The sequence below is a fragment of the Streptomyces sp. NPDC043867 genome (assembly GCF_056435845.1).
This window is the reverse complement of record NZ_JBWKDS010000002.1, coordinates 260,915-318,585: the sequence shown is the minus strand read 5'-3', so window position 1 is coordinate 318,585 and position 57,671 is coordinate 260,915. Positions and strand designations below refer to the sequence as shown.

Genomic DNA, 57,671 nt, shown 5'->3' with positions numbered 1-57,671 from the left:
AGCCCCGAACCACTGCGAGCGAGGAGGCCATGCGTACACCCCGCAGGACCCCAAGGGCCGGCGCGGAGCCGCCGCCACAACCGCCGGTACGCGGTCGCCGCGCACACGCGGGCCCGCCGGCCGACGAACGCTCCGACCCCGACGAAGTCCCCGCAGGCACTCCGTCGACGCCACCCACGCGCGCGGGCCGCTGGCACGTGCGCCCCCGCACCGTACGGGCGAAGATCGTGTGCCTGCTCATGGTGCCCGTCATGTCCCTGCTCGCACTGTGGGCCTACGTCACCGTGACCACGGCCCAGGACGTCGCCCGCCTGCGGCAGTTGCAGCGTGTGGACGCGACGGTCCGGGCCCCCGTCGATGCAGCCGTCGCCGCGCTGCAGGCCGAGCGGGCCGCCGCCGTCCGCTACGCGACCGACCCGTCAGCAGAACAGCCCGGGGCATTCAAAGAGCTGGCGGCACGCACCGACCGCGCCGTGGCCAGGCTGCGACTCGGTGACCGCAGCACCGTCGCCGACGGGGCGGACCTGCCTGCCGGAGTGGCCGGACGGCTCGAGGCGTTCGTCGCCGGAGCCGAGGACCTGCGGTCGCTCCGTGGCGCGCTGCTGGAGCGCCGTACCGGCTGGGACGAGACCTACGGGCGGTACACGAAGACCATCTCGACCGCCTTCGCCGTCGGCGGCGCTCTCACCGGCGTACAGGACGCGGGCCTCGGATCCGACGCGCGCGTGCTGCTCGAATTCTCCCGGGCGGGAGAGGCACTGGCCCAGGAGGACGCCGTGCTGTCGAGTGCCCGGATGGCGGGCGCGCTGACGGGTGAACGGCTGCGGCTGTTCACCGGCGCCCTGGAGATCCGCCGGGCGCTCACCGAATCCGCCGTCGTCGACCTCAGCGGGGCCGAACGCGCGGCCTGGCACGATCTCGCGGACGGCAGCTCGTACGCCGAGGTACGCGCCGTCGAGGACAAGGTGCTGCTCACCCGGCCCGGAGCCAAGGGGATCGACGCCGCGCCCGAAACCACCTGGAACGCGGCACACGCGCGCGTGCAGGACGCCATGCGGTCGATCGAGTCGGCCGCCGGACGTGGGGTCGCGGACCGCGCGGACCCGTTCCGGCGCGGTCTGCTCACCCCGGCCGGTGCGGCGGTTCTGCTCGGCCTCGCCGCCGTCGCCGCCTCGCTCGTCATCTCCGTACGCATCGGGCGTGGTCTGGTCGTCGAACTCGTCGGCCTGCGCAACGACGCTCTCGAAATCGCCCGCCGCAAACTGCCGCAGGCCATGGGCAGACTGCGCGCCGGTGAAGAGATCGATGTCCGCGCGGAGGCACCGCCCGGGCCGCCGTCCGAGGACGAGACCGGACAGGTCGCCGAGGCACTGGGCATCGTGCACCGCGCCGCTCTGCGCGCCGCCGTCGAACGCGCCGAGCTCGCCAGCGGCATCTCCGGCATCTTCGTCAATCTCGCCCGTCGCAGTCAGGTCCTCGTCCACCGTCAACTGAACCTGCTGGACAGCATGGAGCGCAGATCGGACGACCCCGGTGAACTGAGCGACCTGTTCCGGCTCGATCACCTCACCACACGCATGCGGCGGCACGCGGAGAGCCTGATCATCCTCTCCGGCGCCGCACCGGGCCGGGCCTGGCGGATGCCGGTCTCGCTGACCAACGTGGTCCGCGCCGCCGTGTCGGAAGTGGAGGACTACGCGCGCGTGGAGGTGCGCCGGTTGGCCGAGACGTCGATTGCCGGTGCCGCGGTCGCGGACCTCACCCACCTCCTGGCCGAGCTCGTGGAGAACGCGGCGCAGTTCTCACCGCCCCACACCCGGGTGCGGATCACCGGCGAACCGGTCGGCAACGGTTATGCGGTGGAGGTGGAGGACCGCGGCCTCGGCATGGGCAAGGAGACCCTCGCCGAGGCCAATCGCCGTATCGAGCAGTCGGAGGCCCTCGACCTCTTCGACAGCGACCGACTCGGTCTCTTCGTGGTCAGCAGACTCGCGGCACGGCACGGCATCAAGGTGCATCTGCGCACGTCGCCCTACGGCGGTACCACCGCGGTCGTCCTGTTGCCCACAGCTCTCGTGCAAGGCGGCGCGGCGGAACGTTCCCCCGAGGCCGCCGACCGCGAACGGGTGGCGGGGCACGCGCACACGCGTGTGCCGGCCGCCCCCGAGGAGGACTCCGTCCACGCGACGACGGAGATCCCCGCTCTCGTGGCCCCGGTGCGGGCCGCCGCCGGAGGTGCGGCGAACGCATCACCCGACAACCCGCCGCACGGAGTCCCCACCTTGCGCCTGCACCGGCCCCCGGACGGGTCCGACACCTCCGACGACCTTCCACGGCGCGTACGGCAGGCGAATCTCGCCCCGCAACTGCGCCAACAGCGCCAGGAGGAGCCGGTGCGCGCGCCGGCCCGGACGGGCGACGACGCACGCACACCCGAACAGGTCCGGGACCGTATGGCCGCCTACCGCGACGGCTGGGCTCGCGGCGGCGGCAGACCGCCCGGCCTCGGCAGCCGCCCCGCCGACCCGGCGGGCAGCGACAGCAGCGAAGGAGACTCCGCATGATTCAGGATCCGGCCATGAGAGCCCGGCGCACGGGCGAACTCGACTGGCTGCTTGACGACCTGGTCCTCCGCGTCGGAGAAGTGCGACACGCCGTGGTGCTGTCGAACGACGGACTCGCGGTGGGTTCGTCCGCCGACCTCGGGCGCGAGGACGCGGAACATCTGGCCGCCGTCGCCTCCGGATTCCACAGCCTGGCCAAGGGCACGGGCCGCCACTTCGGGGCCGGCGGCGTGCGCCAGACCATGGTCGAGATGGACGACGGCTTCCTGTTCGTGGCCGCCGCGGGCGACGGGTCCTGCCTCGCCCTCCTCACCGCCGCCATGGCGGACATCGGGCTGGTGGCGTACGAGATGGCGCGGTTGGTCAAACGCGTCGGGGAGCATCTCCGCACGGCACCCCGCGTCGCCGCACGACCGCCCGTCGGCGAATGACCGAGGCGGCTCGCACAGATGACCGAGGACATGCCAGGCACCCCGCTCCAGCCGGGCAGCCAGTGGTACGACGGAGAGGCGGGACCCCTCGTCCGCCCGTACGCGATGACGGGCGGCCGGACCCGGTCCGGCCCCGCCGGAGTGCGCTTCGACCTGATCGCACTCGTCACGCTCGAGGCAGGCGCGCGCCATGCCGACGACACCGCGCTCGGTCCGGAACACCGGACCCTCATCCAACTGTGCCGCCCCGAGACGCAGTCCGTCGCCGAACTGTCCGCGGGAGCCGACCTGCCGGTGGGCGTGGTGAGGGTACTCCTGGGGGACCTGCTGGAACTGGGCTGCGTCACCGTCAGCCGCCCGGTTCCACCCGCACAACTGCCGGACGAGCGCATTCTGCGCGAGGTCATCGAGGGACTGCGGGCGCTGTAGTCCATGAACCAGAAACCCTGCCGACCGGTCGAGCACCCGCTTGCGCATCCATCCGGACACCGAACGGACCCGAGTCGGTCGGATCCGACCCCTTGCGGTCCAACGCCTCGAACGGGACGCGCGATTGTCATGATGCTGACTCCGCACCGAATGCTGACTCCGCACCGAAGTACTCACGTCGACCGTTGCCGGCACTCCCGAGAGAAGTGATCGATGGTCTCCGAGCACTCCGACGCCACCGAAGGCGACACGGACGCCCTGGCGTTGAAGATTCTGGTCGCCGGCGGGTTCGGCGTGGGCAAGACCACTCTGGTGGGCGCGGTCAGCGAGATCAGGCCGCTGCGCACCGAGGAACTGCTGAGCGAGGCAGGCCGGTCGGTAGACGACACCGACGGCGTCGACCACAAGGTCACGACGACGGTCGCCATGGACTTCGGGCGCATCACCATCCGGTCTGGCCTCTCGCTCTACCTCTTCGGCACGCCCGGCCAGGACCGCTTCTGGTTCCTCTGGGACGAGCTGTCGCAGGGCGCCCTCGGCGCCGTCGTCCTCGCGGACACCCGGCGGCTGGAGGACTGTTTCCCCGCCGTGGACTACTTCGAGCACCGGCACATCCCGTTCGTGGTGGCAGTCAACTGCTTCACGGGAGCGCGCTCCTACGGCGCCCAGGACGTGTGCCGTGCGCTGGACCTCGACCAGGGCACTCCGGTGGTGCTGTGCGACGCACGGGACCGCGACTCCGGGAAGGAGGTGCTGATCCGGCTCGTCGAGTACGCCGGCCGGGTGCACACCGCCCGGCTGCTCGACTCGGTCGGATGAGGTGGACGGGCAGGCAGGGCCGGGCCGGCCGGTGTATCGGTCGGCCACGAAGCGGTAGCCGGTCATCTTCGGTGGCCGGCCGCCCTTCCTGCTTGCCCACGCGGCGGCTGTGGGGAAGGCTGGCTTGTCGAATCCTCCGCCGGGAGGAGAGACGACACGGGGAGTACGGACCATGGCGCAGAACAGGGGACTCGGCTGGCTGCTGGACGATCTGACCGAGCGCGTCGACCACGTCCGGCACGCACTGGTCCTGTCGAACGACGGACTCGTGACAAGCGCGAGCACGGGGCTGCGCCGGGAGGACGCCGAACATCTCGCGGCCGTCGCGTCCGGCCTGCACAGCCTGGCCAAGGGGTCGGGGCGTCACTTCGGCGCGGGCCGGGTACGTCAGACGATGATCGAGTTCGACGACGCGGTGCTCTTCGTCACCGCAGCCGGCGACGGCAGCTGTCTGTGCGTGCTCAGTGGCGCCGAGGCCGACATCGGCCAGGTCGCCTACGAGATGACGCTGCTGGTGAACCGCGTCGGCGAGCACCTGCGCGTGGCCGCCCGGCAACCGGAACACAACTCGGCCTCGGACCTCTGACCTGCGTGTCTGCCTTGCTGGAGGGGAGTTATCCACAGGCTCCCCGCTCGATCCGGCGATCCGGCTACGGTTTTTCCCGAAGCGAGCGCAGGTCGGCGCGAGCACCGCACGGGGGAGAACCGCATGTCCGGCACCACCATCACACAGTCCGTCACGTCCACCGCCGCCCCTGCCGACGCGGGAGCACGGCTTCCGTCGTTGACACCGAGCCGTGCCGCACGCGAACTGGGACTCAAACGCAGCGAGTTCGAGCTCGCCGTCCATCTCGGCTGCGTCCGTACGGTCCCGGACGACGGGGGAGGGGGAACACGCCGGGTGGCCCGGGCGGAGATCGACCGGGTTCGCGCGACGGACGGCTCAGCCGATGCCCTGCGGGAGCGGGTAAGGACCGTGGGCACCAAGGAGGGCGCCGCCCTGATGGGGGTGACGACCGCCAGGTTCACGCGACTCGCCCGCCTGGGCCTCGTGGTCCCGGTGCGGTTCTACCTGAACCGCTACCGAGCCGTCGTCTGGCTCTATCTGGCCGACGAACTGCGGCAGTTCGCCGCCAAGGAGGAGAACATCCCGCTGCTGAGCGGCCGCATCCCCGAGGGCCTGCGTGACCAGCTGGACGAGGGACTGGACCTGCGTCCCCGCAACTGGCGGGGGAGGCACAGGGGATTCCTGCTGCGCCGGACCGAGGACCCCTGGGCGCAGGCCGCGATCGTGGCGTCGCTGCTCCATCCGGTCCAGGTCGCGGAAGTCGTACGGGACCCCTACGAGCGCGCCCACCTGAACCGCTTCCGCCCCGAACAGGCCGCGCGGACGGCGCCCGACTCGCCTGCCGCCCAGGTCGCCGTGAGGATCATGACGGCCGGGGATCCCGACGAAATCAGCTGGCTCCGGGCCGACCTGGCCCAAGCGGTCGCCCACGCCCGGGAAATCCGCTCCGCTCCACGGCCCTCCTTGACGACCCCACCGCCCGTGACCCCGGCGCCGACCGCGCCGACCGTCATCGAAAACCCTCGCCCGAGCGGGCAGGCGCCGCGCTCACGCAGTCTGTTCGGGTGGCTGCGGCGCAGAAACCCGTGACGAGCCACGCCGGCCCCCTGGCCGACGGCGCACGCCACCGACGTAAGGCAGTGCCTCTCCGGGGAGGGGTGGATGCTCCTCTACAGCGCCTACAGCGCCTACAGCGCCCGGAAGAGCCCCTCCTGCACGACGGAGACGAGCAGGCGGCCCTCCACGTCGTAGATGCGCCCGCGGGCCAGCCCGCGTCCGCCCGTCGCGATCGGCGACTCCTGGTCGTACAGGAACCACTCGTCGGCGCGGAAGGGCCGGTGGAACCACATGGCGTGGTCCAGGGAGGCCATGTCGAAACCGCGGGGGCCCCACAGCGGTTCCACCGGGATACGCACCGCGTCCAGGAGAGTCATGTCGCTCGCGTAGGTCAGCGCGCACGTGTGCACGAGCGGGTCGTCTCCCAGGGGGCCGACCGCACGCATCCACACCGCGCTGCGGGGCTCCGCGTCCTTGATCTCCTCGGGGGTCCACCGCAGCCGGTCCGCATACCGGATGTCGAACGGCTGGCGCCGGGCCATGCGCTCCAACGCCTCGGGCAGCTCCCCCAGATGCTCCCTGATCTCCTGCGTCACCGTCGGCAGCGATTCGGGGTCCGGCACCTTGCGCGCCGGCGGCAGCTGGTGCTCGAAGCTCCCTTCCTCAGGCTTGTGAAAGGAGGCGGTCAGATTGAAGATCGTGCGGCCCTGCTGCACGGCCGTGACCCGCCGGGTGGTGAACGACCGGCCGTCGCGGACCCGCTCGACCTGGTACACGATCGGTACGCCCGGCCGGCCCGGACGCAGGAAGTACGCGTGCAGCGAGTGCACCGGACGGTCGCCCTCCGTGGTGCGCCCGGCGGCGACCAGTGCCTGCCCCGCCACCTGTCCGCCGAAGACGCGCTGCAGGGACTCCTGCGGGCTGCGGCCACGGAAGATGTTGACCTCGATCTGTTCGAGGTCGAGCAGATCGACGAGGCTCTCGGCTGGGTTCGTCATGGGTGGCATCCTCCTGTGTTCAGAGCTGACCGACGTCGGTGACCCGGACGATGGCCCGGCCCTCCGCGTCGGAGGCCGCGAGGTCCACCTCGGCGCTGATACCCCAGTCATGGTCGCCGTTCGGATCGGCGAAGGTCTGACGGACGCGCCACAGGCCGTGCTGCGGCTCCTCCTGGATCTGCAGCAGCTTGGGGCCGCGGGCGTCGGGTCCGGTGCCGAGGTCCTCGTACTCGTCCCAGTACTTGTCCATGGCCTCGCCCCAGGCGTCGGCGTCCCACCCGGAGTCCGCGTCCATCTCGCCGAGTTCCCTGACCTGGTCGAGGGCGGCCAGCTCGACCCGGCGGAACATGGCGTTGCGGACGAGAACGCGGAAGGCGCGCGCGTTCGAGGTGACCGGTTTGACCTGGTCAGCCCTCTCCTGCGCCTCCTCGGCCGTCATCACCTCAGGATTGGCGAGCTGCTCCCACTCGTCCAGCAGGCTGGAGTCCACCTGGCGCACCATCTCGCCGAGCCAGGCGATCAGGTCCTCCAGGTCCTCGGACTTGAGGTCGTCCGGGACGGTGTGGTCGAGGGCCTTGTAGGCACTGGCGAGGTAGCGCAGCACGATGCCCTCGGTGCGCGCGAGCTCGTAGAAGGAGACGAACTCGGTGAAGGACATCGCCCGTTCGTACATGTCACGGATGACGGACTTCGGCGACAGCGGATGGTCGCCGACCCACGGGTGACTCTTGCGGTAGGTGTCGTACGCGTGGAAGAGCAACTCCTCCAGCGGCTTGGGGTACGAGACGTCCTGGAGCCGCTCCATGCGCTCCTCGTACTCGACCCCGTCCGACTTCATCGCCGCCACGGCCTCACCACGGGCCTTGTTCTGCTGGGCCGCGAGGATCTGCCGCGGATCGTCCAGCGTGGACTCGACGACGGACACCATGTCGAGGGCGTACGACGGGGACTCCGGGTCCAGCAGCTCGAAGGAGGCGAGGGCGAAGGTCGACAGGGGCTGGTTGAGGGCGAAGTCCTGCTGCAGATCGACGGTGAGCCGCACGATGCGCCCCTGGGCGTCCGGCTCGTCAAGTTTCTCCACGACGCCGCCGTCGAGGAGCGAGCGGTAGATGGCGATGGCCCGCCGGATGTGCCGGAGCTGCTGCTTGCGGGGTTCGTGGTTGTCCTCCAGCAGATGCCGCATCGCCTCGAAGGCGTTCCCGGGGCGGGCGATCACCGACAGCAGCATCGTGTGCGTCACCCGGAAGCGGGAGGTGAGGGGCTCGGGCTCGGAGGTGATGAGCTTCTCGAAGGTGTTCTCCGTCCACCCGACGAACCCCTCGGGTGCCTTCTTGCGGACGACCTTGCGGCGCTTCTTCGGGTCGTCGCCCGCCTTCGAGAGAGCCTTCTCGTTCTCGATGACGTGCTCGGGTGCCTGCGCCACCACGAAACCCGCCGTGTCGAATCCGGCCCGTCCGGCCCGTCCGGCGATCTGGTGGAACTCGCGGGCCCGCAGAGTCCGCACGCGAGTGCCGTCGTACTTGGCGAGGGCGGTGAACAGGACGGTACGGATGGGGACGTTGACGCCGACCCCGAGCGTGTCCGTACCGCAGATGACCTTCAGCAGACCGGCCTGGGCGAGCTTCTCGACCAGTCGGCGGTACTTGGGCAGCATGCCGGCGTGGTGCACGCCGATTCCGTGCCGCACGTAACGGGAGAGGTTGCGGCCGAACTTGGTGGTGAAGCGGAAGTTGCCGATCAGCTCGGCGATCCGGTCCTTCTCCTCCCGCGTGCACATGTTGATGCTCATCAGCGCCTGCGCCCGCTCCACGGCCTGCGCCTGGGTGAAGTGCACGATGTAGACGGGTGCCTGCTTCGTCGCCAGCAGCTCCGTGAGCGTCTCCGTCAGAGGAGTGAGCACGTACTCGTAGGACAGCGGCACGGGACGCGTCGCCGAGCGGACCACCGCCGTGGGCCGGCCGGTGCGCCGGGTGAGGTCCTTCTCGAACATCGAGACGTCACCGAGCGTCGCCGACATCAGGATGAACTGGGCCTGGGGCAGTTCCAGGATGGGGATCTGCCAGGCCCAGCCGCGGTCGCCCTCCGCGTAGAAGTGGAACTCGTCCATCACGACCTGGCCGACGTCGGCGTGCTTGCCGTCACGCAGGGCGATGGAGGCCAGCACCTCGGCGGTGCAGCAGATGACGGGCGCGTCCGCGTTCACGGACGCGTCACCGGTGAGCATGCCGACGTTCTCGGTGCCGAAGATCTTGCACAGCTCGAAGAACTTCTCCGAGACGAGCGCCTTGATCGGAGCGGTGTAGAAGGTGACCTCGTCGCGGGCGAGCGCCGCGAAGTGCGCAGCCGCCGCGATCATGCTCTTGCCCGAACCGGTGGGCGTCGAGACGATCACGTTCGCCCCCGAGACCACCTCGATCAGCGCCTCCTCCTGGTGGGGATAGAGCGTGAGGCCGCGTTCCCCGGCCCACGACTCGAAGGCTTCGTAGAGGGCGTCCGGGTCGGCGGTCTGCGGCAGCTGATCGATGAGGGTCACGCCCCCATCTTGCCTGGCATCGGACGCGATGAGGGAATCGGATGCCCGTACGAAGATCGCGAACGTTACGCTGTGGCGCCGACGAAGCGTCAGCGCGCGTGGGCAAGTCGACGACGGCACAGCGGAAACAGGGCGGGGCACGGCCATGATGGGACCAGCACACTCACTGTCGGGGGCCGCGGCCTGGCTGGGCGTCGGCGCGGCGGCGGCAGCGACCGGTCACACCATGCCCTGGCCGGTCCTCCTGGTCGGTGCTCTGGTCTGTGCCGGTGGCGCGCTCGCGCCCGACCTGGACCACAAGGCGGCGACCATCTCGCGGGCCTTCGGACCTCTCTCGCGAGGCCTGTGCGAGATCGTCGACAAGCTCTCCTACGCCGTCTACAAGTCGACTCGCAAGCAGGGCGACCCGCGTCGTTCCGGCGGACACCGCACGCTGACGCACACCTGGCTCTGGGCGGTGCTGATAGGTGCGGGCAGCTCGGCGGCCGCGGTCGCCGGAGGACGCTGGGCGGTCCTGACGATCCTGTTCGTCCATCTGGTGCTGGCCATCGAGGGCCTGCTCTGGCGCGCTGCCCGCGGGTCGAGCAGCGACGTGCTGGTCTGGCTGCTGGCCGCGACCAGTGCCTGGATCCTGGCCGGGATCCTGGACAAGCCGGGCAACGGCGCGGACTGGCTGTTCACCGAACCGGGCCAGGAGTACCTGTGGCTCGGGCTGCCGATCCTGCTGGGGGCCCTCGTGCACGACATCGGGGACGCGCTGACGGTGTCGGGCTGCCCGATCCTGTGGCCCATCCCCGTCGGACGGAAGCGGTGGTACCCGATCGGTCCGCCGAAGGTCATGCGGTTCCGGGCCGGCAGCTGGGTCGAGCTGAAGGTGCTGATGCCTGCGTTCATGCTGCTGGGCGGGGTGGGCTGCGCGGCGGCGCTGAACTTCATCTGAGCCGCGGCCGCCCGCACCGGCCCCGAGGCGGAACCGGCCGCACCGGATCCGCGCCCGGCCCGGACCCGTGGGCGATGCGGACTGTCACGCCGGTCCGGCCGCAGGCGGGGTCAGCCGGCGTCGCCGGGCGCGGAGGCGGCGCCCCCGTACCGCCGCTCGAACGCGGCCACACGGCCCTCCGAGTCCACGGTCCGTGCCTTGCCGGTGTAGAAGGGGTGGCTCTCCGAGGAGATCTCCACGTCGACGACCGGGTACGTGTTCCCGTCGTCCCAGTCGATGGTCTGGCTGCTGTCAGCCGTCGACCGGGTGAGGAAGGCGTAGCCGGCCGAGCGGTCGCGGAACACGACCAGGTGGTAGTCGGGGTGCTTGTCCTGCTGCATGGCAGCTCCTCGGGTGGGGCGGGTGAGGCAGGGGCGGCGGTCTCAGCCCGGGAGAGTGTCTTCGTCGACCACGTGCATCGCGGCCTCCTCGGCCGAGGCCGCGGCCCCGTCGATGCCCACGTCGGTGGCGATCAGCCCGCTCTCCTCGTCCTCGTGCGCACCCTCGTCGGGTGCCACCAGACGGCCGGAGCGGGCGGCGCCCACCTCGTTGTCCAGAGGTTCGCCGTCGGTGTCGTCGGAGTCTCCGATGCCGTCTCCGTCACCCACCACGAGGTCGGGCAGCTCCTCCGCGAGGCGCTGGTCGAGGGTCTCGCCGTGCCGGCGCTCCTCGGCGGTCACGCCGGTGTGTTCCACCGCCCAGGGCCGCTCGGGCGGAGACCAGCCCCGGTCCAGAGGGTCGTCGACGCCGTCGGTCTCCAGGGTGTCCTCGGCGTCGAGCAGCCCCGCGTCGTCCTGCACCTCGGAGCCGTCGGGCTGGTAGACGTCGTCTCCCCATCCGTCGGCGCTGTCCACGGGTACCTCCAGGTGGTGGGGCGGATCCGGTCCCGCCGTACCACACGGCGGAGCGGGGACCGCGTGGCGCAGGCCGCGCCCCTCGCGAACCGGACGGTTCAGGGGCACTCCACGAGCCGGTGCCGGTTTCCAGCCTTCCACCCAACATCGACAGCGCGCAACGGGACGTGGTGGCAGACGGACGTCACCGCCCCCGGGCGCCGGGGCGACCGGAGCCGGTGGGGGCGGGGCCACCGGTACTTCGGCGGGCCCGCCCCCGCGGGAGTACCGGCACCGGCCGCCGGTGGACGTCCGGGCGCCCGTCGGACTTCCGGTGCCGGCCGCCGTCGCTCACCCGTGCCACGACCGCCACAGTGCCGCGTACGCGCCGTCCGCGGTGACCAGCTCGTCGTGGCTGCCCAGCTCGCTGATGCGGCCGTTCTCGACCACGGCGATGACGTCGGCGTCGTGGGCGGTGTGCAGCCGGTGCGCGATGGCGACGACGGTGCGGCCGTCGAGAACGCGGGCCAGGGAGCGTTCCAGGTGGCGCGCAGCGCGCGGGTCCAGGAGCGAGGTGGCCTCGTCCAGGACCAGGGTGTGCGGGTCCGCGAGCACCAGGCGGGCCAGCGCGACCTGCTGGGCCTGCGCCGGGGTGAGCGCGAACCCGCCGGAGCCGACCTCGGTGTCCAGACCGTCGTCCAGCGCCCGTGCCCACCCGTCGGCGTCGACCGCGCCGAGCGCCGCAAACAGCTCGGTGTCGTCGGCGGCCGTCCGGGCGAGCAGCAGGTTGTCGCGCAGGGAACCCACAAAGACGTGGTGCTCCTGGTTGACGAGGGCGACGTGGGAGCGCACCTGTTCGGCGGGCATGCGGGACAGTTCGGCACCGCCCAGGGTGATGCGGCCGTCCCGGGGCGCGTAGATGCCGGCGAGGAGCCGGCCGAGCGTGGACTTGCCCGCGCCGGACGGACCGACCAGGGCGAGCCGAGTGCCGGGGGCGACCTCCAGCGAGACCTTGCGCAGGACGTCGACGCCGGCGCGGTAGCCGAAGTGGACCCGGTCCGCGTGCACGTCGCGTCCGTCGGGGACCACCGCCGGATCGCCCTCGTCCGGCTCGATGTCCCGCACGCCGACCAGCCGGGCCAGCGACACCTGGGCGATCTGGAGTTCGTCGTACCACCGCAGGATCAGACCCACCGGATCGACGAGCATCTGGGCGATGAGCGCGCCCGTCGTCAGCTGGCCGACGCCGATCCACCCCTGGAGGACGAAGACACCGCCGATCATCAGGACCGAGCAGAGGACCGTGACGTGCGTGACGTTGATGACGGGGAAGAGCACGGAGCGCAGCCAGAGGGTGTAGCGCTCCCACGCCGTCCACTCCTTGACCCGGCGGTCCGACAGGTCGATGCGGCGCTCGCTGAGGCGATGGGCCTCGATGGTGCGCCCGGCGTCCACGGTCTCGGCGAGGACGGCCGCGACGGCGGCGTAGCCGGCGGCCTCCGAGCGGTAGGCGGCGGGCGCTCGTCTGAAGTACCAGCGGCAGCCGATGACCAGGAGCGGCACGGCGACCAGTACGGCGGGGGCGAGCGGCGGGGCGGTCACCGCAAGTCCGCCGAGCAGCAGAGCCACCCACACCACACCGATGGACAGCTGCGGCACGGCCTCGCGCATCGCGTTCGCCAGCCGGTCGACGTCCGTGGTGATCCGGGACAGCAGGTCGCCGGTGCCCGCCCGCTCCAGGACTCCGGGCGGCAGCCCCACGGACCGTACGAGGAAGTCCTCGCGCAGGTCGGCCAGCATCCGCTCACCGAGCATGGCTCCCCGCAGCCGGACCTGGCGGACGAAGAAGGCCTGGACGACGAGGGCCAGGACGAACAGTGCCGCGGTGCGTTCCATATGCAGTTCACGGGCGTCGTCCGAGACCCCCTCGACGACCGAGCCGAGCAGATAGGGCCCGGCCATCGAGGCCACGACGGCGATCGTGTTGACCGTGACGAGCAGCAGGAAGGGCCGGCGGTGCCGTCGGAACAGCTCGGTCACGTAGGCGCGGACGGTCTCGGGGGCTCCGACGGGCAGCGTGTTCGCCGTCGTCGGTGCCGCCGGGTCGTACGCCGGTGGCGCCAGGCCGATCATGCGGTCTCCTCGATCTCTTCCAGTGCGTCGATCGTTTCGCGAGCGCGGCGCCCTGTGGACCGGCCGCCGGGCGCGTCGATCCCGTGTGCCCCGGGCGCGTCGTCCAGGGCGTGCGTGTCCCGCCCGGCGGTGCCGGTAGCGGGCTCGTCGTCGGTCTCCCGTGTCACCACGGCGCGGTACCGGGGCTCGCTGTGCACCAGGTCGCGGTGCACGCCGACCGCGGCGACCCCGCCTCCGTCGACGAGTACGACCCGGTCCGCCCGGTCCAGGAGCAGGGGCGAGGAGGTGAGGACGACCGTGGTACGGCCGGCCCGCAGGGAGCGGACACCGTCGGCGATCCGTGCCTCGGTGTGCGAGTCGACGGCGGACGTGGGCTCGTCCAGGACGAGCACTTCCGGGTCCGTGATCAGGGACCGGGCGAGGGCCAGCCGCTGGCGCTGGCCGCCCGACAGGGAGCGGCCGCGCTCGGTGATCCGTGCGTCCATCGGATCGTCGGCGTCCAGTGACCCCTGGGTCAGCGCGTCCAGGACGTCGCCGCACTGCGCCGCGGCTAGGGCGTCGGCTGCACTCACCGCACCGGACGAAGGCACGTCGAGCAGCTCGCGCAGCGAGCCCGACAGGAGCACCGGGTCCTTGTCCTGGACCAGGACGGCCGTCCTGGCGGCGTCGAGCGGCAGCTCGTCCAGCGGCACCCCGCCCAGCAGCACGGAGACGGTGGTCTCCTCGCCCGTCGCATGGCCGCCGAGCCGTTCCGCCAGTACGCCCGCCGCGTCCGGGTCGCCGCACACCACGGCGGTGAACCGGCCGGAGGGCGCCAGCAGCCCGGTCGCGGGGTCGTACAGGTCGCCGGCCGGCACGACGGCGTCGCGTGAGCCGGCGGTGTCCGTGGCCCGTTCCAGGGACAGCACATGAGCGGCTCGCTTGGCGGAGGGCCGCGAGAAGGAGTACGCCATGGCGATCTCCTCGAAGTGCCTCAGCGGATACGTGAGGAGCATGACCGCGCTGTACACCGTGACGAGCTCGCCGACCGTGATCCGCCCGTCGCGGGCCAGCCGCACCCCGTGCCAGACGACCGCGACGAGCAGCAGGCCGGGCAGCAGCACCTGGATCGCCGAGATCAGCGCCCACATCCGGGCGCTGCGCACGGCGGCCCGGCGGACCTCCTGGGAGGCCCGCCGGTAGCGGTCGAGGAAGAGTTCCTCGCCGCCGATGCCGCGCAGCACGCGCAGGCCCGCGACCGTGTCGGAGGCCAGTTCGGTGGCGCGTCCCGCCTTCTCGCGCTGCTGGTCGGCGCGGCGGGTGGCGGGCGGCAGGAGAGGCAGCACGGCGAGTGCCAGGACGGGCACGCCGACGGCGACGACGACACCGAGGGCGGGTTGGTAGACGACCAGACCGACGCAGACCAGCACGACCGTGAGCGCGGCCGCCACGAACCGGGACAGGGCCTCGACGAACCAGCCGATCTTCTCGACGTCGCCCGTGGAGACGGCGACCACCTCTCCGGCCGCCACACGCTGGGTCAGCGCCGAGCCCAGTTGGGCCGTCCTGCGGGCCAGCAGCTGCTGGACGCGGGCGGCGGCGGTGATCCAGTTGGTGACGGCGGTGCGGTGCAGCATCGTCTCGCCCAGCGCGATGGCCGCGCCGCAGAGCACCATCAGCCCGCCGGTGAGGGCGAGCCGGGTGCCGGACCGGTCGACGACGGCCTGGACGGCCAGGCCCACGCAGAAGGGCAGCCCGGAGACGGCGACGAAGTGCAGCAGACCCCAGGCGAGGGCCTTGAGCTGTCCGCCCAGCTGATTGCGGCCGAGCCACCACAGGAATCGGGGTCCCGAGCGTGCGTCCGGCACTCCCGGGTCGGGGTAGGGAAGGTCTTGGATCTGCATGGTGTCCCAGTGGCTCGTGTCAGGGGGTGGAGGGCCGCGAGGGCCGACGGCGGACCGGCCCGCGGGCCGGGTGGGCACCGGCCCCGACCGGGGGCCGGGCCGCGCGGACGGGCACCGGGCCGCCGGGACGGCCGCCGGGGACCCGGTCGTGAAAGCCGACAGCAAACCGTGAAAGGTTCGCGTCGGAGCGTGGTCGGAGGCAAACGGTTTTTCACCGCAGGGCAAAGAATCGGCCCGAACTGCCCGCTTATGACCGGGAAGCGAGGGGGTCGGGGACAGGGGGCCGACGCGTGGTGCGACCATGGACCGCATGCAAACAGGCGGTACGAGCGGTTCGATGCGCAAAGGGGTCGCTGCGGCGGCCTGCGGTGTTCTTCTGTTGTCCCTGTCGGCCTGTGGTGGCTCGGACGGGGGAAGCGGATCGAAGGGCGACGGCGGGGCCGCGGGCAAGGCCGGCGGGGCCGAGGCGCGCACCGTCGATCTGAAGCGCATCCCGGACGTCGGCGACCGGCTGTACAAGCGGATTCCCGCCAACTCCCGCCAGGTCGTGGCGGTCTACGGCGAGGGCAAGGACTCCGCCGACTCGACGGTCGTTCTCTACACGAAGCACGGCGCCACGTGGGACCGGACCCGCGCCTGGAAGGGCCACAACGGAAAGAAGGGCTGGACCACCGACCATCACGAGGGCGACAAGCGCAGCCCCGTCGGCGTGTTCACCCTCAGCGACGCGGGCGGTGTCCTCGCGGACCCGGGGGCCCGGCTTCCGTACACGCGGTCCGCTTCCTTCCAGGCGCCGCACTACTGGGCCAAGTCGCACTGGCACGATTTCGACTACGTCATCGCCATCGACTACAACCGTGTCAAGGGCACCTCGCCGAACGACCCGACCCGGCCCGAGGGCCAGTCCAAGGGCGGGAGCATCTGGCTCCACATGGACCACGGCAGCGGTACGTCGGCCTGTGTGAGCCTCTCCGAGTCCGGCATGAACTACCTGTTGCGCACGCTCGACCCGGATCGGCATCCCGTGGTGGTGATGGGGGACAAGGCGGACCTGAAGGCATAACGGCCGCGCCGGGTCGGGGCGTTCCGACGCCCACGGGTGAACGGGCGTCCGGGAGCCAAGTCGCGGGTTCTCGTTGCGGGCGGGGCAACTCCCCCGTAGAACACCGCACATGAGAAGACCGGTCATCATGTCCATGCTCGCGGGAGCGATCCTCGCGGCGAGCACTCTCCTCGGAGCGCATCCGGCCGCGGCGATCACCTCGGCCGCCGGAGCGGGTCCGGCTGCGGCGAGCGCCTCGGCCCACCGGGCGGGTTCCGCTCCGGCGGTTCCCGCGACCGTCCCGCCCACCGGTGCCGCAGCCGCCGAAAGCACCATAGGCGCCGAAAGCGCCATAGCCGCCGAAACCGTCGAAGGGGCGGACCCGCCCGCCGAGTTCGGCACCGACTGGCACGATCCGCTGACGGCCGCCCCTCCCGTCGTGAAGCCCGCAACGCGGGCCTGCCGGGTCACCGTCGCCGAGGCGAGGTTCCGTGACTTCACGCCGTACCACGGCACGTACACCCCGCCGAGTGGCTGCGGCGCCCGCTGGAGCAAGGTGGTGCTGAGGCTCGACGGCACCGTCAAGGGACGGCAGTTCGACCGCCTCGGGTACCTGCACATCGGCGGGGTCGAGGTCTTCCGCACGTCCACCCCGGAGCCCTCGCCCGACGGCATCGCGTGGTCCGTCGAGAAGGACGTGACGCGCTACCGAGACACCTTCCGGCGAAGCCGTGACGTCGAGATGCTCATCGGCAACGTGGTCGACGACACCTACACGGGAGTCATCGACGTCAAGGTCGCACTGACCTTCTACGCGGCCGGGAAGCCCGGGCCGGGCACGCCGGACGGGCCCGGTGGGGCCGCCGAGCCCGCCGCCCTCGTCAGGTCCGCGGCCGGCTCCGCCCCGCCCCCCGACCGCGTGCTCACCCTGCGGGACGGCGAAGTCACCACGCCCCGCAACAGCGAGCGGATCGTCGCCGAGGTGTACGCGACCGGGTCCGGCGGCGGCTGCGAGGAGTACTGGTACCTGACGGTCCCGGACGCCGCGCCCTATTCCTGCAAGGCCGCCGGTGGCCCCTACCGTGAGGTGCAGATCAAGGTGGACGGCCGGCTCGCCGGCATCGCGGCACCGTTCCCGACCGTGTGGACCGGCGGCTGGTCCAACCCCTTCCTCTGGTACGTGGTCCCGGGCCCGCGTGCCTTCGACATCAGGCCGATCGAGTACGACCTGACTCCGTTCGCCGGACTTCTCAACGACGGGCGACCGCACCGGGTCGACGTCGACGTGGTCGGGGTCCCCGAGGGCGGGAGCGGCTGGAGCACCCCGGTCAATGTGCTGGTGTGGCAGGACGCCAAGCGGGCGCACGTCTCCGGCGCGCTCACCGAGGTCAGGGCGGGCGAGGTCGCCGACTCCGTGACGTACACGCCGGGTTCCCGGCACCGGCTGGACACCGAGGGCGGCCACCGGCTGACGGTCTCCGGATACGTCGACACCTCGCACGGGCGCGTCATCACCACCGTGGGCCGCACCCTGGCCAACACGTCCGTGCACCGCTGGACCGACGGCGAGAACGCGGACGGCCTCGAGTCCACCTGGACGGACGACGAGCAGGTCACCGTCGACGGGCGCGGGCCGGCCGCCGTGACGCGCACGCACCGCACGTACACGATGGACGGTACGACGACGCTCGGCGACGGCGGCCGGCTGCGGACCGTGCTGACCCTCGGGGACCGGGCGTCGGTCGACGAGTCGCGCGGGGGCCGTCGAACCGCCTGGTCCCGACTGGACGACACCTACACGGGCGACGCGACGTACACGGCGAACGTCCCGCGCGACCAGCGGCACGCGGTCGCCACCACGCGCGAGCGCTACCGCCTGTACGGCTCGGACGGGTGTCACGACCGCAGCGTGGTCACCGTGCAGGGGACGCTCACCGAGGACCGGAACCGCTGCTGACCGAGCACCGGTGACCGAGCGGCCGAGGGTCCGTCCTGCGTGTCAGTCGATCGCACCGGGACGGACCCGGAACAACCGAGAGGCCCGTCGTCCCGGGCGCCGGTCGCACGCATCGGGACGGGCCCGGAACAACCGAGAGGCCCGTCGTCCCGGGCGCCGGTCGCACGCATCGGGACGGGCCCGGAACAACCGAGAGGCCCGTCCCCGGCGCCGGTCGCACGCATCGGGACGGGCCGCGCAGGCCTCGCACGCCCCCTTGCGCGCGGTCAGCAGGGCCGCTCCGGAATCGGGGTGCCGTCGACCAGGGTGTCCAGAAGTCCGCCGAGCACCTCCCGCTGCTCGTCCGTCAACGGGGCCAGGATCTCCTCGGCCGCCGAGCGGCGCGCGCCGCGCAGCTCCCGCAGCGCCTTGCGCCCCTCGTCCGTGACCTCGATCCGGATCACGCGGCGGTTGGTGGGATCGGGCACCCGGCGCACTTTGCCGTTCGCTTCCAGGCCGTCGACCAGGGTTGTCACAGCACGGGGTACCACCTCCAGGCGCTCGGCCAGATCGGCCATGCGGGGCGGCGAGCCGTAGTGCGCCAGGGTGCGCAGCAGCCGCGACTGGGCCGGCGTGATCCCCAGGGCGCGCTGCTCCAGATGGCGCTTCTGGATGCGGTGCACGCGGCGGGTCAGCCGCAGCAGCTGCTCGGCGAGCAGGCCGTCGGCATCGGGGGTGGTCATGCGGGAACAATATCAGGATGCCGCTCATTGTGAGTATAGGTAACAATGAGCTATGCTCCGTCAATCGTCGTCGCCTCACCTCCCGTAGGAGCCCATGCGTCCCGATCACCCCACCTGGACCCCGCCACCCGCCGAGGCCGAACAGCCGCGTCAGGTGCGCCGCATCCTGAAGTTGTTCCGCCCCTACCGCGGGCGTCTTGCCGTCGTCGGCCTGCTGGTCGGCGCCGCGTCCCTGGTCTCCGTCGCCACGCCCTTCCTGCTGCGGGAGATCCTGGACGTCGCGATCCCCGAGGGCCGCACCGGCCTGCTGAGCCTGCTCGCGCTCGGCATGATCCTCAGCGCGGTCGTCACCAGCGTCTTCGGCGTGCTGCAGACACTGATCTCCACGACGGTAGGCCAGCGGGTCATGCACGATCTGCGCACCGCCGTCTACGGGCGGTTGCAGCACATGTCGCTCGCGTTCTTCACCCGCACCCGCACCGGAGAGGTCCAGTCCCGCATCGCCAACGACATCGGCGGCATGCAGGCGACGGTCACCTCCACCGCCACCTCGCTGGTCTCCAACCTCACGAGCGTCGTCGCCACGATCGCCGCGATGATCGCGCTGGACTGGCGGCTCACCGTCGTCTCGCTGCTCCTGCTGCCGGTCTTCGTCTGGATCAGCCGCCGGGTCGGCCGGGAGCGCAAGAAGATCGCGACGCAGCGCCAGAAGCAGATGGCCACGATGGCCGCCACCGTCACCGAGTCGCTGTCCGTCAGCGGCATCCTCCTCGGCCGCACCATGGGCCGCGCCGACTCGCTCACGCGGTCCTTCGCGGACGAGTCCGAAAGCCTGGTCGACCTCGAGGTGAGGTCGAACATGGCGGGCCGCTGGCGCATGGCCGTCATCACCATCGTCATGGCCGCCATGCCCGCCGTCATCTACTGGACCGCGGGCATCGCCTTCCAGTTCGGCGGACCGGCCATCTCGATCGGCACGCTCGTCGCGTTCGTCTCGCTCCAGCAGGGCCTGTTCCGTCCGACGGTGAGCCTGCTGTCGACGGGAGTCCAGATACAGACCTCGCTCGCCCTGTTCCAGCGCATCTTCGAGTACCTCGACCTGCCCATCGACATCACCGAGCCCGAGCGGCCGGTCCACCTCGACCAGGTCAAGGGCGAGATCCGCTTCGAGGACGTCGAGTTCCGCTACGACGGCAAGGGCGGCCCCGTCCTCGAGGGCATCGACATCACCGTCCCCGCGGGCGGCAGTCTCGCGGTCGTCGGCCCCACCGGATCCGGCAAGTCCACGCTCAGCTGTCTGGTGCCGCGGCTGTACGACGTCACGGGCGGGCGCGTCACCCTCGACGGGGTCGACGTGCGCGACCTGGACTTCGACACGCTCGCCCGCGCGGTCGGCGTCGTCTCCCAGGAGACGTACCTGTTCCACGCGTCGGTCGCCGACAACCTCCGCTTCGCCAAGCCGGACGCCACCGACGAGGAGCTGTACGCGGCGGCCCGGGCGGCCCAGATCCACGAGCACATCGCCTCCCTGCCCGACGGGTACGACACCGTCGTGGGGGAGCGGGGGCACCGGTTCTCCGGGGGTGAGAAGCAGCGCCTGGCCATCGCCCGCACGATCCTGCGCGACCCGCCCGTGCTCATCCTCGACGAGGCGACCAGCGCCCTGGACACCCGCACCGAGCGTGCCGTCCAGGAGGCCATCGACGCGCTGTCGGCCAACCGGACCACGCTCACCATCGCGCACCGGCTGTCCACCATCCGGGGCGCAGACCAGATCGTGGTCCTGGACTCCGGGCGCACGGCCGAACGGGGCACGCACGAAGAGCTGCTGAAGCGCGACGGCCGCTATGCCGCCCTGGTCCGCCGAGACGCTCAACTGGAGCCGACAAGATAAAGATATGTCGGGTTTGTAGGCTTTAGCGGGTTACCGTGCCCCCATGCAGACCAACACTCCGCCACGGAGCACGATTCGACTGACGCGCCGGGGCCGGATCGCCCTCATCGCGACCGGAGCCGTCGTCGCGGCCACCGCCGTGGCGGTGCCGCTGCTGACCACGGAGGACGAGGACGAGCGGCCCGCGTCCCTGGTGATCCCGGAGGGCTGGCGAGCGGGCCAGGTCTACGACGCCGTGGACAGGGCGCTCCGACTGCCGGCGGGCAGTACGAAGAAGTCCCTGGGCAAGGCCGGCCTGAAGCTGCCGAACGACGCGGAGGGCAACCCGGAGGGTTATCTCTTCCCGGCCACGTATCCGCTCGACAAGAAGGCCACCCCGGAGTCGCTGCTGTCGTACATGGTCGCCACCGCGAACAAGAAGTTCAACGGCGGCCAGATCACGGCGGGAGCGCAGCGCAACGCGATGAACGTCTATCAGGCGGTCACGATCGCGAGCATCATCCAGGCGGAGGCCGCCACCAAGGAGGACATGGGCAAGGTGGCCCGGGTCATCTTCAACCGGCTGGAGCGCGGAATGCCGCTGCAGATGGACTCCACCATCAACTACGCGCTGAACCGCAGCAGCCTGACCACCACCGAGAAGGACACCAAGCTCGACAACCCGTACAACTCGTACCAGCGCATGGGCCTGCCGCCGACGCCGATCGCCAACCCCGGTGAGGAGGCGATGCGCGCGGCGATCAACCCCACCCCGGGCGACTGGCTGTACTTCGTCACCGTCAAGCCGGGCGACACCCGTTTCACGGCAGGCTACGAGGAGCACCGGAGGAACGTCGCCGAGTTCAACCGGAACCGGAAGAGTGCCTCGCCCGCGCACTGACCGGCCGGCACGTCGTGCCCGTCCGCACCAGGGACCGACGGGGCGTCACGCGGTGGCCGGCACCTCCGCCAGCAGCCTCCTGATGTCCCGTACCGCCGAGCGACCGGCCCGGTTGGCACCGATCGTGCTGGCCGAAGGGCCGTAGCCGACCAGGTGGACACGCGGATCGGCGGCCGCCCGGGTGCCCTCCAACCGGATGCCGCCGCCCGGCTCACGCAGTCGCAGCGGAGCCAGGTGGTCGATCGCCGCCCGGAATCCGGTGGCCCACAGGATGACGTCGGCGTCCACGTGCCGCCCGTCGTCCCAGGCCACGCCGTCCGGGGTGATCCGGTCGAACATGGGGAGCCGGTCCAGGACACCGTCCGCGCGAGCCTGCCGGATCGCGTCGTTCAGGGGCAGTCCCGTCACCGACACCACGCTTTGCGGCGGCAGCCCCCGCCGGACCCGCTCCTCCACGAGGGCAACCGCGGCCCGGCCCACGTCCTCATTGAAGGGGCCCTCCCGGAAGACGGGGGGCCGCCGGGTCACCCAGGTCGTCCCGGCCGCGTACGGGGCGATCTCCATGAGGTGCTGGGTGCCGGAGGCTCCGCCGCCCACGACGACGACCCGCAGTCCGGCGAACTCCTCCGGTCCCCGGTACTGCGCGGTGTGCAGCTGGCGCCCTCGGAAGGTCTCCTGGCCCGGACAGTGCGGCCAGAACGGCCGGTCCCAGGTCCCCGTCGCGTTGATCAGAGCCCGCGTCGACCACGTACCGGCCGACGTCTCGACAAGTAGCCGCCCGGCCCCGCCCTCGCGGACCGCGTGGACGTCGACCGGCCGCCGTACCCGTAGATCGAACGTGCGCTCGTAGGTGGCGAAGTACTCCGCGATGACCTCGGAGGACGGGCGCTCGGGGTCCGCGTCCGTCAGCTCCAGGCCCGGCAGGGAGTGCATTCCGTGCACCTTGCCGTACGTCAGCGACGGCCAGCGGAACTGCCAGGCACCACCGGCCTGCGGTGCGTGGTCCAGCACCACGAAGTCGTGCTCCGTGACGTCGCGCCCCACCAGGTCGTGCTCCACGAAGTCGTGCTCCACGAAGTCGTGCTCCACGAGGTCGCGCTTCGGCTCGGATCCGGTGCGCCGCAGGTGATAGGCGCTGGAGAGGCCCGCCTGCCCGGCGCCTATGACGACCACGTCGACCTCGCGTGCTGCTGCCCCGATGCTGTTCACGCCTCTGCCAACCGGACCGGGGTCCGTTTTCTTCCCCGGCCGACGGATCACAGCGGCGCGGCCGTGCTCACGACTCCTTGGTGACGCGGGGCGCGGTGGTCGGCGCCGGCAGGTCCTCGTCGACGGCCACCGGGACGCGGAGGCGTTGGTGCGCCTCACCGACGCGAGAGCGACCTCGTACGGCAGTCCGGTGTCCGGACAGGGCAAACGGTGTCTCGCGGAATGGACCCGGCGTATCACCCAACGGACGGCAGGGCGGGTGTGAAACCCGGCCCATGGGTCAGGATGGGGTCATGTCCGATGCCTTCACCACGCGTGTCCTGAACATCGCCTCCGGCTCGTCCGAGAACGTGGTCGATCTCACCCGCGACTGCGAGGCCTTCCTGAACGAGGTGGCGGCCGGCCGTGACGGCCTGCTGAACGTCTTCGTCCCGCACGCCACCGCCGGCGTCGCCGTCATCGAGACCGGCGCCGGCAGCGACGACGACCTCCTCGCCGCCCTGCATACGCTGCTGCCCGCCGACGACCGCTGGCAGCACCGGCACGGCAGCCCGGGCCACGGCCGCGACCACGTGCTCCCGGCCATCGTCCCGCCGCACGCCACCCTGCCGGTGATCGCCGGGCGGCTGGAGCTGGGGACGTGGCAGTCGGTGTGCCTGGTCGACACGAACAAGGACAACACCGACCGGAAGGTACGGCTGTCGTTCCTCGGGTAGCTCGGGTAGCTCGGGTAGCAGGCGAGGCGTCCGGCGCCTCCTCGAAGCCGCTGACCGCGTGGATGGCGGCTTTCACGGGCGGGCCGTCGGCCGTCGTATCCGCTGCCCTCAGGAGCTGCCGTACGGCGCCCGGCTCCCGTCAGTGGAGGGGCCGGTGGTGCCGGGCCGTGCGGCGCGGTGTGGCGTCGTGGCAAGGACTCACGGCTTGCGCCACACCGAGATGTGGCGCGGTGAATCCTGGGTGAAGGGCGACCCGTCCCAGTCCGCGACGCGGCGTTCCGGCGTGAGGCCCGCGATCCGGGCCATCAGGTCGAGTTCGGCGGGCCAGGCGTACCGGTGCCGGGACGCGTCGCGGCGATAGCGGCCGTCGTCGCCGTCCCGGGTGAGGTGGTGCGAGACGAGGATCTGCCCGACCAGGTCGAAGGTGTCGAAGCCGAGGTGGCCGTCCGAGACGTCGAAGGGCACCGCGGTCTGCCCGGGCGGCAGGAACCGCAGCGGGGGTACGCCCAGTTCGACGACGAAACGCCCGCCGGGGGCGAGGTGGCGCGCGGCGTTCTGGAAGCACTCGACCTGCTCGTCCTGGGTGAGCAGGTTCGAGATGGTGTTGTAGACGAGATAGACCAGGGTGAACTCGCCGGGTACGCGGGCCGTGGTCATGTCCCCGAGGGTGACCGGAAGCGTGTCCTCGTCGGCCTTGCGCCGCAGGACCGCCGTCATGTGCTCGGACAGCTCGATGCCCGCCACCGGAATTCCGCGTGCGCGGAGGGGGACGCCCACGCGTCCGGTTCCGATCGCGAACTCCAGCGCCCGTCCGTCGCCCGCCAGTTCGGCGAGGAAGTCCAGGGCGGGGGCGAGAAAGGCAGCCGAGGTCCGCTCGCCCTCCTCGGCGTCGTAGCGTTCGGCGGTCGCTCGGCTCCACACTTCGCTGCTCGTCACGATCAGCCACCCTGCCCGGCGCTTCGCACCTCTGTCGACCGATTAAGGGCCGCGCGGGTGGCGGTGTGACTGTCACGCATGCCTCCGCCCCCTGTCCGTCGCGGGTGCGGAGGCATGCGGGGCGGTGGTTCCGCCGGGTCTACGAGTCGGTGCCGCCGGTCACGTCGGAGATCTTCCACCGCTGGTTGGAGCCGGAGTTCGGGGCCCAGACCGTGACGGCGGCGCCTTCCGAGGTGGCCTGGCCGCCCACTTCGAGCAGCCGGCCGGTGGCGGCGTTGACCAGGGTCCAGGTGCCGTCACCGGTCGTCGACAGGATCCAGCGGCTCGCGTTGTCGCTCCGGCGGCTGTCCGTCTCCAGGACCGGGGCACCGTCGCGCACGGCCAGCCGCTTGCCCTCCGCGGGGCTGGTGAGGACGTACCGCTGGAGGCTGCCGGTCTCGCGGCCGGTGCGGCGCAGCTGCCACTGCTGCCCGCCGCTGCCCGTGCCCGTGTCCGTGCCCGCGGACCTGATGACGAGCCTGGTGCCGTCCTCCGCGACCGTGAGCGTCTTGCCGCTCTGCACGCCGGTCAGCCGGTAGGTGTGACCCGGCTGCGCGAGCGCGGCGTCCCTCGCGACGCCGGAGACACCCTTGACGAGGAAGGACGTCACGGACTGGGCGGGCACGGTCAGGGTGGCCCGTCCGCCGGTGACCCTGACGGGGGCTCCTCGGTCGAGTTTGCCTCCGGCGCTCGTCACCACGGGTGTCACGGTCGCGTCGCGTGCGACGCGGCCGAACCTGGAGAGGTCGAGCGTCACCGCTCGGGCGTCGGCGCTCCTGTTGACGTGGACGACCGTCGCCGCGTCGCCCTTCCTGGCGACCGCCGCGGCACTCGACGTGTCGTCTGTCTTGATCAGCCGGTCTCCGGGCTTGATGTAGTGGGTGAAGTTGCGCGCGGTGTCGAACTTCGTGTTCGTGCGGACCGGGCAGGTGGCCAGGGTGTCCGCGGACGTGCAGCTGAAGGGGAGCTGGATGCTGCCCCAGTTGCCGCCCCTGGCCGACTCGCCGCCGGGTTTCATGTTGTCGTGGTCCTCGACGGGCTGCCAGAACACCCAGGCCCGGGGCTCGAGTTCCCGCAGGTCGTCGACCATCTGCTGGGCGAGACCGAGCCCGGGCCGCATGTCCGTGAAGCTCTGCCCGTCGCCCCAGTCGCCCTCGACCTCGCTCATCCACAGCGGCTTGTCCGCCGCCTTGGCCAGGTCGCGGACGCCGGTACGGCCGCCGGTTCCGTAGGTGTGGACGTTCATCTGCCCGACGAGGTCGCGCACGTCCTCGGGGTAGGTGTTCCAGTTCTGCGTGAACACGCTCGGGTTGGTCTCGTCCATCGCCGAGATCTCCGTGCCGGTCTTCGCCTTCCTCAGGGCGGGGGCCAGCGCCTTGATCACCTTCTGCTGGAGTTCCGGACCGATGTGGGCGCCTTCCTGACGACCGCCGACCGGCCGTCCGTCGGCCCCCAGGCGCGTGCTCCAGTAACCCGTGCCGGGTTCGTTGAACGGGTCCAGCGTGTCGACCTTGATGCCGTGTGCCTTCTCCAGCCGCTTGGTCGCGCCCGCCAGATACGCGGCGAAGTCGTCGACGGAGTCGGCTTTCAGCTGGTCCGCGTCGGCGTCGAAACCGCCGGAGACGTACCCGCTGTTGGTCATGAACCACGGGGGCGAGTTGCTGAACGTCTCCCAGTGGTCGATGTCCTTCTTGATGCGGTCCACCCACCAGCGCTGCGTGGCGTCGGCCTCCGGGTTCCAGTCGGCCGCGTCCTCGGCGCTCCACCAGCCGGTGTCCTCGCGGGTGGTGCCCGCCGGAGCCTTCCACCAGCCCTCGACGGCCCCTCCCGCGCGGAGGTAGTCCTCGACGTCGGGGGCGTTGCCGCCGCCTATGTTGTACCGGGCGATGTTGAGGGCGAGGCCGTCGTCCCCGAAGAGCAGGGCGGCGAGCCTCTCGCGGATCTCCGGCGGGTAGTCGCCGGTGGCGTTGGCGAACCAGACCAGGCTGGTGCCCCAGCCCTCGAAGCCCGGCGCCTTGTACGAGGGGTCGGGGGAGACGGTGACGGCCGAGGCCACCGGCTCCGCGTGCGTCGGTGGTGCGGTGACCAGGGTCGCCCCGAGGGTCAGAGCGGTGACCCCGAGGGGTCCCAGAAGCCGTCGTGTGCGGGTACGGCGTGCCAACGTGTGCTCCCAACTCGTCTGCGGTCGCTGCGGTGGGCCGTCGTGCCCCGTCACGGGGCACGACGGTGTGACCCTCGAATCAGGCGTGGATCAGGCGCGACTCAGGGGTGTCGATGGGCGGGCCGGCGCAGGACGGCGACGTCCCGGGGTGGCAGGAGGAGCGCGCCGTCGGCGTCCTTCCGGCCGATCAGGAGGTCCCCGGCGAGTCCGGCCAGCGGGACCGTCTCGTCGGTCCTGTTGACCAGGAACAGATAGCGGTTGTCGGCGTCGCGGCGCACGATCAGTTCGACGTCTCCCCGTGCCGCCTCGGGGAGTTCGGCGGTGACGGAGGCCGCGGCGAGCAGCCTCGGCAGCAGTCCGGTCAGGCCGTCCACGCCCAGCCGGGTGGACACGTACGCGGCCGAACCCCGGTCCACTGTGCGGCGGGTGACGGCGGGCAGGCCCGCGTACGGGCCGCTGCGGTAGTGGCCCAGCACCTCCACGCCGGGTTCGGTGACGGTGATCCGGTCGGTCCACAGGGTGCCGGTCGCAACACCGTCCAGGTCCAGGTCGACGGTGTCGCCGTCCAGCAGCGGGCCGAACTCCTCCACCCGGATGCCGAGCAGCTCGCGCAGGGCGCCCGGGTAACCGCCGAGCCATACGTGGTCGTTCTCGTCGACGACACCGGAGAAGTACGTGGTGACCAGGTGGCCGCCCTGCTCGACGTACCGGGTGAGGTCCTTGGCCAGCGCGGCGGGGACCATGTGCAGCACGGGCGCGATCAGCAGCTCGTACCGGTCCAGGTCGGCCTGCGCGGTGACGACGTCGGCGCGGACGCCGAGCGCGAGCAGGGCGGAGTACCAGTCGAGGGCCTCCTGGCGGTAGTCGAGGCGGGAGGTCGGGTGGGAGTCCTGCTCACTCGCCCACCACGACTCCCAGTCGAAGACGATCCCGACCCGGGCGGGCTCGCGCTCGGTGCCGGCGACCTCCGCCAGCGTCCGCAGGGTGCGGCCGAGTTCGGTCACCGCGCGGAAGAGCTCGCTGTCGGGTCCGGCGTGGGGCACCATCGCCGAGTGGTACTTCTCGGCGCCCGCCGCCGACTGCCGCCACTGGAAGAAGCAGACGGCGTCGGCGCCGTGCGCGACGTGCACCAGCGAGTCGCGGGCCAGCTCGCCGGGCCGCTTCGCCACGTTGACGGGCTGCCAGTTGACGGCGCTGGTGGAGTGCTCCATCAGGAACCAGGGGCGGCCCTTGGCGATACCGCTGACCAGGTTGGCGGAGAAGGACAGCTCGTCGCGGTCCTGTGGGCCGGGCACCACGTAGTGGTCGTTGGAGACGAAGTCGATCTCACCGGCCCAGTCCGCGTAGTTCATGCCCTTGGTGCCGCCCATCACCATGAAGTTCGTGGTGACCGGCACGTCCGGGGTCAGTTCGCGCAGTACCTCCCGCTCCGCGCGCAGGTACTCCTTCAGCGCGTCGGAGGAGAAGCGCTTGAAGTCCAGCTGCTGGGTCGGGTTGGGGTGGGAGGCGGCCAGCCGGGGCGGCAGGATCTGCTCCCAGTCGCTGTACCTCTGCGACCAGAAGGCCGTGCCCCAGGCGTGGTTGAGGGTGTCCAGCGTGGTGTAGCGGGCGCGCAGCCAGTCGCGGAAGGCGCGCGCGGCGTCGTCCGAGTAGTCGTAGACGTTGTGGCAGCCCAGCTCGTTGGAGACGTGCCAGGCCACCAGCGCCGGATGGTCCGCGTACCGGCCCGCCATCGTGCGCACCAGACGCAGCGCGTGCTCGCGGAAGACCGGTGACGTGGGACGCCAGTGCTGCCGCGCCCCCGGCCACACCGTCTCACCCGAGGCGGTCACCGGGAGGATCTCCGGGTGTGCCGTGGTGAGCCAGGGCGGCGGGGAGGCGGTGGCGGTGGCGAGGTCGACCCCGATGCCGCCCGCGTGCAGCAGGTCCATGATCTCGTCGAGCCAGGTGAAGTCCCACTCGTCCCGGGCCGGCTGGATGCGGGCCCAGGAGAAGATCCCCACGGAGACGATGTTGACGCCGGCCTCGCGCATCAGCCGGATGTCGTCCTCCCACACCTCGCGCGGCCACTGCTCGGGGTTGTAGTCGGCGCCGTACGCGAGGCGTGGGGTGGCGTCACCGTCCGGCCCGTGCTGAAGCCGGGACAGGAGGGTGGAGATCATGGTGGTCCTTCCGGTGTCTCGCTGGGAGCGGCGTGGGGGGCTCGCGTCGGCTACTCGACGGTGAAGCCCTGCTCCTTGCCGTACTTGACGGAGGCGTCCTGCCAGGACTTCAGGCCGTCGGCGAGCTTGGTGCTGCCGAGATAGGCCTTGCCGACGGTGTCGTTGAAGATCGAGTTGGCGTACTGCTGGAACGGCAGGTACGACCAGTCGTCCGCGACGTTGGCGGCGGAGTCCGCGAAGACCTGGTTGGCCTTCTGGCCGCCGAAGTACGCGAACTCGGTGTTGCGGAACTCCTCGGACCGCAGCTCGGCCTCCGTCGCCGGGAAGGCGCCCTCCTTGACACGGCTCTGCACACCGGCACCGGAGTTCGCGTACTCGACGAAGGCGTAAGCGAGTTCCTTGTTCTTGCCCAGCGCGGGCAGGGCCAGGGAGCTGCCACCGTTCTCCGCGCTCGCCTTGTCACCCTTGGTCCAGGCCGGCAGGGGCGCGGCACGCCAGTCACCGGAGGCCTTCGGGACGCCGGTGACGAAGTTGGCGGGCATCCAGGCACCGCTGGCGAGGGTGGCGATGGTGCCGTTGCCCAGGCCCTTGTACCAGTCGTCGGTCCAGCCGTTGATCGGCGCGAGGAGCTTCTCGTCGATCAGCTTCTGCCAGGTGTCGGCGTATTTCTTGGCGCCCGCGTCGGAGAAGTCGACCTTCACCTTGGTGCCGTCGACCTTGTAGGGGCGCGAACCGGCCTGCCACAGCATGCTGGTGGTGAAGCCCGCGTCACCGGCGTCGTTGGCGATGTAGACCTTCGGGTCGGCCTTGTGCAGCTTGCGGGCCGCCTCGAGGTACTCGTCCCAGGTGGTCGGCACCTCGATCTTGTACTTGTCGAAGATCTTCTTGTTGTAGTAGAGCGCCATGGGCCCGGAGTCCATGGGCAGCCCGTAGACCTTGTCTCCGTCGCTCACGGCGTTCCACGGGCCGGGGGTGTACTTGTCGGCGAGCTTGTCCGCGCCGAAGGGGGCGAGATCGGTCAGGCCCTTGGTGAGGGAGTACTGGCCCAGCGCGAAGTACTCGACCTGGGCGACGTCCGGGACGCCCTTCTCGGCCGAGATCACGTTCGACAGGGCGGTGTAGTGCTTGTCGCCCGACCGTTCGCCGACCAGGTTGATCTTGACCTTGGGGTACTTCTTCTGGAAGTCGGCGGCGACCGTCTTCAGCGTGGGCTCCCAGGCCCAGACCGTCACCGTGCCGCCCTTCTTGAGGGCAGCCCGGACGTCGTCGGCGGAGACCGGCTTCTGGCCGGCGCCGTCGTCGTCGGAGCCGCCGCAGGCGGTCGCGCCGAGGGCGAGGACGGAGAGGACGGCGAGGCCGCGCATCAGGCGGCCGGTCGTTCTGCGCATGGAGGTGCTTCCACTTCTTCGTGGGCGGGACGGGCGGGACAGAGGGGAGGCGGGACTGAGGGGGGTGGCGGTTCGGGAGCGGGTCATTCCTTGACGCTTCCGGCGGCGAGGCCGGACTGCCAGTACTTCTGCAGCAGCAGGAACGCCGCGATCAGCGGCACGATGGTGAGCAGCGAACCGGTGATCACGAGATTGCGGATCACGTCGCCGCCGATCGTCTCGGCCTGGGAGTTCCAGGCGCTCAGACCGAGGGTGAGGGGATACCACTCGGGATCCTTGAGCATGATCAGCGGGAGGAAGTAGTTGTTCCAGGTCGCGACCGTGGTGAACAGCAGCACGGTCACGATGCCGGGAGCGAGCAGCGGCAGGGCGACCCGGAAGAAGGTGCGCACCTCGCCCGCCCCGTCGATGCGGGCCGCTTCCAGCAGTTCGACGGGGATGGCCTCGGTCGCGAACACCCACATCAGGTACAGGCCGAAGGGCGAGATCAGGGAGGGGATGATCACCGCCCACGGGGTGTCGGTCAGGCCGATCTTGCTGAACATCAGGAAGGTCGGCACCGCCAGGGCGGTGCCCGGGACGGCGACGGCGCCGATGACCACGGCGAAGACGCCGCGCTTGCCGGGGAAGTCGAACTTGGCCAGCGCGTAGCCGCCGAGGATCGCCAGGAGGGTGGCACCGCCGGCCCCGAGCACGACGTACAGCAGGGTGTTGAGGAGCCAGCGCCCGAAGATGCCGTCGTGGTACGTGAACGTCTGGCTGATGTTGTCCCAGAGCGCGAAGTCGTCGGCGAACCACAGGCCTGACGAGTCGGCGAGGCCCTCCTGCGTCTTGGTGGCGCTGATCAGCAGCCACACCAGCGGTACCACGGTGTAGACGAGGACCAGGCTGGTGAGGCCGGTCAGCAGGAGGCTGCGCCTGGGGCGCCCGGGGACGTGGGCGGCGCGCCTGCGCAGACGGGGCACGCTCCGGGCCGCGCCGGTCGGCGGGGCGGACGCGGCGGGGGAGACGGTGGTGGCCGGGCTGCTCGTGCTGCTCATCGGGGTCACGCTCCCTTGCGCATGCCGCGAAGCTGCACGACATAGGCGATGACCATCGTGATCAGGCCCATGATGATGGCGACCGCCGCGGAGTAGTTGTGCTGCTGGCCGTTGAAGGACAGCGAGTAGGTGAAGAAGTTCGGGGTGTAGTCCGTCGTGATCGCGTTGCGCGCCAGCGGCCGCAGGATGTTCGGCTCGTTGAAGAGCTGGAAGCTGCCGATGATCGAGAAGATCGTGGCGATGACGAGGGCGCCGCGGATCGCGGGGAGTTTGATGGCGGTGATGACGCGGATCTGTCCGGCGCCGTCGATCTCCGCCGCCTCGTAGAGCGAGTCCGGGATGACCCGCAGCGCGGAGTAGAAGATCAGCATGTTGTAGCCGACGAACTCCCAGGTGACGATGTTGCCGATGGACGCCAGGACCAGGCCGCTGGAGAGCGGGTCGGGCAGGGTGACGCCGAACGCCTCGTCGATGTCACCCACCAGTCCGTACTGGGTGCCGTACATGAAGCCCCACATGAGGGTGGCGACGACGGCGGGCACCGCGTACGGCAGGAAGATCGAGATGCGGAAGAAGTCCTTGCCGTAGAGCCGCCCGCTGTCCAGGGCCAGCGCCACGAACAGGGCGATACCCAGCATGATCGGCACCTGGACCAGCAGGAACAGTGACACCCGCGCCAGCGAGGACCAGAACTGGTCGTCCTGCAGGGCCTGTTGGTAGTTGTCCAGGCCCACGAAGGTCGTGCCGCCGATGAGCTGGTCCCGGAAGAGGCTCAGATAGACGGAGTAGCCGATCGGCGCGAGGAAGACGAAGGCGAAGACCACCGCGAAGGGGCCGATGAACCCCCACCCCGCCCAGGAGCGCCGGTCCTGTTTCGCCGGAGGCCGCTCCGGATGCCTGCGCACGGTCGCGGGAGGTTGCAGCGTCGTCATGTCGTTCCTCGCTCGTCCATCTGGAACCGGCGTCGTGGACCGCCGCGATGTTTGCGCAAACATGAGGCGCCGCAAGGAGTTCCGGGCTGTTATGTTTACGTAAACATCTGATGGCGGAATGTCTACACTGCCCCCAGGTCGGTGGTCAAGGGTCGCCTCGCAAACGGCGGCCCGGGCAGCAAGGGAGACGAGTGGACACGGCGGACAGCGCCTCGGCACCTGCGGAACGGGCTCGCGAGCGCAGGGGGAAACGGGCCGCACGCCGTTCCCAGAGCGCCTCCATGGCGGACGTGGCCCGGCTGGCCGGCGTCTCCTCCCAGACGGTCTCCCGGGTGTCCAACGGCTACGCGGGCGTCAACGAGGAGACGCGGCGGCAGGTGCTGTCGGCCATGAAGGAGCTGGGCTACCGGCCCAACAGTGCCGCCCGCGCCCTCAAACGCGGCGAGTTCCGCACCATCGGTGTCATCACCTTCAACCTCTCCACCACCGGCAACATGCGCACGCTGGAGGCGATCGCCACCTCCGCGGCGCAGAAGGGGTACGCCGTCACGCTGCTGCCCGTCGCCGTCCCCACCCAGGACGAGGTGCGCGGCGCCTTCTCCCGCCTCGGTGAGCTGGCCGTCGACGCGGTCATCGCCATCATGGAGGTGCACCTGCTCGACACGGCGACCATCTCCCTGCCGCCCCATGTGCAGGTCGTCGTCGCCGACTCGGACGCCGGTGACCGCTACTCCGTGGTCGACACCGACCAGGCCGGGGGAGCGCGGGCGGCCGTCCGGCACCTGCTGGACCTCGGGCATCGCTCGGTCTGGCACCTCGCGGGGCCCGAGGAGTCCTACGCGGCACAGCGCCGTGCCGACGCCTGGCGTGCCGAACTCACCGAGGCCGGCCGTTTCGTGCCGCCCGTCGTACGGGGTGACTGGTCGGCGGAGTCCGGTTACCGCGCGGGGCTCGCGCTCGCCGACGAGGAAGCCTGTACGGCGGTGTTCGCCGCCAACGACCAGATGGCACTGGGGCTGTTGCGCGCCCTGCACGAGCGCGGCCGGAAGATCCCCGACGACGTCAGCGTCATCGGCTTCGACGACATCCCCGAGGCGAGCTCCTTCCTGCCTCCCCTGACCACGGTCCACCAGGACTTCGCGGAAGTGGGACGCCTGTGCGTCGAGGGAGTCCTGCGTCGGATGCGCCACGAGGGGACGGAGCACGGCACCACGCTCGTGCCGACCGAGCTGGTCGTGCGGGCCAGCACGGCGCCGTGCCGTCAGCGGTAGGGGAGGGGCGGACCGGATGGCTGCCGGATCGCCGGTGGAGGACGACTGGGCAGTTGCTCCACCTCTGGGCCAGGCTCGCTCGGGGGATGGCCGTGTCGCACACGGAGGTGTCGCTGTCCCCGTGCGTTCCGGTCTGGGACCCCGCCCGCACACCCCCGGCCGGAGACCCCTTCACCGGACAGCGGGCCCCACCTGTCCCGGGCCGGGTGTGGTGACCTGGGGGCGTCGTAGGCTGGTGGTGACGGGTGGTCAAGCGGTTTTGCCGGGGCCGCCGTCGGCGAACTGCTGGTCGGTCGAGTGAGGGGTGGGCCGCGGTGAGGACGGGCAGGGATCCTTGGGTCCGGGAGGTGCGGAGGGGCGAACGGCCCGCGGCGCACGTGGTGTTCTTCCCGCACGCCGGAGGTGCCGCCACCTTCTTCGTGCCGTTCGCACCGCACTTCCCAGACGACTTCGACCTCTCGTCCGTCCAGTACCCGGGGCGGCAGGAACGCATGGGTGAGCCGTTCGTCCGCACCATCGAGGAACTCGCGGACCGGGTGGTGCCCTCTCTCCGGCGGTACGCCGCCGACCCCGTGCCCCTGGTGTTCTTCGGCCACAGCATGGGCGCGACCGTGGCCTTCGAGGCCGCCGTCCGGCTGGCCGCCGAGCACCCGGCCGCGCCGTTCCGGCTGGTCGTCTCCGGGCGCGCCGCCCCGTCCGTGCACCTGAGGGACGACGTGCACCGCGGCACGGACCAGGAGATCCTGGACCACCTCGCCGCACTCGGCGGAACCGACTCCGGCATCGCGGGCAGCCCGGACCTCATGGAGCTGCTGCTTCCGGTCATCCGCAACGACTACCGCGCCGTCGGCCTGTACCGGCCCGCCACGCACACCATGGTGGACCTGCCGGTCCTGTGTCTCACCGGCGAGCAGGACCGGCTCGTTCCGCAGGAGGACGCCGCCGCCTGGAAGCGGCACACGTCACAGGACTTCCGGCAGATGTCCTTCCCCGGAGGCCACTTCTTCCTGTCGGACCACCGGCAGGCCGTGGCCCGGCTGGTCGCCGACTGCGCCCGGTCCGCGCAGCGGCCCCGCGGCCGGGACACCGGCGTATGACAACACACGGCGGGTCGGGGAGCAACGGCTGATCCGGCCGGTGCGGCAGGCGGATCCCGGACGGATCCTGCCGAACTCGTCGCGGGCCCTCGGGCGTTGAGGGAGGCCACGACGGCGAGTCGGGTGCCATGGGGTCCCCGCCGCACGGAGTCGGGCGCGAGGAGCAGGTGCCACCGGCGGATGCACGAGCCCGCGCACAGGGTGTGACCGTGCGCCCCCGTGCGCCGGGCCGTGGAAGCACCGCGTCCGCTGCCCTCGACCGTTTCCGGACGATCACCTCACGGCCCCGAGGCGGTGTCCGGCGTGCCCGCCGGGGTGGTCCGGGCGGACGGCCGCCGTCGCCTTCGGGCCGCATCGATTCCCAACTCGTCGCAAAGTCATGAGGGTTGCGCTGCTGGTGGGAGCGTCCCCGCGCGTACGTCCCGCGAAGAAGCGGGGGTGCCTGGGGCCGTCGGACGTTTGACATCGGGACGGCTGGGCACCCGCCGGAAGCGGCGATCCGGCCGGACCGTCGTGCACGTGGATGAGGCCCCGTGAACCTACTCGGCGGTCACATCGGGCGGGACGTCACCAGCACTCTCCGTTCAACTTCTGGGGGTTGCTATCACATGACTCGCCATGAAGACTGTGGGCCGAGTTCGACCGGGACAGGGATGTTCCGGGGTGCGCACCGTGTCCGGCGCGGACAGAATCCGTCGGTGTGCGCATCCACTCATCCCGCCCGGGCGACCGGTGTCTGCGGGCCTGCCACGTGTTCGTGTGAGCTGGGAAGGGCCCGCGCAGTAGCTGCGCGGGAAGATGCACTGGGGGAGCTGTGATGTCGGCAAGGTCCGCAAGGCAGGTGCCATCGTCCGTTCACGCACAGGCACAGGGACGACGTCGGGTGCGGAGGGCGAGTTGACCCTGCCCGACCGGCTTTTTTGACCGTACGGAGGACATCCGTACGGCTCGGCAGTCAGACTGCCGGGCAAGGGGGGTTTCGGCCGCGCCGTCCGTGACGGACAGAGCAACGGGCTGATCGCTGGGGGGAGTTCGGTCGTACGGCCGATGAGCGGAGCGCATGCCACAGCGCTTTCGTCCCACCCTCGCGCGGTCGGCGTGTCCGCCACGGCCGCGTGCCGGTCCGCGCACCGACGAGTCGGGCGCGCCGCCGGCCGGCCATCGCTCCACGGTGACCCCGCCGCGCCTGCACGCCCACACCCGAGGGAGAAAAGGTGACCAGCAAGCTAGTGACGGAGGCCCCTTTAGTCTGGGACGTCGTGACCGACCGGTGGCGGGCCTTACGGGAGGCCGGCCCGGTCCGGTACGACGGGGGTCAGGGCCTGTGGCAGGTCACCGACCACCAGGGGGTCGCCGCCGTGCTGGCCGACCAGGCCACGTACTCCTCGGACATGTCCCCGATCGCCCCCACCCAGGAGGACTTCGACACCTTCCGGCAGGGCAACTTCGTCGGCATGGACCCGCCGGAGCACCGCAAGCTCCGCGCCCTGGTGAGCCAGGCCTTCACCCCGCGCGTCGTGCAGGGACTCGAACCGCGCATCGAGGCCGTCTGCACCCGATTACTGGACACGGTGGACGGCCGTGACCGGTTCGATCTGGTCGACACGCTGGCCTACCCCCTCCCGATCATCGTGATCGCCGAACTGCTCGGCGTACCCTTCGAGGACCACACGCTCTTCCAGGACTGGGCGAGCACCCTGTTCAGCGGGGACCAGCTCGGCGAGAGCCTCGACATGGCCGACCTGGAACGCGCGCTGGAAGCCATCGCCCCCACCGTGCGGGAGATGAACGGCTACGTCCTGGAGCACATCCGCAACCGCCGTGCCCGGCCCGGCGAGGACCTCACCAGCAAACTCATCACCGCCGAGGTCGACGGCGTCCGCATGCAGGACCAGGAGATCGTCGGGTTCGTCGCCCTGCTGCTGGTCGCCGGACACATCACCACGACGGCCCTGCTGGGCAACGCCGTCGGCACCTTCGACCGGCATCCCGGTTCGCTCGCCGCGCTGCGCGCCGACCCCGGCCGGCTCCCGGACGCCATCGAGGAGGTGCTGCGCTGGCTTCCGCCCTTCCCCGAGCTCGGACGCCGCGTCACCAGGCCCGTGGTGCTCGGCGGCCACGACATCCCCGCCGACTCGCTGGTGATGGTCAACCTCGGCGCGGCGAACCGCGATCCCGCCCGGTTCGCCTCGCCGGACGTCCTCGACCTCGGCCGAACTCCCAATCCCCATCTGACGTTCGGTCACGGCATCCACTTCTGCTTCGGCGCCCCGCTGGCCCGGCTGGAAGCGCGGATCGCGCTGCGCATGCTGCTTGAACGTTTCCGCGCCCTGGACGTCCCGTCGTACGACGACGTCGTCTTCCAGAACCCGGCCGTCATCGTCGGCGTACGCCACCTGCCGGTCGAAGTCAGCCGCCCATAGCCGAAACGCCGACGTCCCCCGGCCCGGCCCGCACCGCTCACCCACGCGGACCGGTCCGTCATCCCTCCCTGGGCCGCAGTCATCAGGAGTCCCTTTCTCATGCCGTACCCCACCGCCGCTCTGGTCACCGACCGCCGACCGTCCCCCGTGCGTGAAGCACTGCAACACCGCCTGGAACACCTCGCCCGCACGCACCGGGTACCGGGCGCCCAGCTCGTCGTCGACTCCGGGACGCACGTCCTGAGCCTGCACACCGGCACGGCCGACGCCGGCACGGGCGCCCCGTTCACCGCCGAGACCGCCGTCCCGATCGGCTCGGTCACCAAGGTCTGCACCGCTGCCGCCGTGATGCTCCTGGCCGACGACGGCGACCTCTCCCCGGACGACGAAGTCGCCACGCTCCTCCCGGAGCTGCGTGCGTTACCGGAGGTGACCGTACGTCACCTGCTCAGTCACACCGCGGGCCTGCCCACCGGACCCGACTCGGACACCGCCGCCGGCACCACCGCGGCGCGCTATCTGTCGGCGGTGTGCACGGCCGAGGACGCGCTGTTCGCGCCCGGGACCGCGTTCTCGTACTCCAACGCCGGCTACGTCGCCGCCGGACGGCTGGTGGAAGCGGTGACGGGGATGAGCTGGCAGGAAGCCGTCCGGGCGCTGCTCCTGGACCCCCTGGGCATCGAGCCCTGCTTCCTCGGCGACACCTACTCCGACCGCCCGGCCGCCGCGGGACACGCCCTCAACACGGCCTCGGGCCGGGTGCGCGCGGCGCACCAGAACCTGGCCCCGCTGGAGGCACCCGCCGGCGCCGTGCAGGCGAGTGCACTGGACCTGGCGGCGCTCGGCAAGGCGCTCGTCGGCCGGTCCGCCGTGCTGCCGCCGGCCGCCGCCGCACAGATGCGCCGCCGGGAGGCCGCGGCCGACCCGGGAGTCCTGGCGAGCGGCTGGGGCCTCGGCGCCGCGCTGTTCCGGCAGGACGGACGCTGGTGGTGCGGGCACGACGGGAACGCCCAGGGCACCTCGTGCCATCTGCGCGCCGAACCCGACAGCGGCGTGGTGATCGCCTTCACCGGCAACGCCAAGGGCGCCACCGCGATGTGGCAGGACCTGGCCGCTGATCTGACCCGGATCACCGGGATGCGCGTGCCGACCGCCCCGGCCGGCGTGCGCCACGACCGGCCCGTCCCGCTGCCCGAGTCCGCGGGCACCTACCGCAACGGCGGCACCGAGTACCGGATCAAGCTCGACGGGGACGGCGTGCCGACGCTCTCCGTCGACGGCGACTGCCCCATACCGCTGGCCTGCTATCCGGACCTCGCCTGCGACCTGATCGACCCGGACACCGGGCGGCGCGAGCCCGGCGGGCGGTTCCACCGCGACCCCGCCACCGGCGTGATCGACCGCGTGCAGATATCCGGACGCACGGCCCGCCGCACCGGCACCCCCTGACGTCCGAGCCGCCGTCCCCGTCCTCGCCCGCACGCGCGGACAGCCGTCCCCACCGCCCCGGCGGGCCTTCGGGCTGTCTCCCCGCCGTCCCGGTCCGCGCGCACCGCTTCGTTCTTCGCCCATAAGGACTCCCCATGACGGACCCGCACGACATGGCCACCCCTGCGCCCCGCTCCCCGCAGGCCGACCACGCGCCCGCGCCCGACGACGGCGTCACCGCCGGTACGGCGACGTACGCGCCGCTCGGTGAGCTGTTCGCCGCCCAGGCCGCCCGTACCCCGTCGGCGCCCGCGCTGACCGACGGGCGGCGGACCTGGTCCTACCGCGAACTGGCCGCACGCGCCGACCGGCTGGCCGGCCACCTCGTGCGGAGCGGGGCCGGCCCGGACCGGCCCGTCGCGCTGGTCCTGCCCCGCTCGATGGAACTGGTCGCCGCGGAGCTGGCCGTGGCCCGGGCGGGCGCCGCCTTCCTGCCGGTGGACCCCGACTACCCGGCCGAACGGCGTGCCCTGATGCTGGCCGACGCCCGGCCCGCCGCGGTCCTCGACGACCTGGACCCGGTCCGTGCCGTCATGGCCGAGAAGAACACCGCCCAGGGGGCCCCGGTCCGGCTCCCGGAGGCGGACGCCGACCACGCGGCCTACGTCATCTTCACCTCCGGCTCCACCGGGACCCCCAAGGGCGTGACGGTCACCCACCGGGGCATCGGCGGCTTCGCGGCGGCCGCCGCGGACCGGTACGCCGTCGGCCCGGGCGACCGCGTGCTGCAGTTCTCCTCGCCGAGCTTCGACGCCTCCGTCCTGGAGCTGTTCATCTCGCTCCTGACGGGCGCGACGATGGTGGTGCCGCCCGACGGGCCGTGGCTGGGCGACGAACTCGCCACCGTGCTGGACGAGCACCGCATCACCCACGCACTCATCCCGCCGGCCGCGCTCGCCACGCTGCCCGACCCGGCGGCGAACGGCGGCGCACGTCATCTGCGCACGCTGATCGTGGGAGCCGAAGCCTGTCCCGCGGCCCTCGTCGACCGCTGGGCGCCGGGACGCCGCATGATCAACTCGTACGGGCCGACCGAGGCCACGATCGTCACCTCGTGGACCGGCGCCCTCTCGGCCGGCGGCGGCACTCCGACGATCGGCGCCCCGCTGCCCGGCCTGCGGGCCCACGTACTGGACGAGGCGATGCGGCCCGTGCCGCCCGGCGCCGACGGCGAACTGTTCGTGGGGGGCGACGGACTGGCCCGCGGCTACCTCGGCCGGCCGGGCCTGACCGCCGCCCGCTTCGTCGCCAGCCCCTTCGGACCGCCCGGCGCCCGGCTGTACCGCACCGGCGACCGGACGCGCTGGACGGCGGACGGCGAGCTGGAGTTCCTGGGCAGGCTCGACCGGCAGGTGAAGGTGCGCGGCTTCCGCATCGAACCCGGCGAGATCGAGGCGGCCCTTGCAGGCGAGAACCAGGTCCGTGAAGCCGTCGTCGTGGTACGCGAGGACGAGCCGGGCCGGCAGCGGCTCGTCGGCTACGTCACGCCCGCCGACCCCCGGCACGCCCCACAGCCGGCCGCGTTGCGCGCGGCGCTCGCCGCCTCCCTGCCGGCACACCTGGTCCCGTCGGCGATCGTCGTCCTGGACGCCCTGCCGCTCACCCCGCAGCACAAGGTGGACCGGCGTGCCCTGCCCGCGCCCGGCCCCGCGTCCACCGCCGGCCGCGTCCCGCCGCGCACCCCCGAGGAGCGGTCACTGGCCGCCGTCTGGGCGGACGTGCTGGGCGCCGAAGGCATCGGCGTGGAGGACGACTTCTTCGACCTGGGCGGCGACTCGATCCTCGCCGCCCGCATGCTGTCCCGGATACGCGACGAACTCGGCGTACGCCTGTCCGTCCGGGACGTGTTCACCGCGCGGACCGTCGCCGACCTGGCCCCGCTGCTCGGCGACCCGGCCGCCACCGCGGCGCCGGACCCGATCCCGCCGGCCCCGCGGGACCGGCCCCTTCCGCTGTCCAGCGCCCAGCGACGGCTGTGGTTCCTCAACGACCTCAGCGCGGGCGGCACCGAGTACAACACCGGTGTCGCGCTGCGCCTGCGCGGAGCACTCGACGACGGCGCGCTGCGCCGTGCCCTGGACCGGCTCGCCGCCCGCCACGGCTCCCTGCGCACCACCTTCACCACCGTGGACGGGCAGGACGCGCAGCACGTGAGCGACGCCGCCGCGGTGCCGCTGCGGACGGCGGATCTCGGCCGTCTCCCCGCCGACGGCCGCGCCGAGGCCACCGAGCGACTCCTGACCGAGGAACTGGGCCGCCCCTACGACCTGGCGACGGGACCGCTCACCCGCGCCCTGCTCGTCCGCCGCACCGACGACGACCACCTGCTCCTGCTGGCCCAGCACCACATCGTCACCGACGGCTGGTCCGTCGGCGTCCTGACCCGCGACCTGGCCGCGCTCTACCACGCGGAGGTGTCAGGTACCCCCGACGGACTGTCCGAGCCGGGCGTGCAGTACCCGGACTTCGCCGTGTGGGAACGGCAGCGGCGGTCCACGGACGGCGACGCCGAGAGCCTCGCGTACTGGAAGCGGCACCTGACCGGCATGCAGCAGCTGGAACTGCCCACGGACCGGCCCCGGCCCGCCGTGCGCACCACCGCCGGAGCGGCGCACCGCCACGAGCTGTCCGCCGAACTCGTCGCCCGGCTGCGGCACTTGGCGAGCGGCCGGGGCACGACCCTGTTCACCCTCTTCGCGGGCGCCGCCGCCGTTCTGTTCTCCCGGTACTCCGGGCAGCGGGACGTGGCGTTCGGCACCGTCACCAACGGGCGGGGCCGCGGCGACCTGGAGGACGTCACCGGGTTCTTCGCCAACACCGTGGTGCTGCGTGGTGAGGTGGACGACAAGGTCACGGTCGACCGGTTCGTGGAGAGCATGCGCGCGACCGTGCTGGACGCCTTCGCGCACGACGGGGTGCCCTTCGACCGGGTGGTGGAGGAGCTGGCCCCGCCCCGGGACCCGAGCCGCACCCCGCTGGTGCAGGCGCTCGTGGTGCAGCAGACCGCCCCGGCGTACCCGCCGCGGGCCGGCGGGCTGCGGATCGAGGACCATCCGCTGCCCCGGCCGGCGGCCCGCTTCGACCTGGTCCTGGAGTTCGCGCCGCGTCCCGACGGCGGATCCGAGCTGACGGTCGAGTACAACACGGACCTCTTCGAGGCACGCACCGTGGCCCGGATGAGCCGTCACCTGCACCGCCTGCTGGAGGGCATGGCGGACGGCCCGCACCGGACGGTCGCCGAACTGCCGCTGCTGTCGGACGACGAGCGGCGCACCCTGCTCGACGCCTGGAACCCGCCGCCGCGCGACGGGCAGGACACCACGGACAGCACGCTGGCCGCGCTGTTCGAGGCGCAGGTGGCCAGGACCCCCGACCGGACCGCCGTGGTCTGCGGCCCCGTACGGCTCGACTACGCCGAGGTGAACCGGCGCGCCAACCGCCTCGCCCGGCTGCTGATCGGCCGCGGCGCGGGCCCCGAGACGCTGGTCGCGCTCTGCCTGCCGCGCACCGCCGACCTGCTGCCGGTGCTCTGGGCCGTCCTGAAGTCGGGCGCCGGATACCTGCCGGTGGATCCCGGCTACCCGGCCGAGCGCATCCGCTTCATGCTCGACGACGCGGCTCCCGCGCTGGTCGTCGCCGCCCGCGACACGGCCGGCGTACTGCCCGAGGGGTGCGAACCGCTGATCCTGGAGGACTGCGCCGTCGACGGCGCCGGGGCCCTCGACCCGTCCGACGCGAACGTGACCGACGCCGAGCGCCCGCAGCCGCTGGACCCCGCCCATCCCGCCTACGTCATCTACACCTCGGGCTCGACCGGCCGCCCCAAGGGGGTCGTGGTCGCCCAGCGCAGCGTGGCCGCACTGGCCACCTGGGCGGAGGAGGAGTTCGGCACCGACCGGCTGGCGCACGTCGTCGCCTCCACCTCGCTCAACTTCGACGTCTCGGTCTTCGAGATGCTGTGCCCCCTGCTGGCAGGCGGCGGCGTCGAGCTGGTCGACGACCTGCCCGCGCTCGCCGACACGCCGGGGACGCGGCGGGCCGGGCTGGTCAGCGGCGTGCCGTCGGTGGTCTCCCGGATGCTGACGGGCGACGCCACCGCGGTCGAGGCCGACACCGTCGTCCTGGCCGGCGAGGCGCTGCCCGCGCAGACCGTGCGGGACCTGCGGCGCGCGATGCCCGGCGGTGAGGTGGCCAACATCTACGGGCCGACCGAGGCGACCGTCTACGCCACCGCGTGGTTCGCCGGGGACGCCGTGCCCGACCAGGCCCCGCCCATCGGCAGACCGGTGGCCCGCACCCGGGCCTACGTCCTGGACCGCCTGCTGCGCCCGCAGCCTCCGGGAGTCACGGGAGAACTCCACCTCGGGGGCGGCGGCCTGGCCCGCGGCTACCTGCGGCGCCCCGGCCTGACCGCCGCCCGGTTCGTCGCCGACCCCTACGGCGCGCCCGGCGACCGGATGTACCGCACCGGGGACCTGGTGCGCTGGACCGCCGACGGCGAGCTGGAGTACCTCGGGCGGACCGACCAGCAGGTCAAGGTACGGGGATTCCGCATCGAGCTCGGCGAGGTGGAGGAGGCCCTGCGCACGTGCGAGGGCGTGGCCGAGGCGGCCGCCACCGCCCGGGAGAGCGACGGGCACCGGCGCCTGGTCGGGTATGTCGTACCCGCCGCGGGAGCGCGCGTCGAACCGGAGTCGGTGCGCCGGACACTCGGCGCGTCGCTGCCCGACTACATGGTGCCCGCGGCCGTCGTGGTGCTGAGCGCCCTGCCGCTCAACCCCAACGGCAAACTGGACCGCGCCGCGCTCCCGGACCCGGGACCCGCCACGCACACCACGCGCCACGTCGCGCCCCGCACTCCCACCGAGCGGACCCTCGCCGCCGTCTGGGCGGACGTCCTGCACGTGGAGCGGGTCGGGGCGGACGACAACTTCTTCGCGCTCGGCGGCGACTCCATCCTCAGCATCCAGGTGGTGGCGCAGGCCCGGCGGGCCGGCCTGACGGTGACCTCGCGCGACGTCTACCGGCACCAGACGGTCGCCGCCCTCGCCCGGTGCGCGGACGCCGCCAAAAGCCGCAGGACCGCCGCGCCCGCCCCCGTCGCGGCCACCGGAACCGCGCCGCTGACACCCATTCAGCACTGGCTCTTCGAGAGCGCCGCCGAACGCGCGGGCCACTTCGCCCAGACGCTGTCCGTGGAACTGCCCGACACCGTCGACGCCGCGGCCCTCGAGGACGCCCTGAACGACCTGGTCGCCCATCACGACGCCCTGCGTTCCCGCTTCCTCACCGGTCACGGCGACGCGGGCGTCCAGTGGCACATCGACGACGCGGCCCCCCGGCTGCACCTGGCACGCCACACCGGCCCCGACGCCGACGCCCCGCACACGGGCCCCTTCGACCTGTCCAGCGGCCCGCTGCTGCGCGCCGTGCTCCACGACCGGGAGCCCGGCCGCCGCCCCGTCCTGCACCTGGCCGTCCACCACCTGGTCGTCGACGGGATCTCCTGGCGCGTCCTGCTGGAAGACCTGGACCGGGCCTACGCCGCCCGCCGCGAGGGCCGCGACGGGACGGCGGCCCTGCCGGCGAAGTCGTCGGCGCTGCGGGACTGGGCCGGGCGCCTGGCCGCCCTCGCCGCCGACGGCGGCTTCGACGACGAGACGGCGTACTGGTCGCAGCCGGTCACGGAGACCGACACCGCGCTTCCCACGGACCTGACGGGCGCCAACACCTACGCCACGGCGCGCTCGGTGACCGTACGCCTCACTCCCGAGGACACCGCCGTCCTGCTGCGCACCCTGCCGGAGACCTACCGCACCCAGGCCAACGACGTACTGCTCAGCGCGCTGGGCCGGACCCTGTGCGGCTGGACCGGACACGACCGCGTCGTGGTGGACGTCGAAGGGCACGGCCGGGAGGAACTGTTCGCCGACGTCGACACCAGCCGTACCGTCGGCTGGTTCACCACCCGCCACCCCGTCGCCCTGACCGTCCCCCCGGACGCGGACTGGGACACGGTGCTCAAACGGGTCAAGGAACAGCTCCGCGCGGTGCCCCGGCACGGTCTGGGCCACGACGCCCTGCGCTACCTGGCCAGGCCCGGTTCGCTGCCCTCGGCGCCGACCGCACACATCAGCTTCAACTACCTGGGCCGGTTCGGGCTCGCGGACGGCCGGCCGGACAGCCTCTACCAGGCACCGGGCCGCCCCCTTGAGCTGGACGCCGACCCGCTGGCCGAGCGCCCGCACGCCCTGGAGGTCGTGGGGCAACTGGACGGCGACGCGCTGGAGTTCACCTGGTTCTACTCCGGGGAGCTGCACCGGGAGGCGACCGTCGCAGATCTCGCCGGACGGTACGCCGACGCGCTGGCGGGCCTCGCCCGGCACGCCGCCCGGCCGGGCGCCGCGGGGCGCACCCCCTCGGACTTCCCGCTGGCGCGGCTGGACCAGCGGGCCGTGGACCGGATCGTCGGGGACGACCCCGCCGCGGTCGAGGACGTCCACGCCCTCACGCCCACCCAGGCCGGCATGCTCTTCCACGGGCTCTCCCAGGACGACCGCAGCGCCTACTTCCAGCAGCTGACCTTCGTCCTGGACGGGATACCCGACCCCGCGGCACTGGCGGCCGCCTGGCAGCGGGTCACCGACCGCACCCCCGTGCTGCGCGGCCACGTCGCGTGGCAGGACATGCCCGAACCGCTGCTGGTGGTCCGGCGCCACGCGTCCGTGCCGGTCACGCACGCGGACTGGCGGGAGGTGCCGTTACCCGAACGGGAGGCGAGGCTGCGGGAGTTGCTGGACCGCGACCGGGAACGCGGCATCGACCTCGGACAGGCCCCGCTGCAACGCCTGGTGATCGCCCGGCTCTGCGACGACAGCGTGCGGGTGGTGTGGTCCTTCCACCACCTGATCCTCGACGGCTGGAGCCTGTTCCAGGTGCTGTCGGACGTCTTCACCTGCCATGCGCTGCCCGCCGGGACCGCCGGGGAGCCGGGCACGGCGGCCGACGACGCACTGCCCGACCGCCGGCCGTTCCGCGACTACGTGGCCTGGCTGCGCGACCGCGACGGCGAACAGGCCGAACAGCACTGGCGGGACCGCCTGTCCGGCCTCGGCGAGTCCACCCCGCTGCCCTACGACCGTGAACCGCGCGAGACCCACCGCGCCGAGTCCACCCAGGCGGTCCGGGTCACGGTTCCCGCCGCCGCCAGCCGGGCGCTGGAGGAGCTGGCCAGAACGGCGGGCCTGACCCTCAACACCCTCGTCCAGGGCGCCTGGGCGCTGCTGCTGAGCCGTCAGGCGGGCCGCGACGACGTGGTGTTCGGCACCACCGTCTCCGGGCGTCCCCCCGAGCTGCCCGGTGCCGAGGCCATGACCGGCCTGTTCATCACGACACTGCCGACCCGCGTCGCCGCACCGCGCGACGAGACCCTCCTCGACTGGCTGAGCCGGCTCCAGCAGGACCAGAGCGAGGACCGGCGGTTCGACCACATGCCGCTCACCCGCATGAAGGGGTTCACCGAACTCCCGGACGGGGTCGCCCTGTTCGACAGCATCGTGGTCTTCGAGAACTACCCGGTCGACGACGGACTCGCCGCCGCGCACGGGCTGCGCCTGAGCGACCTGGACGGCATCGAGACCACCAACTACCCCCTCAGCCTGGTGGCCTACCCCGGCCCCGAACTCGGGCTGCGCCTCGGCTACGACCCCGAGCTGTTCGACACCGGCACCGTCGCGCGGATGGCCGAGTACCTCACCGTCCTGCTGGAGGGCATGGCCGCGGCACCGCAACGCCCCGCCGCGAGGCTGCCGTTGCTGACCCCCGCCCGCCGGGACCAGGTCCTGCGCGGCTGGAACGACACGGCCACCGACGCGCCGGACGCCACGGTCGCGGACCTGTTCGCCGCCCAGGTGCGGCGCACCCCGGACGCCGTCGCCCTTGAGGCCGGCGCCGAGCACCTCACCTACCGGGAGCTGGACACCCGGGCGGCGCGACTCGCCGCCCGGCTGACCGCGCTCGGTGTACGGGCCGAGGTCCCGGTCGGCGTGCTGATGGACCGCTCGGTCACCCTCGTCGTCACCCAGCTCGCCCTCGCCCGCACCGGCGGGATCTACGTCCCGCTGGACGGCCGGGCACCGGGCGAGCGGCTGCGCCGCATGCTCACCGAGGCCGGCGCGCACCTGCTGCTCACCGACGCGGCCAGCGACGAGACGGCCCGCGCCGTGCATCCCGAGGGGGAGGTCGTACGGCTGGACGGAGCCGCCGGCGCAGGCGCGGAGGCCGTACGGCTGGACGGAGCCGCCGGCGGTGGGCCGGTACCGCTGGACGTCAACGCCGACGCTGCCGGGGCCGTGCCGCCGGACGGAGCCGCGGGGGCCGACGGTGACGCGTCCGGTTCCCGGCGTCCGGCCGGTGTCGCGGTGCACCCGGACAACGTCCAGTACCTCATGTTCACCTCCGGCTCCACCGGTGTCCCCAAGGGCGTCGCCGTGCGCCAGCGGGACGTGGCCGCGCTCGCACTCGACCGCGCCTTCGCCGGCCACGACCGCGTCCTCGTGCACTCCCCGCACGCCTTCGACGCCTCCACCTACGAGCTGTGGGTCCCGCTGCTGCGTGGCGGGACCGCCGTGCTGGCCCCGCCGGCCGACCTGGACGCCGCCGTCGTCCGGCGCGCGATCACCGAGCAGGGCGTGCGGTGCCTGTGGCTGACCGCGGGACTGTTCCGCCTCCTCGCCCAGGAGGACCCCACCTGCCTGCGCGGCGCCCTGGAGGTGTGGACCGGAGGCGAGGCCGTGCCGGGCGCGGTGGTCCGCCGTGTCCTGGACGCCTGCCCCGGCCTAAGACTCGTCGACGGCTACGGCCCGACCGAGACCACCACCTTCGCCACCCGGCGCGTCTTCCGCGCCGGTGATCCGCTGCCCCCGGTGCTGCCCATCGGCCGCCCGCTGGACAACACGCGGGTGTACGTCCTGGACGACGCGCTCCAGCCCCAACCGCCGGGCATCCCCGGCGAGTTGTTCGTCGCCGGTGCCGGAGTGGCCCGCGGCTACGCCGGACGCCCCGGCGCGACCGCCGCCCGCTACCTCGCCGACCCGTTCGGCCCGCCCGGCGCCCGCATGTACCGCACCGGCGACATCGTGCGCTGGAGCGGCGACGGCGAACTGCACTTCGTGGGACGTGCGGACGACCAGATCAAGATCCGCGGCTTCCGGGTGGAACCCGCCGAGATCGAGGCCCGGCTCACCGCCCACCCGGCCGTCGTGGAGGCGGTCGTCTCCGTGTACGAGGAGGGCGGGCGCAAGCGGCTGGCCGCCCACCTCGTGCCCGCCCCCGCCGCCGCCGTACCGCCGGCCGCCGAACTGCGCACCCACCTGTCGGCCGACCTGCCCGACTACATGCTGCCCGCCGCGTTCGTCACCGTGGCGGAGCTGCCCCTGACGGGCAACGGCAAGGTGGACCGGCGGCGCCTCCCGGCCCCCGACTGGTCGGCGGCCGGCGACACCGCGTACCGTGCGCCGCGCACCGGGACCGAGCGGATCCTCGGCGAGATCTGGGCCGAGCTGCTCGGCGTCGAACGGGTCGGCGCCGACGACAACTTCTTCATGCTGGGCGGCGACTCGATCCTCAGCATCCAGGTCGTCTCCCGCGCCCGCGCCGCAGGCCTCGCCCTGACGCCCCGGGACCTGTTCCGGCACCCCACCGTCGCCGCGCTGGCCGCCGCCACCGGCACCGCCGCGCCCGTCGCCGGGACCGGCCCGGTGAGCGGTGAGGTCGCCCTCACGCCCATCCAGCACTGGTTCCTGGACGCCGGCCCGCACCGCCCGGAGTTCTTCAACCAGTCCGTCGTCGTGGAGACGGCCGACGTCGACCCGGCCGCCCTGCGCCGCGCGCTCGCCGCCCTGTGGGCGCACCACGACGCCCTGCGCTCCCGCTTCGCCCGCCGGGACGACGGGTCCTGGAGCCAGACCTGCGTCTCCGCGGACGCGCCGGCACCGGAGCTGCTGCGGGTCTGCGACCTGAGCGGTGCGGGCACCGCGGCGGCGGCGCGGGAGACCGAGGCCCGCGTCACGGCCGAGGCGCACGCCGCCTTCCGGCTCGACACCGGCCCGCTGCTCACCGCCCGGCTCTTCACCGGCGCCCCCGGGTCTCCCGCGGACTCCGGCACCCGCCCCGCCCGGCTGCTGCTGGCCGTGCACCACCTGGTCGTCGACGGTGTCTCCTGGCGCGTCCTCCTGGAGGACCTGGAGACCGCCTACCGGCAGGCCCTCGCCGGGGAACCGGTCCGCCTGCCGGCCCGCACCACCTCCGTCCAGGAGTGGGCGCGGCGACTGCGCGCCCACACCGGCGAAGGCGGCTTCGCGGCGGAACGCGCCCACTGGGACGCGGTGGCCCGGCACTGCGCGGACCCGCTCCCGGTGGAACTCGACGGCGGCAACACCACGGCCGACGTGCGCGCGGTGACCGTCCGGCTCGACGAGGAGCGCACCGACGACCTGCTGCGCAAGGTGCCCGGCGTCTACCGCACCCGCATCGACGACGTCCTGCTGACCGCGCTCGCCCGGACGCTCGCCGACTGGACCGGCCGAGGCACCGTCGCCGTGGACCTGGAGGGGCACGGCCGCGAGGACCAGCTCTTCGACGACGTCGACCTGTCCCGTACGGTCGGCTGGTTCACCACCCTGTTCCCGGTCGCCCTCGACGCGGGGGAGGGGGACTGGGGCACCGCCCTGAAGTCCGTCAAGGAGCAGCTGCGGGCCGTGCCGGAGCGCGGCCTGGGCCACGGCGCGCTGCGGTACCTCGCCGGGGACGGCGGACTCGCGGAAGCGCCGACGCCCGGCGTCAGCTTCAACTACCTGGGCCGGTTCGACTGGTCCGCCGCCGACGGCGTACTCGTCCGTTCCGTGCCCGACGGCCTGGACGGCGCAGAGGCTCCCGGGCAGGAGCGCCCGCACGTGCTCGACGTGGTGGCCCGGGTGGAGGACGGCCGCCTCGAGGTCACCTGGTACTACAGCGCCGGACTGCACCGCGAGGAGACGGTGGCCGGACTCGCCGAGGGCATGCTCGCGGCGCTCGGGAACCTGGTCGCCCACTGCTCGCGCCCGGACGCCGGCGGCCGCACGCCCTCGGACTTCCCGCTGGCGCGCGTCGACCAGACGGCCGTGGACCGGGTCGTGGGCGACGGTCAGGCGGTCGCCGACCTGTACCCGCTGACGCCGATGCAGGCAGGCATGCTGTTCCACAGCCTGATGGACACGGACGCCGGCACCTACCTCAACCAGGTGCAGCTCGTGCTCTGCGGGGTCCGGGACGCGCACGCCCTCGCCGAGGCGTGGCAGCGCACCGCGGACGCCAACCCGATGCTCCGCACCCGGCTGGTGTGGCAGGAGACGGCCGAGCCCCTCCAGGTCGTGCAGCACCGGGCCGAGGTGCCCGTCACGCACCACGACTGGTCCCAGTGGCCGGCCGGGCGCCGTGAACGGGAACTCGACCGGATGCTCGACGAGGACCGCCGGGCGGGCGTCGACCTGTCCGCCGCGCCGCTGATGCGGCTGACCCTGATCCGGCTGTCGCCCGAGCGGGTGCGGATGGTGTGGACCTTCCACCACGTCCTGCTCGACGGATGGAGCGCCGCCCAGGTGTTCGACGAGGTGTGCGAGCGGTACGCGGCTCTGACCTCCGGGCGCCGGCCGCAGGTCCCGGACCGCTCACCCTTCAGTGACTACCTGGGCTGGCTGGCCCGGCAGGACACCGGGCGCGCGGAACGGTACTGGCGCGAGGCGCTGGCAGGTTTCTCCGTCCCCACCGAGCTGCCGCGCGACCGGCGGCCCGCCGAGGCCCACGGCACGTCCTCGTCGGGGTCGGTCCGGGTCACGCTCGACGCCGGCGTGTCGGCGCGGCTGCGGGAGACCGCGCAGCGCGCCGGGCTCACCGTCAACACGGTGCTCCAGGGTGCCTGGGCCCTGCTGCTGTCCCGGTACGGCGGCGGTGACGACGTGGTGTTCGGCACGACCGTGTCCGGGCGCCCCGCCGAACTGCCGGGAGTGACCTCGATGGTCGGCGTGTTCATCAACACGCTGCCCACCCGGGCGCGGATCGACGGACGGCGTCGGCTGCTGGAGTGGCTTCGCGAGCTCCAGGCCGCCCAGTCGGAGTCCCGGCGCCACGACTTCGTCTCCCTCGCCCAGCTCCAGACGTGGAGCGACGTGCCGGGCGGCACCACGCTGTTCGACAGCATCGTCGTCTTCGAGAACTATCCGTTCGACGCCAACGCCCTGGCCCGGCACGGACTGGCCATGGAGCAGGAACGCGACCTGGAGCCGACCAACTACCCGCTCAGCGTGGTGGTCGCGCCGGGTGACACCCTCGCGGTCGCCCTCGACTACGACCCGGAGGCCTTCGACCCCGCGACGGTCGAGGGGCTCGGCGCGAGCCTGCGCACCCTTCTCATCGAGATGGCCACCGACCCAGAGCGCTGCCTGGACGATCTGCCGCTGGTCGCACCGGAGCAGGGCCGCCGCCTCGTCGACCGGCTGGGCGGCCCGGTGACCCGGGCGCCGCGCCGGACCCTGCCCGAGGCGTTCCAGGAGCAGGCCGCACGCACCCCCGACGCCCCGGCCGTCCTGGCGGGCGCCGAGTGCCTCAGCTACCGGCAGCTCAACGAGCGCGCCAACCGGCTGGCCCGGCTGCTGGTCGACGCGGGCGCCGGACCCGAGCGGTTCGTCGCGCTGGCGCTGCCCCGCACGGCCGACCTGATCGTGGCCCTCCTCGCGGTGCTGAAGAGCGGCGCCGCCTACCTGCCGGTCGACCCCGGCTACCCGGCCGAGCGGATCGCGTTCCTCTTCGAGGACGTCCGCCCGGACGCCGTGGTGACCGGCGCGGAGACGTCCGGGCGGCTGCCCGACGGCCCGTTCGCGCGCATCGCACTGGACGATCCCGCGTGCGCCGCACGGCTGGCCGCCCGGTCCGCCGCCGACGTCGGGGACGCCGAGCGGCACGCGACCCTGCTGCCCGGGCACCCCGCGTACGTCATCCACACCTCCGGTTCGACCGGCCGCCCCAAGGGCGTCGTCGTCGCCCACGAATCCGTGGTGGCGCTGACCGACTGGGCCGCCGCCGAGTTCACCGGCCGGGGCCTCGCCCACGTCGTGGCCTCCACCTCGCTCAACTTCGACGTGTCGGTGTTCGAGATCCTCTCCCCGCTGCTCGCCGGAGGCTGCGTCGAGGTGGTCCGCGACCTGCTGGCCCTCGCCGAACGCGACCGGCCGTGGACCGCGGGGCTGCTCAGCGCCGTCCCGTCCGCCCTCGGCCGGCTGCTCGCCGAGGACACCGTCGACGTCACGGCGGACACCGTCGTCCTGGCCGGCGAGGCGCTGCCCGTCCGTACCGTCCAGCAGGTCCGGGAGGCGGTGCCCGGCTGCCGGGTGATGAACATCTACGGGCCCACCGAGGCCACCGTGTACGCCACGGCCTGGACCTGCGACCCGGCGGAACCCGACCGTGTTCCGGCGATCGGCCGGCCGGTGGGCGGCGCCCGCGCCTACGTCCTGGACGCCCGGCTGCGGCCGGTGCCCGCCGGAGCGCCCGGCGAGCTGTACCTCGCCGGGACCGGTGTGGCCCGCGGCTACCTGGGCCGCTCCGGCCTGACCGCGTCCCGCTTCCTCCCCGACCCGTACGGGCCGCCCGGCAGCCGCATGTACCGCACCGGGGACCTGGTGCGGTGGACCGCGCACGGCGACCTGGTGTACCTCGGCCGCAGCGACGACCAGGTGAAGGTGCGCGGCTTCCGCATCGAACTGGGCGAGGTCGAGGCCGCGCTGGCCCGGCACCCGCTGGTGTCCGCGGCCGCCGCCCGGGTGGTCGAACAGGACGGCCACCGGCGGCTCGTGGGGTACGTCGTCCCCGCCGGTGCCGAGGTCCCCGAGGCCGCCGCGCTGCGGGACTTCCTCGCCCGCACGCTCCCGGGCCACCTGGTCCCGGCGACCGTGCTGCCGCTGGAGCGGCTGCCGCTCGGGGCCACCGGCAAGCTGGACCGCAGGGCGCTGCCCGAACCCGTGTGGGCCGCGCCGGCCTCCGTCGACGCCCGCCCGCCGGGCACCGGCACCGAGCGGACCCTCGCCGCGATCTGGTCCGAGGTGCTGGGCGTGCCGGAAGTCGGCGCGCTGGACAACTACTTCGCCCTCGGCGGCGACTCCATCCTCGGCATCCAGATCGTCTCCGCCGCCCGCCGGGCCGGCCTCGTGCTGACCCCGCGGCACCTGTTCCTCCACCAGACCGTCGCCGAACTGGCCGCCGCCGCCGAGGACCTGCCGGCCGCGGCGACCACGGCCGAGCAGGGTCCCGTGGTGGGCGAGGCGCCGCTCACCCCGGTCCAGCACTGGCTGCTCGACACGCTCACCGGTGACCCGGCGCACTTCACCCAGACCGTCTCCTTCCACCTCGCCGACGACACCGACGAGACCCTCCTGCGTGCCGCCCTGACCGCGGTCGTCGAGCACCACGACGCCCTGCGCCTGCGGTTCGAGCGGGCCGGCGACGGGCGGTGGCGCCAGTACGGCGCCGCGCCCGGCGACCCGGCGCACCTGGAGGTGCACGACCTCCCCGAGGGGGCGGGCGCCGACACCGAGGCGGCACTGCGCGAGCGGGCCGCCCTGCTGGGCGCCGGCTTCGACCTGGGCGCCGGACCGCTGCTCCGGGGCGCCCTGTGCCGCCCCGGCGCAGGGCGGCGGCCGGTCCTGCTGCTGGCCGCCCACCACCTCGTGGTGGACGCGGTGTCGTGGCGGGTGATCCTGGAGGACCTGGAGAGCGCGTACCGGGCGCTGCGCGCCGGCGACCGACCGGACTTCGGTCCGAAGACCACCTCCTACCGCTCGTGGGCCGAGCGGCTCGCGGCGCACACCGCGGGCGGCGGCTTCGACGACGAACTCGCCCACTGGCGGGCCCTGGAGGGCGACGCGGCCCTGCCCGCCGACCTCTCGGGCGGCAACACCGTCGCCTGCGAGGAGACGCTGACGGTCGGACTGGACACCGAGGAGACCCGCCGCCTGCTCCAGGACGTGCCCGACGTCTACCGCACCCGCGTCAACGACGTCCTGCTGTGCGCCCTCGGCCGGGTCCTGACCCGCTGGACGGGCCGGGACCGGGTGACGGTGGCGCTGGAGGGCCACGGCCGGGAGGAACTGTTCGACGACGTCGACCTGTCCCGGACCGTCGGCTGGTTCACCACCCTGTTCCCCGTCGCACTGGAGGTCCCCCTGGACGCGGACCCCGGGACCGCGCTCAAGTCCGTCAAGGAGACCCTGCGGGCCGTGCCAAGCCGCGGACTGGGCTACGGCGCCCTGCGGCACCTGCACCCCACGGCGGCCGGACAGCTGCCGGCGCTGCCGCAGGTCGGCTTCAACTACCTGGGCCGGCAGGACCGGGACGTGTCCCCGGGCGGCCTGCTGCACGCGCCCTGGGACGGCCTCGCGGGCGGCATGGACCCCTCTTCGGACCGGCCCCACCTCCTCGACGTGCTGGGCCGGGTCACCGACAAGCGCCTGGAGTTCACCTGGTCGTACTCGCGTGAGGTGCACCGGCGCGACACCGTCGCCCGCCTGGCCGCCGAACTGGCCGACGAACTGCGCGCCATCGTGCGGCACTGCGCCGGACCCGGCGCGGGGGGCCGCACCCCCGCCGACTTCCCGCTGGCCCCGCTGGACCAGGCGGCCGTCGACCGGCTGGCCGGCACCGGCCGCGACGTCGTCGACATCTACCCGCTCACGCCCACCCAGACCGGCATGGTCGTCCACGCCATGGACGAACCGGGCGAGGGGCTGTACGTCGAGCAGATCACGTTCGTGATGGACGGCGTGCGGGACCCGCGGGTGCTGGCCGCCGCCTGGCAGCAGGTCGTCGACCGCACCCCCGTACTGCGCAGCGCCGTGGTCCTGGACGCGGCCCCCGTGCCGCTCCAGACCGTGCACCGTGAAGTCGTCCTGCCCGTCGCCGAGCACGACTGGAGCGACCTGGCACCCGAGCGGCGCGAGGCGGAGCTGGAACGGCTGCTGGCCGAGGACAAGGCGCGCGGCCTCGGCCTGGACAGTGCGCCGCTGCTGCGCGTCGCACTGATCCGGCTCGGCCCGGACGAGGTACGGGTGGTGTGGACCTTCCACCACGTGCTGCTGGACGGATGGAGCGTCTTCCACGTCCTGGCGGACGTCGTCGCGTGCCACGCCGCGCTCGCCGGGGGCGAGGCACCCCGGCTGCCGGAGCGCCGGCCCTTCGCGGACTACGCCGCCTGGCTCGCCGGCCGGGACGCCGCCGGGGCCGAGAACCACTGGCGGAAGGCCCTCGCGGACCTCACCGCCCCGACGCCGCTGCCGTACGACCGCCGGCCCGCCCAGGGCGCGGCGGCCCGCTCCGGCACCTGGCTGTCGCAGCATCTCGAACCGGCCGACACACGGCGGCTGCAGGACTTCGCCCGCCGCCACCGCCTCACCCTCAACACCCTGGTCCAGGGCGCCTGGGCGCTGCTGCTGGCGCGCTGCAGCGGCGAACGGGAGGTGTGCTTCGGCACCACCGTCTCCGGACGGCCCGCCGACCTGCCCGGCGCCGACACCATCACCGGGCTCTTCATCACCACCCTGCCCGCACGGGTCACCGTCGACGACGACGCGCCGTGCGACGCCTGGCTGCGCGAGATGCAGACCGCCCGCGCCGAGGACCGCCGCTTCGACCACACCCCGCTGACGGACCTGCACGACTTCAGCGCGGTGCCCGCCGGAACGGCGCTCTTCGACAGCCTGCTGGTCTTCGAGAACTATCCCGTGGGCGACACGACCGCGGGCGCCCACGGAGTGCGGGTGCGGGACCTGGACGCCCGGGAGGCCACCAACTACCCGCTCACCGTGGTCATCTCGCCCGGTGACCGGCTGGGCGTCGAACTCGGCTACGACCCGCGGTACTTCGAGGAGACCACCGCGCGTTCCCTGGCCGCCCGGCTGCTGCACACGCTGCGCGCCCTGGCCGGGTCCGCGGACACCGCGCCCCTCGCCGCGGTGGACGTGCTGCCGCCGGAGGAGCGGGCCCGGCTGCTCGACCTGCCCACCCGGCCGCGGTCCCGGCCGGTGACCCCGGCGACGCTGCCCGACCTGATCGAGGCCGCGGTGGACCGCAGCCCGACCGCGCCGGCCCTCGGCGCGCCGGGGCTGCTGCTGTCCTTCGCGGAGACGGAGGAGCGGGCGAACCGCCTGGCGCACCGTCTCATCGCCCGCGGCGCGGGCCCGGGAACCCTCGTCGCCCTGGTCCTGCCGCGCTCCGCGGAGATGGTCCTCGCCCAGCTCGCGGTGGCCAAGACCGGCGCGGCGTTCCTGCCGGTCGACCCCGGCTACCCGGCCGAACGGGTCGCGCTGATGCTGCGCGACGCCGAGCCCGCCCTCACCCTCGACGCCGGGGAGGTCGCCGGCCTGCTCGCCGCGGCACCGGACGGCGTACCCGGACACCGGCCCACCGACGCCGAACGCACCCGGCCGCTCGACCTCGACGACCCCGCCTACGTCATCTACACCTCGGGCTCCACCGGAACCCCCAAGGGCGTCGTCGTCACCCACCGCGGCCTCGCCGACTTCGCCGCCGCCGAGGCCGAGCACTACCAGGTGGGTCCGGGGGACCGCGTCCTGGCCTTCGCCACCCCCAGCTTCGACGCCTCGGTCCTGGAACTGTGCATGTCGCTGCCGAACGGCGCCCGCCTGGTCGTACCGCCGCCCGGCCCGCTGCTCGGCGCCGAACTCGCCGGCGTCCTGCGCGAGGCACGGATCAGCCACACGCTGCTGCCCCCGGCCGCCCTGGCCACGCTGCCGCCCGACACCCCCGGCACCCTGCCGGACCTGCGGACCCTCACGGTCGGCGCCGACGCGTGCGGCGCGGACCTCGTCGCCCGCTGGGCACCTCACCACCGCATGATCAACTCCTACGGGCCCACCGAGGCCACGGTCGTCGCCACCTGGTCGGCCCCACTGGAGCCGGACGGCACCGCGCCCCCCGTCGGCCGCCCGCTGCCGGCGACCCGGGCTCACGTCCTCGACGCGCGGCTGCGGCCGGTCCCCGACGGCGTCGCGGGCGAACTGTGGCTGAGCGGCCCCTCCCTTGCCCGGGGCTACCTGAACCGGCCGGGCCTGACCGCGACCCGCTTCACCGCCGACCCGTTCGGGCCGCCGGGCACCCGGATGTACCGCACCGGGGACCTGGTGCGGCGCGACGCCCGCGGCGAGCTGCACTACCTGGGCCGCACCGACCACCAGCTCAAGCTGCGCGGCCACCGCATCGAGGCGGGCGAGGTCGAACAGGTCCTGGTGCGGCACCCGGCCGTGCTGGACGCCGTGGTGACCGTACGGGAGGACGAGCCGGGGCTGCCGCGCCTGGTGGCCCACCTGCTCGCCGCGCCCGGCTGCGAGCCGCCCGCGTCCGCCGAACTGCGGGCGTCGGCCGCGCGCATCCTGCCCGGCCACATGGTCCCCTCGGCGTTCGTGGTGATGGAGCGCTTCCCTCTCACCGAGAACGGCAAGACCGACCGGGCCGCCCTGCCCGCCCCCGCACCCGGCGCGGAGGAGACACCCGGGCACGTCGCCCCCCGCACCCCCACCGAGGAGGCACTCGCCGCCATCTGGGAGGAAGCCCTGCACACGGCCGTGGGCGCGGAGGACGACTACTTCTCCCTGGGCGGCGACTCCCTGCGCGCCCTGCTCATCGCCTCCCGCGCCAACGACGCCTTCGGGGTGGCTCTCACCCCCCGCGACGTGCTGGTCACCCGCACCGTCGCCGGGCTGGCGGATCTGGTGGAGGAGCAGGTGCTGAGCGAACTCGAGGACGCCCTGCGCGGCGACAGCGACCACGACGAAGAACGGTGAGGACCGGACGACCATGACGTCTTCGAAGCGAAACCGCGCCGAGGCACTGCCCCAGGACCTTCAGGAGGCGCTGCGCCGCCGGCTGGCCGGACGGGCCGGCGGCGCGGGGGGGGGGAACACCCCGGAGGGAACACCCCACACCGCACACACCCCACCCACTCCACCTTCCTTCTCCCCCCCAAAGGCGTGGTTTCTCTGCCGGAT

Annotated in this window: 31 protein-coding genes; 17 read left to right on the top strand and 14 right to left on the bottom strand. The window is 72.7% G+C overall.

Features of this window, described 5'->3' with window-relative positions; genetic code table 11:
* Nucleotides 1-29 precede the first annotated feature (29 nt).
* The 6 genes from AC069T_RS03275 (at nt 30) to AC069T_RS03250 (ending at nt 5,900) form a co-directional block, all read left to right on the top strand.
* Nucleotides 30-2,564, top strand: a complete 2,535-nt coding sequence (locus AC069T_RS03275) for a sensor histidine kinase (protein ID WP_478781072.1) — start codon at nt 30-32, stop codon at nt 2,562-2,564.
* Entirely contained in the window at nt 2,561-2,995 is a 435-nt protein-coding gene (locus AC069T_RS03270; RefSeq protein WP_478781071.1) for a roadblock/LC7 domain-containing protein, read from the top strand. Before AC069T_RS03275 ends, AC069T_RS03270 begins: the two co-directional genes overlap by 4 nt.
* Before the next feature lie 18 nt (nt 2,996-3,013).
* Nucleotides 3,014-3,424: a DUF742 domain-containing protein gene (locus AC069T_RS03265; protein ID WP_478781070.1), complete on the top strand. Its 411-nt coding sequence runs from the start codon at nt 3,014-3,016 to the stop codon at nt 3,422-3,424.
* 213 nt (nt 3,425-3,637) lie between these two features.
* The gene (locus AC069T_RS03260; protein WP_478781069.1) at nt 3,638-4,243 is read left to right on the top strand and encodes a GTP-binding protein; all 606 of its coding nucleotides are present in this window, start codon (nt 3,638-3,640) and stop codon (nt 4,241-4,243) included.
* A 172-nt stretch (nt 4,244-4,415) separates the two neighbouring features.
* Nucleotides 4,416-4,829, top strand: coding sequence for a roadblock/LC7 domain-containing protein (locus AC069T_RS03255; protein ID WP_478781068.1), 414 nt, complete (start codon nt 4,416-4,418; stop codon nt 4,827-4,829).
* Between the two features lie 123 nt (nt 4,830-4,952).
* On the top strand, nt 4,953-5,900 hold the full coding sequence (locus AC069T_RS03250; RefSeq protein ID WP_478781067.1) for a DUF6397 family protein: 948 nt from the start codon (nt 4,953-4,955) through the stop codon (nt 5,898-5,900).
* A gap of 98 nt (nt 5,901-5,998) precedes the next feature.
* Here the strand turns inward: AC069T_RS03250 and AC069T_RS03245 are convergent, their stop codons facing one another.
* Together AC069T_RS03245 and AC069T_RS03240 are read right to left on the bottom strand one after the other, a co-directional pair.
* On the bottom strand, nt 5,999-6,865 hold the full coding sequence (locus tag AC069T_RS03245; protein ID WP_478781066.1) for an acyl-CoA thioesterase: 867 nt from the start codon (nt 6,863-6,865) through the stop codon (nt 5,999-6,001).
* A gap of 19 nt (nt 6,866-6,884) precedes the next feature.
* Entirely contained in the window at nt 6,885-9,398 is a 2,514-nt protein-coding gene (locus tag AC069T_RS03240; RefSeq protein ID WP_476750868.1) for a DEAD/DEAH box helicase, read from the bottom strand.
* Between the two features lie 145 nt (nt 9,399-9,543).
* Here AC069T_RS03240 and AC069T_RS03235 point away from each other — a divergent pair, with 145 nt between their 5' ends.
* Nucleotides 9,544-10,338 carry a metal-dependent hydrolase gene (locus AC069T_RS03235; protein WP_478781065.1) on the top strand — a complete coding sequence of 265 codons (795 nt, stop codon included), beginning with the start codon at nt 9,544-9,546 and terminating at the stop codon, nt 10,336-10,338.
* 110 nt (nt 10,339-10,448) lie between these two features.
* On the opposite strand, the gene AC069T_RS03230 is transcribed toward AC069T_RS03235, so the two are convergent.
* From AC069T_RS03230 to AC069T_RS03215, 4 genes are all read right to left on the bottom strand, one after another.
* Nucleotides 10,449-10,718, bottom strand: coding sequence for a type B 50S ribosomal protein L31 (locus tag AC069T_RS03230; RefSeq protein ID WP_358851187.1), 270 nt, complete (start codon nt 10,716-10,718; stop codon nt 10,449-10,451).
* Nucleotides 10,719-10,760: 42 nt separating this feature from the next.
* Nucleotides 10,761-11,231 (bottom strand): DUF5709 domain-containing protein, encoded by a 471-nt coding sequence (locus AC069T_RS03225; RefSeq protein ID WP_358851188.1) that lies wholly within the window; start codon nt 11,229-11,231, stop codon nt 10,761-10,763.
* A 330-nt stretch (nt 11,232-11,561) separates the two neighbouring features.
* Nucleotides 11,562-13,343: an ABC transporter ATP-binding protein gene (locus AC069T_RS03220; RefSeq protein ID WP_478781064.1), complete on the bottom strand. Its 1,782-nt coding sequence runs from the start codon at nt 13,341-13,343 to the stop codon at nt 11,562-11,564.
* Nucleotides 13,340-15,226: an ABC transporter transmembrane domain-containing protein gene (locus AC069T_RS03215; protein WP_478781063.1), complete on the bottom strand. Its 1,887-nt coding sequence runs from the start codon at nt 15,224-15,226 to the stop codon at nt 13,340-13,342. Before AC069T_RS03215 ends, AC069T_RS03220 begins: the two co-directional genes overlap by 4 nt.
* Before the next feature lie 310 nt (nt 15,227-15,536).
* Here AC069T_RS03215 and AC069T_RS03210 point away from each other — a divergent pair, with 310 nt between their 5' ends.
* Complete coding sequence (locus tag AC069T_RS03210) at nt 15,537-16,289, top strand: hypothetical protein (protein ID WP_478781128.1); 753 nt, start codon at nt 15,537-15,539, stop codon at nt 16,287-16,289.
* Between the two features lie 109 nt (nt 16,290-16,398).
* Nucleotides 16,399-18,225, top strand: coding sequence for a peptide-N4-asparagine amidase (locus AC069T_RS03205; RefSeq protein WP_478781062.1), 1,827 nt, complete (start codon nt 16,399-16,401; stop codon nt 18,223-18,225).
* A gap of 266 nt (nt 18,226-18,491) precedes the next feature.
* Here the strand turns inward: AC069T_RS03205 and AC069T_RS03200 are convergent, their stop codons facing one another.
* Complete coding sequence (locus tag AC069T_RS03200) at nt 18,492-18,947, bottom strand: MarR family winged helix-turn-helix transcriptional regulator (protein WP_478781061.1); 456 nt, start codon at nt 18,945-18,947, stop codon at nt 18,492-18,494.
* Nucleotides 18,948-19,041: 94 nt separating this feature from the next.
* Between AC069T_RS03200 and AC069T_RS03195 the strand changes: the two genes are divergently transcribed.
* Complete coding sequence (locus AC069T_RS03195; RefSeq protein ID WP_478781060.1) at nt 19,042-20,841, top strand: ABC transporter ATP-binding protein; 1,800 nt, start codon at nt 19,042-19,044, stop codon at nt 20,839-20,841.
* A gap of 43 nt (nt 20,842-20,884) precedes the next feature.
* On the top strand, nt 20,885-21,721 hold the full coding sequence (mltG, locus tag AC069T_RS03190) for an endolytic transglycosylase MltG (RefSeq protein ID WP_478781059.1): 837 nt from the start codon (nt 20,885-20,887) through the stop codon (nt 21,719-21,721).
* Nucleotides 21,722-21,766: 45 nt separating this feature from the next.
* Here the strand turns inward: mltG and AC069T_RS03185 are convergent, their stop codons facing one another.
* On the bottom strand, nt 21,767-22,930 hold the full coding sequence (locus AC069T_RS03185) for an NAD(P)-binding domain-containing protein (protein ID WP_478781058.1): 1,164 nt from the start codon (nt 22,928-22,930) through the stop codon (nt 21,767-21,769).
* Nucleotides 22,931-23,223: 293 nt separating this feature from the next.
* Between AC069T_RS03185 and AC069T_RS03180 the strand changes: the two genes are divergently transcribed.
* The gene (locus AC069T_RS03180) at nt 23,224-23,646 is read left to right on the top strand and encodes a secondary thiamine-phosphate synthase enzyme YjbQ (protein ID WP_478781057.1); all 423 of its coding nucleotides are present in this window, start codon (nt 23,224-23,226) and stop codon (nt 23,644-23,646) included.
* A gap of 198 nt (nt 23,647-23,844) precedes the next feature.
* Here AC069T_RS03180 and AC069T_RS03175 read toward each other — a convergent pair whose 3' ends face one another.
* The 6 genes from AC069T_RS03175 to AC069T_RS03150 form a co-directional block, all read right to left on the bottom strand.
* A complete protein-coding gene (locus AC069T_RS03175) occupies nt 23,845-24,582 on the bottom strand; it encodes a class I SAM-dependent DNA methyltransferase (protein ID WP_478781056.1) in 738 nt (245 codons plus the stop codon).
* Nucleotides 24,583-24,721: 139 nt separating this feature from the next.
* A complete protein-coding gene (locus AC069T_RS03170; RefSeq protein ID WP_478781055.1) occupies nt 24,722-26,782 on the bottom strand; it encodes an RICIN domain-containing protein in 2,061 nt (686 codons plus the stop codon).
* 101 nt (nt 26,783-26,883) lie between these two features.
* Entirely contained in the window at nt 26,884-28,944 is a 2,061-nt protein-coding gene (locus tag AC069T_RS03165) for a beta-galactosidase (RefSeq protein WP_478781054.1), read from the bottom strand.
* Between the two features lie 50 nt (nt 28,945-28,994).
* Nucleotides 28,995-30,332 (bottom strand): ABC transporter substrate-binding protein, encoded by a 1,338-nt coding sequence (locus AC069T_RS03160; RefSeq protein ID WP_478781053.1) that lies wholly within the window; start codon nt 30,330-30,332, stop codon nt 28,995-28,997.
* 83 nt (nt 30,333-30,415) lie between these two features.
* The gene (locus tag AC069T_RS03155) at nt 30,416-31,372 is read right to left on the bottom strand and encodes a carbohydrate ABC transporter permease (RefSeq protein WP_478781052.1); all 957 of its coding nucleotides are present in this window, start codon (nt 31,370-31,372) and stop codon (nt 30,416-30,418) included.
* 5 nt (nt 31,373-31,377) lie between these two features.
* Nucleotides 31,378-32,304, bottom strand: a complete 927-nt coding sequence (locus AC069T_RS03150) for a carbohydrate ABC transporter permease (protein ID WP_478781051.1) — start codon at nt 32,302-32,304, stop codon at nt 31,378-31,380.
* Nucleotides 32,305-32,585: 281 nt separating this feature from the next.
* Here AC069T_RS03150 and AC069T_RS03145 point away from each other — a divergent pair, with 281 nt between their 5' ends.
* The 5 genes from AC069T_RS03145 (at nt 32,586) to AC069T_RS03125 (ending at nt 57,467) form a co-directional block, all read left to right on the top strand.
* The gene (locus tag AC069T_RS03145; protein ID WP_478781050.1) at nt 32,586-33,575 is read left to right on the top strand and encodes a LacI family DNA-binding transcriptional regulator; all 990 of its coding nucleotides are present in this window, start codon (nt 32,586-32,588) and stop codon (nt 33,573-33,575) included.
* 347 nt (nt 33,576-33,922) lie between these two features.
* On the top strand, nt 33,923-34,672 hold the full coding sequence (locus AC069T_RS03140) for a thioesterase II family protein (RefSeq protein ID WP_478781049.1): 750 nt from the start codon (nt 33,923-33,925) through the stop codon (nt 34,670-34,672).
* 1,259 nt (nt 34,673-35,931) lie between these two features.
* Nucleotides 35,932-37,095 carry a cytochrome P450 gene (locus tag AC069T_RS03135; protein ID WP_478781048.1) on the top strand — a complete coding sequence of 388 codons (1,164 nt, stop codon included), beginning with the start codon at nt 35,932-35,934 and terminating at the stop codon, nt 37,093-37,095.
* Nucleotides 37,096-37,194: 99 nt separating this feature from the next.
* Nucleotides 37,195-38,544 (top strand): serine hydrolase domain-containing protein, encoded by a 1,350-nt coding sequence (locus AC069T_RS03130; protein WP_478781047.1) that lies wholly within the window; start codon nt 37,195-37,197, stop codon nt 38,542-38,544.
* Between the two features lie 134 nt (nt 38,545-38,678).
* Nucleotides 38,679-57,467 (top strand): non-ribosomal peptide synthetase, encoded by an 18,789-nt coding sequence (locus tag AC069T_RS03125; protein WP_478781046.1) that lies wholly within the window; start codon nt 38,679-38,681, stop codon nt 57,465-57,467.
* Nucleotides 57,468-57,671 lie beyond the last annotated feature (204 nt).

What these genes read in the sequence shown, in the direction of transcription:
- AC069T_RS03195 (WP_478781060.1), top strand. Translation starts at nt 19,042, where the DNA reads ATGCGTCCCGATCACCCCACCTGGACCCCGCCACCCGCCGAGGCCGAA.
- mltG (WP_478781059.1), top strand. Translation starts at nt 20,885, where the DNA reads ATGCAGACCAACACTCCGCCACGGAGCACGATTCGACTGACGCGCCGG.
- AC069T_RS03125 (WP_478781046.1), top strand. Translation starts at nt 38,679, where the DNA reads ATGACGGACCCGCACGACATGGCCACCCCTGCGCCCCGCTCCCCGCAG.
- AC069T_RS03200 (WP_478781061.1), bottom strand. Translation starts at nt 18,947, where the DNA reads ATGACCACCCCCGATGCCGACGGCCTGCTCGCCGAGCAGCTGCTGCGG.
- AC069T_RS03255 (WP_478781068.1), top strand. Translation starts at nt 4,416, where the DNA reads ATGGCGCAGAACAGGGGACTCGGCTGGCTGCTGGACGATCTGACCGAG.
- AC069T_RS03145 (WP_478781050.1), top strand. Translation starts at nt 32,586, where the DNA reads ATGGCGGACGTGGCCCGGCTGGCCGGCGTCTCCTCCCAGACGGTCTCC.
- AC069T_RS03155 (WP_478781052.1), bottom strand. Translation starts at nt 31,372, where the DNA reads ATGAGCAGCACGAGCAGCCCGGCCACCACCGTCTCCCCCGCCGCGTCC.
- AC069T_RS03270 (WP_478781071.1), top strand. Translation starts at nt 2,561, where the DNA reads ATGATTCAGGATCCGGCCATGAGAGCCCGGCGCACGGGCGAACTCGAC.
- AC069T_RS03245 (WP_478781066.1), bottom strand. Translation starts at nt 6,865, where the DNA reads ATGACGAACCCAGCCGAGAGCCTCGTCGATCTGCTCGACCTCGAACAG.
- AC069T_RS03180 (WP_478781057.1), top strand. Translation starts at nt 23,224, where the DNA reads ATGTCCGATGCCTTCACCACGCGTGTCCTGAACATCGCCTCCGGCTCG.
- AC069T_RS03275 (WP_478781072.1), top strand. Translation starts at nt 30, where the DNA reads ATGCGTACACCCCGCAGGACCCCAAGGGCCGGCGCGGAGCCGCCGCCA.
- AC069T_RS03250 (WP_478781067.1), top strand. Translation starts at nt 4,953, where the DNA reads ATGTCCGGCACCACCATCACACAGTCCGTCACGTCCACCGCCGCCCCT.
- AC069T_RS03160 (WP_478781053.1), bottom strand. Translation starts at nt 30,332, where the DNA reads ATGCGCAGAACGACCGGCCGCCTGATGCGCGGCCTCGCCGTCCTCTCC.
- AC069T_RS03260 (WP_478781069.1), top strand. Translation starts at nt 3,638, where the DNA reads ATGGTCTCCGAGCACTCCGACGCCACCGAAGGCGACACGGACGCCCTG.
- AC069T_RS03230 (WP_358851187.1), bottom strand. Translation starts at nt 10,718, where the DNA reads ATGCAGCAGGACAAGCACCCCGACTACCACCTGGTCGTGTTCCGCGAC.
- AC069T_RS03165 (WP_478781054.1), bottom strand. Translation starts at nt 28,944, where the DNA reads ATGATCTCCACCCTCCTGTCCCGGCTTCAGCACGGGCCGGACGGTGAC.
- AC069T_RS03235 (WP_478781065.1), top strand. Translation starts at nt 9,544, where the DNA reads ATGATGGGACCAGCACACTCACTGTCGGGGGCCGCGGCCTGGCTGGGC.
- AC069T_RS03215 (WP_478781063.1), bottom strand. Translation starts at nt 15,226, where the DNA reads ATGCAGATCCAAGACCTTCCCTACCCCGACCCGGGAGTGCCGGACGCA.
- AC069T_RS03210 (WP_478781128.1), top strand. Translation starts at nt 15,537, where the DNA reads ATGCAAACAGGCGGTACGAGCGGTTCGATGCGCAAAGGGGTCGCTGCG.
- AC069T_RS03150 (WP_478781051.1), bottom strand. Translation starts at nt 32,304, where the DNA reads ATGACGACGCTGCAACCTCCCGCGACCGTGCGCAGGCATCCGGAGCGG.
- AC069T_RS03220 (WP_478781064.1), bottom strand. Translation starts at nt 13,343, where the DNA reads ATGATCGGCCTGGCGCCACCGGCGTACGACCCGGCGGCACCGACGACG.
- AC069T_RS03265 (WP_478781070.1), top strand. Translation starts at nt 3,014, where the DNA reads ATGACCGAGGACATGCCAGGCACCCCGCTCCAGCCGGGCAGCCAGTGG.
- AC069T_RS03130 (WP_478781047.1), top strand. Translation starts at nt 37,195, where the DNA reads ATGCCGTACCCCACCGCCGCTCTGGTCACCGACCGCCGACCGTCCCCC.
- AC069T_RS03205 (WP_478781062.1), top strand. Translation starts at nt 16,399, where the DNA reads ATGAGAAGACCGGTCATCATGTCCATGCTCGCGGGAGCGATCCTCGCG.